Source organism: Amycolatopsis silviterrae (genome assembly GCF_042684085.1).
Lineage (GTDB): Bacteria > Actinomycetota > Actinomycetes > Mycobacteriales > Pseudonocardiaceae > Amycolatopsis > Amycolatopsis silviterrae.
This window is the reverse complement of record NZ_JBHUKS010000001.1, coordinates 58,963-116,633: the sequence shown is the minus strand read 5'-3', so window position 1 is coordinate 116,633 and position 57,671 is coordinate 58,963. Positions and strand designations below refer to the sequence as shown.

Here is a 57,671-nt window from a genome sequence, read left to right as displayed (position 1 = left end):
CACTCCAGGCTCGCCCCCGGGCCGCTTCCGTGGTGCGCGGCCGCGCGGTGGTCCAGCAATACTGTCGTGCCGCCGCGCCACGGCCGTTCCTCGATGCGGACCATGATCTCGTCCCGGCGCGCCGTCGACCGCCAGTGGACCTTCCGCATGTCGTCGCCGGTGCGGTAATGCCGCACGATCACGTCCGGTTCGCCCTGCCCGGAATGCAGCCGGACGCTTCCGTCGTCGCCCGCTCCGGCCCCGGCGCCGCCGGGCAGCCCCCACAGCGACACCACGCGCGGCACGACGACCAGCCGGGAATGGCCGATCAGCTCCCGTTCGAACTCGCACAGCCCGAACGGGTCGGTGATCGTCGCGCGCAGCGGGCCGACCTGCTGGATCCCGCGCATGCCCGGACGGAGCGGATACCGCAGCAGCACGCGCCGGTCGTGCGGCAGGCGCTCGACCACGAAGCGCGGGCGGGTGCCCAGCGCGTACGGCACGCCGTCCTCCAGCAGCACCTCGCCGCCGGGCAGCCGGCCGCTGCGCCACAGTTCCAGGTCGACCTCGCCGGTCGAGCCCGCCGACACCCGGTCCGGGCGCAGCGTCCTGGCGGCGCCGAGGCGCAGCCGGGTCGCCGAGATGTAGGCGGCGACCAGCAGCGGCAGGGCGACCACGAACACCGCGACCCGCAGCAGGTCGCGTTCGTTGAGCACCAGCGAGCACACCGCGGCCGCGATCCCGGCGGCGAGGAGGCAGCGGCCTCGGGTGGTGAGGCCGGACAGCGCGCGCAGCATGCGGATTCCCTACTCGGGTAGCGGGACGCGCCTCAGCGGGCCGAGCCCTGGGGGACGGGAACGCGGTGCAGCACCGCGCGGACGACGTCGGTCGCCGAACGGCGGGCGGCGTGCGCCTCGGTGGTGAGCACCAGCCGGTGCGCCAGCACGGGCACCGCGACCGTGTGCAGGTCGTCGGGCACCACGTAGTCGCGCCCGGACAGCGCGGCCTGCGCCCGCGCGGCCCGGACCAGGTGCAGCGTCGCGCGCGGGGACGCGCCGAGCCGGATCTCCGGCACCTGCCGGGTCGCCGACACCACGTCGACGGCGTACCGGCGGACCTCCGGCGCGATGTGCACGCCCCGGACGGTCTCGATCAGCCGCAGCATCGTCTCGCCGTCGGACACCGGGGTCAGGTCCGCGAGCGGATTGTGCCCGGAGTGCTCGTCGACCATGGCCAGTTCGGCCTGCTGGTCGGGGTAGCCGATGGACACCCGCGCGGTGAACCGGTCGCGCTGGGCCTCGGGCAGCGCGTAGGTGCCCTCCATCTCGATCGGGTTCTGGGTCGCGATGACCATGAACGGCGCGCCGAGCCGGTAGGTGCTGGTGTCGACCGTGACCTGGTGCTCCTCCATGCACTCCAGCAGCGCGGACTGCGTCTTCGGCGAGGCCCGGTTGATCTCGTCGCCCACCACGATGTTCGCGAACACCGGGCCGGGCCGGAACTCGAACTCGCCGGTCTGCCGGTTGTAGATGGAGACGCCGGTGACGTCGCTGGGCAGCAGGTCGGGCGTGAACTGGACGCGGCTGACGGTGCAGTCGATCGAGCGCGCGAGCGCCTTCGCGAGCGAGGTCTTGCCGACGCCCGGCACGTCCTCGACGAGCAGGTGGCCCTCGGCCAGGAGGGTCACCAGCGCGATCCGGATGACGTCCGGCTTGCCGACGAGGACGCGCTCCACGTTCGCGGCGATCCGGCGGGCGGTGTCGTGCAGTTCGCCGAGCCCGGCCGCCGGGACCTGAGCCAGCCCGTCCGCGGACTCGACCGCCGGGTACGGCGGCTGCCCGGACCCGTTGCCGTGCGGCCCGGCTGGGGTGGCGGACTGGATTCTCGACGTCACTCGACCTCCTGGCGGTGCATAGCTGGACGGCAACCGGCGGGGATGCGCGCCTGTCCAGCGTTCTCCCCAGTGTGTCAAACCCGGGAGAACTGGGCGGCGGAACCCCGAGATCGTTTCATGGTGACGCCCAGCCACCTCGACGCTCCTTCTTACGGGTGATTATGAGGCATTTTCAGGTGATCCCGCTGACCGTATGCACTGTCGTATGCTCCGAAACGAAGTCGCCCGACCACGGTTCGACGTCGGAAGAGGTGCATCCGCGCATGAGCGAGGCCGAGGCGGAACGGAAAGCCGGGGTCCCGGGACTGTCCGGCGGCCGGTTCGCGGTCACGCCCGAGCTGGCGACCGCGACGTACGCGAAGCTCGGCGAGCTGCAGGACGTCGTCGGCGAGATGGTCCGCGAGGCCGCCGTGCTCGGCCGGTCGGTGCCGCTGGGCGGCGGGTACGCCGGCGAGGTCGGCGCGTTCATGGCGAAATACGGCCTCGGCCGCGACGGATCGGCGGTCGACAGCCTCACCGCGTTCGGGAAGGAAATCGCCGGGCTGAAGAAACGCATCGGCGGCGCGCTGGAGAAATACCGCGACCAAGACGGCGAAGCCGCCGAAGGCGTGGACTGCACCGGTGGCTGACCGTTTCGCGGCCCGCGCCGCGCTCCTTTCCCTCGCCGGGCTGGCGGCGGTCTCGCTGGTCTCGTGCGGCCGGATGCCCGGCATCTCGCACGCCGCGCCCGCCGACGGAGCGCCGACCCCCGCGCCGCCGCCGTCGTCGTCGTCCGCGCCTTCGCTGGCCAAGCTCGACCCGTGCACGCTGCTCTCGCCGCAGGACCGGTCGTCGGCCGGGCTCACCACGCAGGGCAAGGCGAAGACGATCGGCGAGGCGCGTGCCTGCGACTGGACGGTGCCCTCGACCTTCGGTCTCACCATCACCCTCGACGAGACCAACGGCCTGTCCAACCTCGACGTCTCCGGCGGCAAGCGCACCAAGAAGGACGTCGGCTCGCACGAGGCGCTGCAGGTCTCCGGCCGTCGCGGCACCTGTGCGGTGCTGCTGGACGTCGGCGGCGCGCAGAGCGTGCAGGTCGACGTCAACAACGCGAACTTCGCCGACTCCGCGCTCGCCTGCTCGCGGGCGTCGGACGTGGCCGGCCTGGTCGAGCCGAAGCTGCCGTGAACCCCGTGCGAGGAGGAAAGTCGTGACCGACACCCCGGCTCCCGAGCCGACGGCCCGGTACGAAGCGTTCAGCCACGCGGCGCTCGCCGCGCAGGCGGTCGACGGCAACGACCCGGCCGCGGCCGGCGAATCGGGCACGCGATGGGCCGGGCTGTCGCAACGGCTCGAGGACTCGATCGGCGGGCTGGTCGCGCTGTCGGCCGGCAGCGAGGAAACCTGGCAGGGCGACGCCGGCGACGCGATGCGGAAGGTGCTCGGCACCGCCTCCGGCTGGCTGGCCGAGACCTCGGTGGTGTCGGCGAAGGTCGGGGAAGCCGTGCAGGGACAGGCCGAGGTCGCCGCGCGGGCCCGGGCGGACATGCCCGCCCCGGTGGACTTCGACCCGGCGGCGATGATCCGTTCCGCCGCGGCGAGCGGCGACATGCTGCGGCTCGCCGGGCTGTCGTCCGCGATGGACGAACGCCGCGCCGAAGCCGAAGCCGCCCGGCAGAAGGCGATCGACGTCCTGCGCACCCGGGACACGGCGTTGCGCGGGCTCCTGCCCGAAGGCGAGTTCCCCGCGGTCCCGCCGCTCGGCACGGGGCCGGCTTGATCAGCCTTTCGGCGTCCGCGTTCGACATCGTCTGGGCCGACCTCGGCCTCGACGCCCCGCCCGCGCCGCTGGCGGTGCGCAGCGTGGGGGAGACCGTCGCCGACCGGTCCGCGATCCGCGAGGAGGTTTACCGGAACCTCGGCGAACGCGGCCTCTTCGACGGCCGTCTGGATGCTGCGCTGGAGAACAGCCTGCGCGTGCTGGCGGCCGCGGACCGGTACGTGGAATGCGAGGCGCTCGCGGACATGACCGCCGACGAGCCGTTCCGCGCGGTCGCCGCGGTCCGGGGCCGGAACGCGGTGCTGGCGGTGCAGCCGGCCCGGACGATCGGCCTGCGCGACATCGGGGAAAGCGAACTGGCCTCGGCGATCGTCGACGTGCTGCCCGAGCTGTCCGCGGGCCCCGGCTACGGCGTCCGGCTGCCCGCGGCGGGGGAGCCGCCCGGCGGCGCGCAGGGCGAGGAACTGCGGGCGATCCAGGCGCGGCCGGTGTACGCGGCGGGCCAGTTCACCGTCCACGTCCGCGACCGGGCGGGCAAGCTGACCCGGACCGGCGGGCTGACGTGGTTCGACACGGACGCCGGGGCCTATTCGGCGGTGTGCTCGCCGGGGCGCGGCGGGCAGGAGTGGGTGACGGTGTCCCCAGTGGACAGTGCGCGGCTGGCGGAACGGGTGCTGGAGCTGTCGCCGCGCTGACCTGGCGGGTCTGAAATGGACAGTGGTGGGCGGTGGCTCGCCCAGTGCCGTCGCGCGGGGGCTCCCCACTCGCCCCCACTTCGTGCGCCAAGTCCGTGAGGGGAACCCTGGGGGACTCTGATTCCCTCAGGGTTCCCCTCACGGACGGCTCCACCGAGCCCCACCTGCCAGGCTGCGGTCGTTCCCCCACGCTGCTCCACTGGGTTCGGCCGACGGGCCTGCCCGGCTTTCGCGGGCGTTCCGCTAAGCCCCCACCGGGCCCCACCACCTCGCCCCACCGGCGGGCATCCGGGCTCCCCACCAGGCGCCACCGTGGTTCCCCACCCCGCTCCACCTGCATCCCCACCAGCCCCCACCGGTTCCCCCACCAACCCCCACTCCTGGTCCCCACGCTGCCGAAACGCGGACGTTTCAGGCCTTCCGAGGTTGCGAGAGACCCCGTCGCGGGGGATCTTCGCCACGGTCCCCCCACCCGGCCCCCACCTGGACCCACCTCCGTGACCTGCGCAAACGTGCCACTCGACGGAGTGGCACGCGCGCGGGACTCGTTGACTGTGGTGAAAAGTGGGGTACGGTGGTGGCCAGTGGGGCGGAAGGGAGCCCCCGAAGCCGGAACCGAGCGGGGAGCCACCCGGATCCGGCAGGGGAGGTGGAGGCCGGTGTTCCTCGGCACCCACACCCCGAAGCTGGACGACAAAGGGCGGCTCACGCTGCCCGCGAAGTTCCGCGAGGCCTTGGCGGGCGGGCTGATGGTCACCAAGGGGCAGGACCACTGTCTCTTCGTCTTCCCCCGTGCCGAGTTCGAGCAGATGGCCAGGAAGGTCGCCGAAGCCCCGTTCACGAACGAGGCGGTGCGGGCCTACCAGCGCTACCTGTTCGCCGGGACCGACGAGCAACGTCCGGACGGGCAAGGGCGCGTAGCCATCGCGCCGGAGCTTCGCCGGTACGCGGGGCTGAACAAGGAGTGCGTGGTGATCGGGGCGATCACCCGGCTCGAAATCTGGGATGCCCAGGCGTGGCAGGGCTACCTGGACGAACACGAGGACAGCTACGCACAGGCTCGGGAGGAAGTACTGCCGGGCGTCTTCTAGGAGACGCCCCGGGCGCACCTGCGTCGTCGGGGGACGCGGGTACGCCGTTCGACGCGGATGCCGTGAGGCCTCTGTCCGCTCTTTGACCCTGGCGCACCTTCCCCGGTGCCAGGTCAGCAAGCGGGCGGGCAGGGACCTGACGGCATCCGCCGCATCTTCCCCGGAAAACACGCGGCAGAAAGGGGGAGAAGTCATGACGGACGCAGCCGAGCACGTTCCGGTGCTGCTGGACCGCATCGTCGAGCTGTTCGCCCCCGCGCTGGCCGATCGCGACGCCGTGCTGGTCGACGCGACCGTCGGCCTCGGCGGCCACTCGGACGCGCTGCTCGCCGCTTTTCCCCGGCTCCGGCTGATCGGCCTTGACCGCGATCCCGCCGCGCTCGAGCGCTCCGCGGAGCGGCTCGCGCGGCACGGCGACCGCGTCGACCTCGTGCACACTGTCTACGACGGACTTCCCGAAGCGGTGGCCGGACTCGGACTGTCCCAAGTGGACGGCATCCTGTTCGACCTCGGCGTCTCGTCGATGCAGCTCGACCGCGCCGAACGCGGTTTCGCCTACTCGCAGGACGCGCCGCTGGACATGCGGATGGACCCGACCACCGGGTTCACCGCCGCCGACGTGCTCAACACCTACGCGCCCGGCGAGCTGATCCGGATCCTGCGCGACTACGGCGAGGAACGGTTCGCGCAGCGGATCGTGCGCGCCGTCGTGGCGGAGCGGGAGAAGGAGCCGTTCACCCGCAGCGGCAGGCTGGTCGAGCTGCTCTACTCGGCGGTCCCGGCGGCGAGCAGGCGCACCGGCGGGCATCCGGCGAAGCGCACCTTCCAGGCGTTGCGGATCGAGGTCAACGGCGAGCTGGAAGTGCTGCGCCGGGCGATGCCCGCGGCGCTGGGCGTGCTCGCGATGGACGGCCGGATCGTCGTCGAGTCCTACCAGTCGCTGGAGGACCGGCTGGTGAAGCAGGCGCTCGCGGAGCTGGCGAAATCCCGGACGCCGGAAGGGCTTCCGGTCGAACTTCCCGGGCACGGGCCGGAAATCAAGCTCCTCACCAGGGGAGCGGAGAAAGCCGGCGAAGACGAGATCGAGCACAACCCGCGGGCCGCCTCGGTGCGGCTGCGCGCAGCACAACGGATCGGAGAGCCGCGATGACCGCACCTACGAAGTCCCGCCGCTCGTCGTCGACCGCTGCGGAGCGGGCACCGCGGAACACCGCCACCGAGACGGAGGTGCCCGGGCGGCGACGCACGACGGCCGCCGAACGCGCGTACGCCCGGCGGGCCCAGCGGGCCGACCTGTTGCGCCAGCGTGCGCCGAAAAGGCCCGCTGCGGAACCGGAAACCGTCGAAACGAAGACCGTGCGCACGCGGCTCCAGCTGCGCTGGCCGCGATCGCGCGCGTCGTTCGTGCTCGTGATGATGGGGCTGCTCGCGGTCGGGGTCGCGGCGACGCTGTGGTTCACCACGCAGGCGATCGCCGACTCGTACCGGCTCGAAAAGCTGCGCACGGACAGCGCTTCGCTGATGGAGACGAAGGACCGGCTGGAGCGCGAAGTCGCGAAGGCGCAGTCCCCGGCGTCGCTCGCGCCCGCGGCCAAGCAGCTGGGCATGGTGCCCGGCGGCGACCCGGCGCGCATCGTCGTCGGCAAGGACGGCAAGACGACCGTCGTCGGCGAGCCGAAGAAGGCTGAGGCGCCGCAGGAGGACGCGGCCGCGCCGCCGACGAACCCCGTCGCTCCGCCCGCCGCGGAGGGCGGCATCGAAGGCGACCTGCCGGGCACCACCCCGGGTCTCGCCGGGGGAGGCCAGTGATGGCGGCGGGCGGCGGCAGCCGTTCCCGGGCGGCGGGCAGCGCGCGGCGGACCTACGCCGCGGGCACCCGCCGCGCGGTCGCGAAACGGGGCAACGGCGGACAGCGCAGCCGGTTTTCCGCGGTGCGCATCATGCTTGTCGTGCTGATGGTCGTGGCCGGCGCGAAACTGGTGCAGGTGCAGTGGTTCGAGGCGCCCGCGCTGTCCGCGGCGGCCGAACGGCAGCGCACGCTCACCATCGACATCCCGGCGCAGCGCGGGTCCATTGTGGACCGCAACGGGGCGAAACTGGCGTTCAGCGTGGAAACCCGCACGCTGTCGGTGAACCTCCGGGCGCTGCACAAGACGATGGACGAGTACGCGAAGAAGTACCCGGACAAGGGCCGCAACTTCGAGACCGAGGTGACCGGCGCGGCGAAGCTGATCGCGCAGAAGGTCCCGCACCTCACCACCGAGGCCGAACAGCTGGCGCTGCTGCACAAACAGCAGTCCTTCACCTACCTCGTCGACAACGTCGAGCCCTCGGTGGCCGACCAGATCGTCAAGAAGTACGCGTGGATCAGCGTGGAGAAGCGCGCCAAGCGCGAGTACCCGGGCGACACGCTCGCGTCGAACATCGTCGGGCTGTCCAACTGGCGGATGGAAGACCCCGACGTGTCGAAGCACAACCTGCACGGCGTGATCGGGCTGGAGAAATCGCGCGACGCGGACCTGGCCGGCACGCCCGGCCGCGAGATCGTGAACACCCAGAACGGCAACGACAATCTGTACCTGCCGGGCACCGAGCACGTGCTCACCGCCGCCGTCCCCGGGTCCGATCTGCAGCTGACCATAGATTCCGACCTGCAGTTCGAACTGCAGCGCCAGCTGAGCGACTACGTCGCGAAGGCCGGGGCCAAGGGCGGCCAGGCGGTCATCATGGACGCGAAGACGTCCGAGGTGTACGCGCTGGCCGACGCGAGCACGTTCAACCCGAACGACCCGACCACGCTCAAGCCCGACCTGCTCAACAACCGGCCGATCACCACGCCGTACGAACCCGGTTCGGTGAACAAGGTGGTGACCGCGACCGCGGCGATCGACGACAAGGTGGCCACGCCGACCTCGACGCTGCAGGTGCCGGGCTCGATCAAGGTCGCCGACCGGACGGTCCACGACGCGTGGGTGCACGGCACGCAGACGTTCACCACCACCGGCGTGTTCGCGAAATCCTCCAACGTCGGCACGCTGGAGCTGGCCCAGCAGGTCGGCCCGGACCGGTATCTGGAGCTGCTGAAGAAGTTCGGCATCGGGCAGAAGACCGGCATCGGCCTCCCCGGCGAAAGCTCCGGATACGTGCCGCCGCGCAAGGACTGGTCGGCGTCCACGTTCGGCAACCTGCCGATCGGGCAGGGCCTTTCGATGACCGTGGTGCAGATGGCCGGGATGTACCAGGCGATCGCGAACGACGGCGTGCGCGTCGAGCCGCGGATCGTGAAGGGGAAGAAGAACCCGGACGGCACGGTCACGCCGGAAGCGCCGCCGAAGACCGAGCGCGTGGTGAGCCCGGAGACCGCGAAAACGGTGCGGGACATGCTGCGCGCGGTGGTGCAGAACGCGAAGAGCCCGAACGCGGGCACCGCGCCGTCGGCCGGGCTGGAGGGCTACCAGATCTCCGGCAAGACCGGCACCGGCCAGCAGATCGACCCGCGCACCAAGGCGTACAGCTCGAGCCTGGCGAACATCACCTTCGCCGGCATCCTGCCCGCCGACCACCCGCGGTTCGTCGTCGGCATCCGGCTGGACGCGCCGGACAGCACGCCCGCCGGGCATTCCGCGGGCCCGCTGTTCCACTCGATCGCGTCGTACCTGTCGCAGCGGTACCAGATTCCGCTGTCCGACGGGCCGTCGCCGGTGGTGCCGCTCGTCGTCGGCTGACCGCCGCGCCGTGCTCTCCTGACGCGACCCCAATGTGGCATTGGGCGCATGCGACGCACCCAACGCCACATTGGGTGCGCTCAACGCAACCAACGCCACATTGGGGCGGTGTAACGCATCCGGTGCCGCGTAGGGGCGGGCCGGGCGATCGTCCACACGGGCCGGTGCGGGGCCGGGGAAAGGGTTGCGCCGCAACGATCTTGACCGCTCCGCCTACCACACGCCCGGCGGCGGCGCGCGTTCGCCGTACCGCGTTGGGTCACCCGGATCCGGCCTCGGTAACCTCTCCGGCGTGTCCGTGTCCTCGTCCCAGCCCCGAAGCGGGCCCGCTGCCGCGTCGCTGCCGGACAGCCCGGCCAAGGCAGCCGCCGCCCCGCCCCGCCCGGCCCGGATCGACCCGGTCCCGCTGGCCACTCTGCTCGCCCGCGCGGGAGCCCGGCTGATCGCCGACCGTCCCGAGGCCGCCGACCTCACCGTCACCGGCACCACGCTGCGTGCGCAGCACGTGCTTCCCGGTGACCTGTTCGCCGGCCTTCCCGGAGCCCGCGCGCACGGCGCCGACTTCAGCGACCAGGCGCTCGCCGCCGGCGCCGCGGCCGTCCTGACCGACCCGAGCGGGGCCGACCGCCCCGCGCTGCGCGACGCGCCGGTGCCGGTCCTCGTGCACCCGGACCCGCGCGCCGCGCTCGGCGAGATCGCCGCGTGGATCTACGGCGAGCCGTCGCTGCACCTGTCCGTGCTCGGCGTCACCGGCACGTCCGGCAAGACCACCACCTCCTACCTGGTCGACGCGGGGCTTCAGGCCGCCGGGCGCACCACCGGGCTGATCGGCACGGTGGAGACCCGGATCGCCGGCGAGCGGCTCGCCAGCGGGTTCACCACGCCGGAGGCCCCGGACCTGCAGGCGCTGCTCGCGGTGATGCTGGAACGCGGCGTCACGCACGTGCCGATGGAGGTGTCCAGCCACGCGCTGTCGCTCGGCCGGGTCAACGGCACCCGGTTCGCGGTGGGCGCGTTCACCAACCTGTCGCAGGACCACCTCGACTTCCACAAGGACATGGAGGAGTACTTCGCCGCCAAGTCCCTGCTGTTCGACGGCCGCTCGACCACCGAGGTCGTCGTGGTCGACAGCGCGTGGGGGCAGGCGCTGCTCACGCCGCAGACGGTGACCGTGTCCATCGAAGCCGGCGCCGACGCGCTGTGGCGGGCCGCCGACATCGAGGCGACCCCGGCCGGGGAGCAGACCTTCACGCTGCTCGGGCCGGACGGGCTCAGCCGCGCGGCGAAGATCCCGCTGCCGGGCACGTTCAACGTCGCCAACGCGGTGCTCGCGGCGGCGATCCTGGACGCCGCGGGCGTCGGCGCGGACGACATCGTCGCCGGGCTCGCCGCGGTGGAGGTGCCCGGCCGGATGGAGCGGGTGTACCTCGGCCAGGCGTTCACCGCGGTGGTCGACTACGCGCACAAGCCGGCCGCGGTGGCACAGGGCCTCGACGCCCTGCGCGCCCGCACCGACGGCCGGATCATCACCGTGCTCGGCTGCGGCGGCGACCGCGACACCGCGAAGCGCCCGATGATGGGCGAGGCCGCGGTGCGCCGCAGCGATCTCCTGATCGTCACCGACGACAACCCGCGTTCGGAGGACCCGGCCGCGATCCGCGCCGCGATGATGGCCGGGGCCCGCGCGGTCGGGCCTGCCGCGGGCGGCGAGGTCGTGGAGATCGGCGACCGGCGCGAGGCGATCGCGTCCGCGGTGTCGCTCGCCCGGGCGGGGGACATCGTCCTGATCGCAGGCAAGGGCCACGAGACCGGCCAGGAGGTCCAGGGTGTGGTGCACCCGTTCTCCGACCGGGACGAACTGGAGGCCGCCATCCGCAAGCGTCTCGAGGTGACCGCGTGATCGAGCTGAGCCTTGCCGAGATCGCCGACGTCGTCGGCGGCAGGCTGCACCGCACCGACGGATCCGCTGTCGTGACCGGCAGCGTCGAATTCGACACCCGCGAACTCGGCCCCGGCGGGCTGTTCATCGCCCTGCCCGGCGAACGCGTCGACGGGCACGACTTCGCCGCGAAGGCGGCCGAGGCCGGCGCGGTCGGCGTGCTCGCCGCGCGCGAGGTTGACGCGCCCGCGATCGTCGTGCCGCCGCTGCCGCCGGGAGAGGGCAACGCCGGGTCGGTCGCGCTGACCGGCGACACCGACGGTTCCGGCGCCGCCGTGCTGGCCGCGCTGGCCAAGCTGGCGCGGCACGTCGTCGACCGGCTGGCGGCGGGCGGGCTGACCGTCATCGGCGTCACCGGCTCGTCCGGCAAGACCTCGACCAAGGACGTCATCGCGCAGCTGATCGAGCCGATGGGCCCGACGGTCGCGCCGCCCGGGTCGTTCAACAGCGAGCTGGGCCATCCGTGGACCGCGCTGCGCGCCGACGCGTCGACCAAGTTCCTCGTGCTGGAGATGTCCGCGCGCGGGATCGGGCACATCGCCGCGGCCGCCGAGACCACGCCGCCGCGGATCGGCGCGGTGCTCAACGTCGGCAGCGCGCACGTCGGCGAGTTCGGCTCCCGCGAGGGCATCGCGAAGGCGAAGGGCGAGCTGGTCGAAGCCCTGCCGGAAGACGGCCTGGCGGTGCTGAACCTGGACGATCCGCTGGTCGCGGCCATGGCGAGCCGGACGAAGGCCCGCGTCGTCGGCGTGGGGGAGTCGGCCGGGGCGCAGATCCGGGCCGGGGACATCACGGTCGACGCCGAGGCCCGCGCTTCGTTCCGGCTGATCACGCCCGAGGGCGAGGCCCCGGTGACGCTGCCGCTGCACGGCGAGCACCACGTCGGCAACGCGCTCTCGGCCGCCGCCATCGCGCGCGAGCTGGGCGCGACCACCGAGGAGATCGCGCAGCGGCTGTCGTCGCTGCAGCGGCGCTCGGAACGCCGGATGGACGTCACCACCCGCGCGGACGGCGTCACGATCCTCAACGACTCGTACAACGCCAACCCGGAATCGGTCCGGGCCGGGCTGAAGGCGCTCGCCTCGATGAGCCGTTCCGGCAGGCGCGCGTGGGCGGTGCTCGGCGTGATGGGCGAGCTGGGCGAGGACTCGGTGACCGCGCACGACGAGATCGGCAGGCTGGTCGTGCGGCTCAACATCGAGAAACTCGTCGTGATCGGCCAGGACGCGGCCGCCATGCACCAGGGCGCGCTCCAGGAGGGTTCCTGGGGCGAGGAGTCGGTGCTGGTACCCGATGTCGGGGCCGCCGTCGCCGTACTGCATGATCAGCTCCGTCCTGGGGACGTGGTGCTGGTCAAGGCGTCCAAGGCCGCCGGTCTGTGGCGGGTGGCCGAGGCGCTGCTGGCCGAACCCGGGAACTCCTCTTCCTCGTCTAACTCTGAACGCTCGAACGGTGGTCACGCGTGATCAACATCATGATCGCGGCCGCGGCGGGTCTGCTGGTCTCGATCCTGCTCACGCCCTACCTCATCCGGGTTTTCTCGCGGCAGGGCTTCGGCCAGGAGATCCGCGAGGAAGGCCCGCAGGGGCACAAGTCGAAGCGCGGTACGCCGACCATGGGCGGCGTGGCGATCATCATCGCGATGGTCGTGGGCTATTTCGTCGCGCACCTGATCACCTGGATCAGCAACTCGCGCTCGGCCGCGCCCTCGGCGTCCGGCCTGCTCGTGCTGATGCTCGCGGTCGGGCTCGGCCTGGTCGGCTTCCTCGACGACTTCATCAAGATCCGCAAGCAGCGCAACCTCGGGCTGAACAAGACCGCGAAGCTGGTCGGCCAGCTCGTGATCACCATCCTGTTCGCGGTGCTGTCGCTGCAGTTCGCCGACTCGCACGGGCTCACCCCGGCGTCGCAGAGCCTGTCCTACGTCCGCGACCTCGCGCTCATCACGTTCCCGTCGGTCGTGTTCGTGATCTTCTGCTACATCGTCATCTCCGGCTGGTCGAACGCGGTGAACTTCACCGACGGCCTCGACGGCCTGGCCGGCGGCGCGGCGGCGATGGTGCTCGCGACGTACGTGGTCATCTCGTTCTGGCAGGCCCGGCTCTCCTGCTCGACGCAGCCGCTCCCGGCCTGCTACGACGTGCGCGACCCGCTCGACCTCGCGGTCGTCGCGGCGGCGGCCACCGGGGCCTGCATCGGGTTCCTGTGGTGGAACGCCGCGCCGGCGAAGATCTTCATGGGCGACACCGGGTCGCTCGCGCTCGGCGGCCTGGTCGCCGGGCTGTCCATGACCACCCGCACCGAACTGCTCGCGATCGTCATCGGCGGCCTGTTCATGGTCGAGATGATCTCGGTGGTCACGCAGATCGCGGTCTTCCGCACGACGCGGCGGCGGCTGTTCCGGATGGCCCCGTTCCACCACCACTTCGAGCTCGCCGGGTGGGCGGAAACCACGGTGATCATCCGGTTCTGGCTGCTCTCGGCGATCTGCTGCATGTTCGGGCTCGGGCTGTTCTACAGCGAGCAGCTCAACTTCGGGGGCTGACCTTTGGAGCTTGACGGCAAACACGTTCTGGTCGCGGGCGCGGGGGTCACCGGGAAGTCGGTCGTTCCCGTGCTGCGCGAGCTGGGCGCCCGGGTCACGGTCACCGACGGCAACGCAGACCGGCTCGCCGAGCTGGAAGGCCTGGACGCCGAGCTGGTCCCGGGCCTGACCGAGCCGCCCGCGGACACCGTGCTCGTGGTGACCAGCCCCGGCTGGCGGCCGACGTCGCCGCTGCTGGTCGCGGCGGCCGAGGCGGGCGCCGAGGTGATCGGCGACGTCGAGCTGGCCTGGCGGATCGGGCAGCTGCGCGAGCATCCGCCGGCGTGGCTGGTGATCACCGGCACCAACGGCAAGACGACCACGGTCGGGATGCTGGAGTCGATCCTGCGCGCGGCCGGCGCGGACGCGGTGGCCTGCGGCAACGTCGGCTATCCGGTGCTGGACGCGGTCCGCGGCGGGCATCAGGTGCTGGCCGTCGAGCTGTCGAGCTTCCAGCTGCACTGGTCGTCCACGATCGCGCCGGACGCTTCGGTGGTGCTGAACCTCGCCGAGGACCACCTCGACTGGCACGGCTCGATGGAGGAGTACGCCGCGGCGAAGGGCCGCGTGCACCACCGTTCCCGCGCCGTCGTGCACAACGTCGACGACCCGTGGTCCACGCGGATCGCCGAGGAGCACGCGCCGGACAGCGCCCGGCGGATCGGGTTCGTGCTCGACACGCCGCGCGCCGGCGAGCTGGGACTGGTCGAGGACCTGCTGGTGGACCGCGCTTTCGGGGCCGACCCGGAGACGAGCGCGGAGGAGCTGGCCGAGATCGCCGACGTCCGCCCGGCCGGCCCGCACAACCTCGCGAACGCGCTCGCCGCGGCCGCGCTGGCCCGGGCGCACGGGGTGACCCCGGAGTCGGTGCGGGCGGGGCTGCGCGCGTACGAGCCCGCGCCGCACCGCGCGGTGGAGGTCGCCGAGACCGGCGGAGTCCGGTACGTCAACGACTCGAAGGCCACCAACCCGCACGCCGCGCTCGGCTCGCTGCTCGCGCACGAAAGCGTGGTCTGGATCGCCGGCGGGCAGCTCAAGGGCGCGTCGGTGGACGAACTGGTCGCCGCGGTCGCCGGACGGCTGCGCGCCGCGGTGCTGCTGGGCGCCGATTCACCCGTGATCGAGGCCGCTCTCGCGCGACACGCGCCGGATGTCCCGGTCAACCGCCTCCTTCCGGGTGACGATGAGCCCATGACTGCGGCGGTGAATGCGGCCAGCGCCCTGGCTCGTCCTGGTGACGTGGTGCTGCTGGCGCCCGCCGCCGCCTCGCTGGACATGTTCGGCGGCTACGGAGCGCGCGGCGACGCGTTCGAAGCCGCGGTGCGTGCGCTGGCCGACGGCGCGGCGGGGGCGGCGGATGACGGTAGTTGACGGAGAGAAGCCCCGGCCGCGGCGCGTCCGCAAGGAAAGCCCGTTCGTCGCGCTCCGGACCGCGCTGACCGCCTGGCTTTCCCGCCCGCTGGCGTCGTTCCACCTGGTGCTGGCGCTGACCGGGATCCTCACCGTGATCGGCGCGGTGATGGTGCTGTCCGCGTCGTCGGTGGCCTCGTACAACCCGAAGACCGGCAGCGGCGTGTACGCGCTGTTCTTCCGGCACCTGATGTTCGTCGCGCTCGGCGGGATCGTGTTCTGGGTCGGGCTGCGGGTCCGGCTCGAGCGGATCCGCCGGATGTCGGCGACGCTGACGGTCCTCTGCCTCGGCCTGCTGATGCTGGTGCTGACGCCGCTCGGGTCGACGGTGAACGGCTCGCAGGGCTGGTTCAAGCTCGGCGTGTTCACCTTCCAGCCGGTCGAGGCGGCGAAGGTGGCGCTGGCCTTCTGGGGCGCGCACATCCTGGTGATCAAGTACAACGTGCTGCACCAGTGGCGGCATCTGCTGGTCCCGGTGGTGCCGGTGGCGCTGCTGATGTTCGCGCTGGTCATGCTGCAGCCCGACCTCGGCGGCACGATCACCCTCGCGGTGGTGCTGCTCGGCCTGCTGTGGTTCGCCGGCGCGCCGAAGCGGCTGTTCGGGGTGATCCTGGCCGGCGGCCTGAGCGGCGTGCTGGTGCTGGCGATCATCGCGCCCTACCGGCTCGCCCGGGTGATGTCGTTCCTGTCGCCGGACGCGGACACCTCGGCCGAGGGGTTCCAGGCGAACCAGGCCAAGCTGGCGCTCGCCGACGGCGGGCTGCTCGGCAAGGGGCTCGGGCAGGGCGCGTCGAACTGGGGCTACCTGCCGAACGTGCAGAACGACTTCATCTTCGCGCTCATCGGCGAGGAACTGGGCTTCGTGGGCTGCGCGGTGGTGCTGGCGCTGTTCGCCGGCGTCGCGGTGGTCGGCCTGCGCATCGCCACCCGCAACATCGACCCGTGGATCCGGATCGTCGCGGGCACGCTGACGGTGTTCCTCGTCGCGCAGGCGGCCATCAACATCGGCTACGTGGTGGGGCTGCTGCCGGTCACCGGCGTCACGCTGCCGCTGATCTCCTACGGCGGCACGTCGCTCGTGATCACCATGCTCATCATGGGCGTGCTGGCCAACGCCGCGCGGCACGAACCCGAGGCGGTGGCCGCACTGCGCTCGCACGGGCCGGGTAAATTCGGACGCCTGCTGCGGCTGCCCGCGCCCGATCCGTACCGCCCGCCGTCTCCCCGCAAGGGAACGCGCGGTTCGGGGAACGGGACCAGGGCGGCCCGGCCGGCGCCGCGTGCGGCCCGGCCCGCACCGGCACAGGAACGCCGCCGGTCGGCGCGGCGGACTACAGCGAACCGCGGTGCCCGGGGCACCGCGAACCGGAGAGGTCATTGGTGAGCAAGCCCGTCAAGGGAACCGAGCGGTCGGCAGCGGGCCGGGCGCCGGTCGTCGTGGTCGCAGGCGGGGGCACCGCCGGGCACATCGAACCCGCGCTCGCGCTGGCGGACGCCGTGAAGCGGCTGCGCCCGGACGCCGAGGTGGTCGCCCTCGGCACGGAACGCGGCCTGGAGAACAAGCTCGTGCCCGCGCGCGGGTACCCGCTGGAGCTGATCCCGCCGGTCCCGATGCCGCGCAAGCCGACGCCGGAGCTGCTCCGGCTGCCGCTGAAGGTGCGCGATTCGGTCCGCCGCACCCGCGAGGTGCTGGACCGGGTGCACGCGGACGTCGTGGTCGGCTTCGGCGGCTACGTCGCGCTGCCGGCGTACCTCGCCGCGCGCGGCCGGGTGCCGATCGTGGTGCACGAGGCGAACAAGTCGGCCGGGCTGGCCAACAAGGTCGGTGCCCGGTTCGCGTCCCGCGTGGCGGTCGCGGTGCCTGGCACGCCGCTGCCGAAGGCGGAGGTGGTCGGCATTCCGCTGCGCCGCTCGATCACGTCGCTGGACCGGGCCGCGCTGCGGGCCGAGGCTCGCGAGTTCTTCGAGCTGGACCCGGACGCGCCGACGCTGCTGGTGTTCGGCGGTTCGCAGGGCGCGGCGTCGATCAACTCCGCGATCTCCGGCGCGGCCAAGGACTTCGCCGAGGCGGGCGTCGGCGTGCTGCACGCGCACGGGCCGAAGAATTCCCTTGTGGTGCAAGAGTTTCCCGGCCGCCCGGCGTACGTGCCGGTGCCGTATCTGGACCGGATGGACCTGGCCTACGCCGCGGCGGACGCGGTGGTGTGCCGGTCCGGCGCGATGACCGCGGCCGAGGTGTCCGCGGTCGGGCTGCCCGCGGTGTTCGTCCCGCTGCCGCACGGCAACGGCGAGCAGGCGGTGAACGCCCAGCCCGCGGTCGACGCCGGCGCGGCGCTGATGATCGCCGACGCCGACCTCACCGCGGCAAAGGTCGCCGAGCTGGTGATCCCGCTGGTGACCGACGCCGACCGGGTCGCGCAGATGAGCGCGGCCGCGGTCGGGCTCGGCCACCGCGAGGCCGACGAGACCCTCGCCCGCATCGTTTTGGAGGCCGCCGGTGCCTGACACGCCCGAACTGCCCGCGCCGCTGCGCCGGGCGCACCTGATCGGGATCGGCGGGGCCGGGATGTCCGGTATCGCGCGGATCCTGCTCGCCCGCGGCGCGGCCGTGTCCGGGTCGGACGCCAAGGAATCGCGCGCGCTGCTGTCGCTGCGCGCGCAGGGTGCGACGCTGTTCGTCGGCCAGACCGCGGACAACCTCGCCGAGCTGGCCGAACCGCCGTCGGCCGTCGTGGTGTCGACCGCGATCAAGGAGACCAACCCGGAACTCGCCGCGGCCCGCGAACGCGGCATCCCGGTGCTGCACCGCGCGCAGGCGCTGGCCGGGCTGATGGCCGGGCACCGCGTCGCGTGCATCGCGGGCACGCACGGCAAGACGTCGACCACGTCGATGCTCACCGTCGCGCTGCAGAACTGCCGGATGGACCCGTCGTTCGCGATCGGCGGCGACCTCAACGAATCCGGGGCCAACGCGCACCACGGCGAGGGCGGCGTGTTCGTCGCGGAGGCCGACGAGAGCGACGGCTCCTTCCTTACGTATACGCCGTCGGTGGCGGTGGTGACGAACGTCGAGCCGGACCACCTCGACCACCACGGCACCGCCGAGGCGTACGTGAAGGTGTTCAGCGACTTCGTCGGGCAGATCGAGCCGGGCGGGCTGCTGATCGTGTGCGCCGACGACGAGGGCGCGGCCCGGCTGGGCGACGAGGCCGTCGCGGCCGGCGTGCGGGTGCGTCGCTACGGCCGTGCCGCTTCCGGCGAGGGCGACGTGCGCGTGCTGGACTACACGCCCGCGCCGGACGGCGGCGTCGTGCGGATCGCGCTGGACGGCGAAGAGCACGACCTGCGGGTCGCGGTGCCGGGGGAGCACATGGCGCTCAACGCGGTCGCCGCGCTGCTCGCCGGGCTCGAACTGGGCGCGCCGCTGGACGGCATGGCCGCCGGGCTCGCCGCGTTCGGCGGAGTGCGCCGGCGGTTCGAGTTCAAGGGCCGCGCGGGCGACGTCCGGGTGTACGACGACTACGCGCACCACCCGACCGAGGTGGCCGCGCAGCTGCGCGCGGTGCGTACGGCGGCGGGCAGCGGACGGGTCGTCGTGGTGTTCCAGCCGCATCTGTTCTCCCGTACGCAGACCTTCGCCGCCGAGTTCGCCGAAGCGTTGTCGCTGGCCGACGAGGTCGTGGTGCTCGACGTGTTCGGCGCGCGCGAGGAGCCGGTGCCGGGCGTGACCGGGGCGTTGATCGCCGACCGGGTCACCGTGCCGGTGCACTACCAGCCCGCGTTCGACGTGGCCGCCGGTCTCGTCGCGGACCTCGTGCGGCCGGGCGACCTCGCGGTCACCATGGGCGCGGGCGACGTGACGCAGCTGGGCCCGGAGATCCTGGCCGAACTGGACCGGAGGGCCGCGGGGGCATGACCGGGACCCGGCAGCGCCGTCGCTCGCCCGCGCCTCGCGCGGGCGAGGAGCAGCGTGCTGCCCTGGCCCGGGAACGGCGCGGGCGGCGGACCGAGGAGGAACGCCAGCGCACCCGTGCCCGCACCTCGGCGCGTTCGGGCCGCTCGAAGCGGGCCGCCGCGCGCAAGTCCCGGCCGACCCGCGGCAAGGAGATCCGCCGCCGCTGGGTGGCGCTGCTGACCGTGGTCACCTTGGCGGCGCTGGGATATCTGCTGTTCTTCAGCTCGCTGCTGTCGGTGAAGACGATCGAGGTGCAGGGCGCGAAAACGGTGTCGGCGGACCAGATCCGCGCGACCGCGCAGGTGCCGGCCGGGCAGCCGATGCTGCGGGCGGACGTCGACGGGATCCGCGACCGGGTGGCCCAGATGCCGGGCATCGCGACGGTCGACGTGTCCCGGTCGTGGCCGACGACGCTGGAGATCGCGGTGACCGAGCGGACCGCGATCGCGTTCTTCGACAGCGGCCCCGGCGGCGACGGCGTGCACCTGGTCGACGGGGGCGGCGTCGTGTTCAAGACGGTGAAGACCCGCCCGGCCGGGCTGCCGGAGCTGAAGCTGCCGAAGGTGTCGGTGGACGATCCGGTCACCCGCGCGGTCACCGCGGTGCTCGGGGTGCTGCCGGAGCAGTTGCTGAAGCAGACGAAGACGGTCACCGCGAAGACTCCGGCGAGCGTGGAGTTCACGCTCTCGACGGGCAAGACCGTGCGCTGGGGGAACGCGGAGAACACCGATCGCAAGGCGAAGGTGCTGGCCGCGCTGCTGACCCAGCAGGGGAAGATCTACGACGTTTCCGCGCCGGAGCTGCCGACCATCACCTCGTGAGTGGCAATCCCGGTTCTAACCGGGATTGCCACTCACGACCGCGGTGGTGGCGAGCCTTTCCCGTATGCCGTACGCTCGTTGTGTTCGTACGCCATACGAGAAGGTGGGGGCATGACGGTTCTGGTGACGGGTGCGACCGGCAACGTCGGACGGCTGGTGGTCGACGAGCTGGTGGCGCGCGGGGTTCCGGTGCGGGCGTTGACGGTGGATCCCGAACGGGCGGCGCTGCCCGACGGGGTCGAGGTGGTCGTGGGGTCGCTGGCCAAGCCCTCGACGCTGCCTGCCGCGCTGGACGGGGTCGACGCGGTGTATTTGGCACCGTATGCGCGGACTGTTTCGCGGTTTTGCGAGCTGGCTGCTTCGGCGGGGATTCGGCGGGTGGTCGCGTTGTCCGGGGCGAGTGTCGGGGATACGCATCCGGGGTCTAGTGGGCACGGGTTCGCCGCGGTGGAGGAGGCCGTCGAGGCGGCTGGGTTCGATCGGACTTTTTTGCGGCCCGGGGCGTTCATGATGAATTCGCTCGGGTGGGCGTGGTCGATCCGGGAGCGCGGGGAGGTTCGGGCGGCTTATCCCGGGGCTACGCAGACGCCGATTGATTTGGCGGATATTGCTGCGGTGGCGGGGCATGTGCTGAGCACGGACGGGCATGTCGGGAAGACGTATGTGCTGAGCGGGCCGGAGGGGATTTCTCTCGCGGAGATGGTCTCGGCTATCGGGGATGCGTTGGGGAAGACTGTGCCGTTTGTGGAGCTGACGCCGGAGGAGCAGACGGCGGAGTTGGTTGGGGCGGGGCTTCCGGAGGCTGTGGTCGGGTGGCTGCTGGGGATGTATGCGCAGACTTCTGAGCATCCGGAGGTGCCTACGGGGGTGGTGGAGGAATTGCTGGGGCGGCCTGGGGTTTCTTATGCCGAGTGGGCTAAGGGGAATGTTGCCGCGTTTTCCTGAGGGTTCAGGGAATGGTGCGTGGGGCACCCCGAAGCCTGATTGTGCTGACAGTTCGGGGGTGCTTGTCAAGGCGGGAAAGATGCCTTGACAAGCACCCCCGAACTGCAGGGAGGCTTCGTATCGGGGTGCGGGGGAGGGGCTGGGTGCCTCGCTGGCTTGGTGCTTTTGGTGGGGGTTGGGGCTTGCGCCCCAATGTGCCATTGGGTGCGTCCTGCGCAACCAACGCCACATTGGGTGCGTCACATGCACCCAATGCCACATTGGGGCGCTTCGGCGGGGCCCTGGTCCGTGAAGGACTCCTTGAGGGAATCTGAGTCCCGGAAGGGGTCCTTCACGGACTGGCCGGGGGTCGCCGGGGGGCGCCGAGGGTCGTGAGGGGAACCCTGGGGGAATCTGGGGCTGTGAGGGTTCCCCTCACGGAAAGCGCCGGGTCGGTCAGGCCAGGGCGGCGTCCAGGGTGATGGTGGTGCCGGAGAGGGCCTTGGACACCGGGCAGGTTTGTTCGGCGGTCTTGGCCAGTTCGGCGAATTGTTCCGCGGTCACGCCGTTCAGTTTCGCGCGCAGGGTGATGGCGATGCCGCTGATTTCGAAGCCGCCGCCTTGGGCCGGTCCCAGGGTTACTTCGGCGGAGACGTCGATGGATTCCGCTTCCAGGTTCTGGGACTCCAGCACGCCGGAGAGGTTCATCGCCAGGCAGCTGGAATGCGCGGCGGCGATGAGTTCCTCGGGGCTCGTCTGGCCGTCGGGGTCGCCCGCGCGGGTCGGGAAGGACACCTCGTACGTGCCGAGGTTCGACGAGTCGAAGGTGACCTCGCCCTTGCCTTTCTGCAGTCCGCCGGTCCAGTGGGTGGTCGCGTCGCGGCTGGGCATCGCTGTCTCCTCGAATCGGGGGTGTGCCGTCAGTCCTGAAGGTAGTGCACAATTACATTGTGTGCAAGTTATCTGCTGAAAACCGGTGGCCGGGTGGGGCAAACTACTACGCGTGACCGATGTTCCTGAACGTCCTGACCCGCCGATGGCGGGGGACGAACGCGCCCAGCTCGCCGGGTTTCTCGACTTTCTGCGCGCCAGCGTGGTGTGGAAGTGCTCCGGGCTCACCGACGAGCAGGCCCGGCGAGTTCACGTGCCCAGTGAGCTGACCACGATCGCCGGGTTGCTGTGCCATCTCACGCTGGTGGAGAACTACTGGTTCCGCGTCGTGCTGGACGGGCAGCCGGACGAATGGGCGGACCGGCTGGAGATCGACCGGGACGCGGAGTTCCGGGTCGCGCTGGAAGTGCCGATCGGGCAGCTGATCGCGGAGTACGAGGCCGAGGCCGAGAAGTGCCGGGCGGTGGTGGCGGCCCGGGAGTTCGACGACACGGTGCTGTTCAAGGGGGACAAACCGCTCACGGTGCGCTGGGTCGTCGCGCACATGATCGAGGAGACCGCGCGCCATCTCGGGCATCTTGACTTGCTGCGCGAGCTGACCGACGGTCTCACCGGGGAATGAGCCTCGATCGCGCACAGCTGGTCGACGATCTCGAACTGGTGCGCGCGACCGTGGCGTGGAAGTGCGCTGGGCTCACCGAGGAACAAGCCCGCTGGCCCGGCGAGGGGGTGACGGTCGCCGGGATTCTGTGGCATCTCACGTTGGTGGAGAACACCGCGTTCGACGTCGTGGTCACCGGGCTGCCGGACGGGTGGGCCAAGCGGCTCGAAGCCGGGCGGGAAGCCGCGCTGCTCGTCGGCTTGGACCTGCCGCTCGAGGAGTTGCTCAGCGATTACCGGGACAACGCGGAGCTGTGCCGCGAGGCGGTCGCGGCCCGGTCGTTCGACGATCCGGTGGGGTTCGACGGCGATCGGCTGCTGACCGTGCAGTCGGTGGTCGAGTACCTGCTCACCGAGACCTCGCGGCATCTTGAGCTGCTGCGCGAACTCACCGGCGACTGAGCTTCTTCGGGGGCAGCGGGACGAATCCGCTGGTGCGGGCCACGTAGTCGGCGTAGCCGGGGCGGGTCTGGCGCATGCCTTTCTCCAGCATCGGCTTGCCGGTGCCGCGGGCAAGGGTGAAGGTCATCGCGATCGGGGACAGGATCGTCGCCGCGCCCGGCCAGGTCGAGCAGGCCAGCAGGTACAGGCCCCACCAGACGCAGGCGTCGCCGAAGTAGTTGGGGTGGCGGGTGTAGCGCCAGAGGCCGGTGTCGAGGACTTTGCCGCGGCTGGCCGGGTCGGCGCGGAAGCGGCGCAGCTGCTCGTCGCCGATGGTCTCGAAGGCGAAGCCGAGCAGCCAGACCGCAACGCCGAGCCAGGCGGTGACGTCGAAACCCGTGCCGGACATGGCGAGTTGCACGGGCAGCGAGACGAACCACAGGACGACGGCCTGCATCAGGTACGTCCGCACGAAGATCCGGACGCCGGGGTTCGGTCCGGCCCGTTCGACGATCTGCTGGTAGCGCGGGTCTTCCGGCTTGCCGCGGTTGCGCAGGTGCAGGTGGACGGCCAGGCGGACGCCCCAGACGACGGTGAGCACGGCGGTGGTCAGGCGCAGGGCGAGCGGGGCCGTGCCGAAGGGGAACGAGACCACGGCTACGAGCGCGAAACCCAGGCCCCAGAAGGTGTCGATGGTGTCGTAGCGGCCGCGCAGGCGGGCGATGCCGAACGCGAGCGTCACTGCGGCCAGGGTGACTGCGGCGGTGAGGCCGAGCAGCGCGATCATGCCCACTCCCGGGTCCACGGCAGGCCGCTGCGGCCGTGCGCGTCGGGACGCACGGCGAGAATCTGGTCCACGCCCATGCGGTTCTCCTCGAACGCGAGTGCGCCGCCTGCCAGGTACAGCCGCCACACCCGGGCACCCGCCTCGCCGATCAGCGCGACGGCTTCGTCCCAGTGTTGTTCCAGGGTGTCTGCCCAGGCTCGCACGGTCGGGACGTAATGCTCGCGCAACGCGTGCACGTCGCGGATTTCGAAGCCGGCGGTTTCGAGGTGGCCGAGGGTGCGGCTGAGCGGGCGCATGGTCATGTCGGGGGCGATGTAGCGCTCGATGAAAGCGCCGCCGCCCGGGGCGACCGCTCCACGTGACATTTGCTGCAGCAGCAGTCTTCCGGTGGGTTTGAGCAGGCGGAACAGCGTGGCGGCGTAGCTCGGGTAGTTGTCTTCGCCGACGTGTTCGCCCATCTCGATCGAGGCTACGGCGTCGAAGCCGTCGCCAGCGAGTTCCCGGTAGTCCTGCCGGCGGACCTCGACGCGGTCGTCCAGATCGTGATGGGCCAAGCGGGTTTTGACGTGCTGCACCTGTTCGGCGGAGATCGTGACGCCGACGGCCTCGACGCCGTGGTGCTTGGCCGCGTGCACGAGCAGCGAACCCCAGCCGCAGCCGACGTCGAGCAGCCGCATGCCCGGGCGCAGGCCGAGTTTCCGGCAGATCAGGTCGAGTTTGTCGTGCTGGGCGCGAGCGAGATCGGCGTGCTCGGACCAGTAGCCGGACGAGTACGCCATCGAATCGTCCATGAGCAGCTGGTAGAAGGCGTTCGACAGGTCGTAGTGGTGCGAGATCGCCGACCTGTCCCGGCCGAGGCTGTGCAGCTTCCCGCGCAGCCGCGCTTCTTCCGCGGGCGGCTTCGGCGGCAGGCCGAGGACTCCGAGCCGGGCGGCCAGCCGGACGGCCTCGCCGAAGTCTTGCGCGGACAGCTGCGGTCGGTACGCCCAGATCCGCCGGAAGCCCTCGGTGAGATCGCCCTCGACGTCCAGGTCGCCCGAGACGTAGGCGCGAGCCAGGCCGAGTTCGCCGGGGGAGTACAGCAGCCAGCGCAGCGCGCGGCGGTTCTTCAGGACCACGGTCGGCCCGGCCGGTCCGGCCTGGTCCCCGTCCCAGGTGCGGACGGCCACCGGGAGCGGGCTGCCGAGGATGCGTTCGGCGAAGTCGGCGAGTCGGTGCGCTGCGGATTTCGGCATACCGGGGCTTCGGAGCCGACGATCGCGCGGATTGGCGCCAATCCGTCCGCGCGGCGGCTCCGAATCCTTTTCGTGCACCACACCACGGGACAACGCATCGCTGTCATCGGCAGCGGGGTCGCCGGCCTCACCGCCGCGTACCTGCTGCAGCGCCGCCACGAGGTTCTGCTGTTCGAGTCCGACGACCGGCTCGGCGGGCACGCCCACACCCACGACGTGCCGAGCGCGCACGGCGGGACGGTCGGCGTCGACTCCGGGTTCATCGTCCACAACGAGCGCACCTACCCGACGCTGCTGCGGCTGTTCGGCGAACTCGGCGTCCGCACCCGGGCGACCGAGATGTCGATGAGCATCCGCTGCGACGGCTGCGGCCTGCAATACGCCGGGGCGAAGGGCGTGCGCGGGCTGTTCGCGCAACGGAGCAACACCGTGTCGCGGCGGTATCTGCTCATGCTGGCCGAGGTGAAGCGGTTCCACCGGCACGCCGAACGGCTGCTGGTCCGCGCCGACGCCGGGGACGTTCCGCTCGGCGCGTTCCTGGCGATCGGCGGGTACTCGCGGTATTTCGTGGACCATTTCGTGCTGCCGCTCGTTTCGACGGTCTGGTCCGCCGATCGCACCGACACCATGCAGTATCCGGCGCGGTATCTCTTCGAATTCCTGCGCAACCACGGAATGCTCACCGTGCGGAATTCGCCGACCTGGCGGACGGTGGTCGGCGGTTCGCGGGAGTATGTCGAGCGAGCGGCGAAGCAGCTGACCGCCGTGCATTTGTCCACCCCGGTCCGCGCGGTCCGGCGGACCGCACGCGGGATCGAGGTGCGCGATGATGCCGATACCGCGCACCGGGTCGACCGGGTCGTGGTCGCCACCCATGCCGATCAAGCGTTGCGGCTGTTGACCGATCCCACCGCGGCAGAACAGGAACTGCTCGGCGCCTTCCGCTATTCGCGCAACGAAGCCTGGCTGCACACCGACCCCGCCGTGCTGCCGACGGTGCCCGCCGCGAGGTCCTCGTGGAATTACCGGACGCCCGATTGCGGAGCCGATCTACAGGCTGTCCAAGTCACCTACGACCTGAATCGGTTGATGGGCCTCGACGAAGCGACGACTTACGCGGTCACTCTTAACCCGGGCGCTGGCCTCGATGCCGCCGCGGTGGTGGCGAAAATGTCCTACGAGCATCCGATCTACACGCCGGAATCGGTTGCCGCGCAACGCCGTCTGACCGAGTTGAACGACGGCGTGATCGCTTATGCCGGGGCTTACCAAGGCTGGGGATTCCACGAGGACGGCTGTTCCTCCGGCGTCCGCGCCGCAGCCAGTTTCGGGGTGACCTGGTGACCGCCCTTTACGACGCCACCGTCGCCCACGTGCGCCGAGCCGACCCGCCGTACTCCTTCGCGCACCGGATGTACCTGTGGCTGACCGATCTCGACCACCTGCCGCGCCTGCCGTGGTGGCTCCGGCCGTTCGCGCGCTTCGACGGCCGCGATCACTTCAGCCGGACTGAACCCGGCGACATCCGGTCGAAACTGGACGCCTGGCTCGCGCACCGCGGGGTGGACTTGCGCGGCGGGCCGGTGACGATGCTCGCGTCGGCGCGCGTTCTGGGGTACGTGTTCAACCCGATCACCGTGTACTGGTGCCACACGCCGGACGGCGCGCTCGCCTGCGTGGTCGCCGAGGTGCACAACACCTACGGCGGCCGCCATGCCTACCTGCTCCGGCCCGGTGAAGACCTGCGGGCGGACAAGGAGTTCTACGTGTCGCCGTTCCAGGAGATGGCGGGGGAGTACCGGATGCACCTGCCGCGCCCGGACGCGCTGCTGGCGCTGACCGTCGTCCTGCATCACGACGGCGACGCCGCGCTGACCGCTACGCTGCGAGGTGTCCGCCGTCCGGCCGGGGCACGCACGCTCGCGCGGTTCCTGCTGGGCCGCCCGCTGCAACCACAGCGTGTCGCCGCGTTGATCCGTCGACACGGGCTCGCGCTGTGGCGGCGCCGGGCCCCGCTCGCCGCCCGGACCGGACAGAACACGGCAGGAGCCCTCCATGGATGAGAGCGCACGCCCGGCCGACCGGCTCTCGGCGGTGCCCTCGACGAGCGCCGAGGACCTGATGGCGCTGGTCGCCAAGGGGGACGAACGCGCCTTCGAACGGCTCTACGACCAGCTCGCCGGTCCGGTTTACGGGCTCGTCCGCCGCATCGTGCGGGACCCCGCGCAGTCGGAGGAGGTCGCGCAGGAGGTGCTCGTGGAGCTGTGGAAGACCGCGACGCGCTACTCGCCGGCGAAGGGGAGCGTCCTGAACTGGGCGATGACGCTCGCGCACCGCCGCGCGGTCGACCGGGTCCGGTCCGCGCGGGCGAGCACCGAACGCGAGCGGAAAGCGACCTTCGAGGCCGCGCGCGGACGGCCGTTCGACGAGGTCGCCGAATCCGTCGCGACCCGGCTGGAGCGCTCGCAGGTGCGCCGCTGCCTGAAGACGCTGACCGAACTGCAGCGGGAATCCGTGCTGCTGGCCTACTACCAGGGCTACACCTATCGCGAGGTCGCCGACGTGCTGGACACGCCGCAAGGGACCGTCAAGACCAGACTGCGCGACGGGTTGATCCGGCTGCGCGACTGCTTGGGGGTGACGGCGTGAGCAGTCCGGACATGCACACCTTGGCCGGTGCGTACGCGCTCGACGCGCTGTCGGAGGTCGAGCGGGCCCAGTTCCGCCGTCACCTCGAACAGTGCGACGCCTGCGCGCAAGAAGTGCGGGAACTGCGCGAGACCGCGGCCCGGCTCGGTGCGGCGATGGACGAGCAGCCGCCGCCGGGGCTCAAGGACCGGGTGCTCGCCGACATGCGCACGACGCGTCAGCTGCCGCCGCGGACCGGCTCCGGGGAGCCACGGGCCCGCGGCCCGCGCCGATGGCCGATGCTGATCGCCGCCGCGGCCGCCGTCGTCGGGCTCGCCCTGGCCGGCGTGTTCGGCGGGATCGCGCTGCACACCAGCAGCCAGCTCACCTCCGCACAGTCCGAATTGGACGCCGCGCGCGAGCGGTACCTGCCGGTGGCCGAGCTGCTCGCCGCGCCGGACAGCCAGACCTCGCACGTCGCTTCGCCGCGCGGAGGCGGCGGGACCGTGGTGGTTTCGCGGAAGCTGGACCGCGCGATGTTCATGCAGTCCGGGCTGCCGCCGGTCCAGCCGGGCCAGGTGTACGAGGCCTGGCTGATGGGCCCGGACCTCGCGCCGCGCCCGGCCGGTCTGCTGCCGGGCGGGCCGTCGGGTTCGCTGGTGGTGGCGGACGGGCTGGCCGGTGCGCAGCAGTTCGCGGTGAGCGTGGAACAGGCCGGGGGATCGCCGTCGGGGAAGCCGTCGAAGGACGTGGTGCTGGTCGCTTCGGTGCCCGCATAGCAGACCGCGCGCCGGGCCCGGCGGCGGGTTCCGGCCTTGCGCGCGGCTTCGCGTTGTGGCAAAACACCTTTGCCGCTCACGGCGTGGCTACTGGATTAGAGCTTGCGCGGCGCCTACCGTCCTGCCTTGACGCCGGTGGTTGACATAACTCTCACTCTCGGGTTGAGGTTGAGGGTTTCCGGCCCCGGCGGGCGGCATGTGCACATCACGATCAGGAAGGCGGACCCGATGACGCCCCCGCACAACTACCTTGCGGTGATCAAGGTCGTCGGCATCGGCGGCGGCGGCGTGAACGCCGTGAACCGGATGATCGAGGTCGGCCTCAAGGGTGTCGAGTTCATCGCGGTGAACACCGACGCCCAGGCACTGCTCATGTCCGACGCCGACGTCAAGCTCGACATCGGCCGGGAACTCACCCGCGGACTCGGCGCCGGAGCCGCCCCCGAGGTGGGGCAGAAGGCGGCCGAGGACCACCGCGAGGAAATCGAAGAGGTCATCAAGGGCGCCGACATGGTGTTCGTGACCGCGGGCGAGGGCGGCGGCACCGGCACCGGCGGCGCGCCGGTCGTCGCGCAGATCGCCCGCAAGCTCGGCGCGCTCACGATCGGCGTGGTCACCCGCCCGTTCACCTTCGAGGGCAAACGCCGCGGCAAGCAGGCCGAGGACGGCATCCAGCAGCTGCGCAACGAGTGCGACACGCTGATCGTCATCCCGAACGACCGGCTGCTGCAGCTCGGCGACATCGGCGTGTCCCTGATGGACGCGTTCCGCTCCGCCGACGAGGTGCTGCTGTCCGGTGTCCAGGGCATCACCGACCTGATCACCACGCCGGGCCTGATCAACCTGGACTTCGCCGACGTCAAGAGCGTCATGTCCGGCGCGGGCTCCGCGCTGATGGGCATCGGCTCGGCGCGCGGCGAGGGACGGGCGATACAGGCGGCGGAGAAGGCGATCAACTCGCCGCTGCTGGAAGCGTCGATGGACGGGGCGCACGGCGCGCTGCTGTCCATCGCGGGCGGATCGGACCTCGGGCTGTTCGAGATCAACGAGGCCGCGTCGCTCGTGCAGGAATCGGCGCATCCGGACGCGAACATCATCTTCGGGACGATCATCGACGACTCCCTCGGCGACGAGGTCCGCGTCACGGTGATCGCGGCAGGCTTCGACGCCGGCGCGCCCACGCACAAGAAGCTCGACCCGCCCGCGTTCGGCGGCAAACAGGGCAACGGCACCGCGTCCGCCTCGGCGGGCCAGGTCGGCGGCGGCCAGTCTCCGCAGTCCCCGCCGCAGACCGGGGCCACGCCGGTGCCGCCCGCGGGCAGCTCCGGCTACCCGGTGGCTCCGCCGCGGACGCCGCCGTCGGGCCTGCCGCAGCCGGGCACCGGCACCCCGCCGGGCGGCCTCCCGCAGCCGGGCGGCGGCACGCGGGGGTATTCGCCGATCGGTTCGGGCTCCGCGACGGGCGGTCTGCCGAGCCGTCCGACGACGGTGCACGACGACCCGACCGACGACGACGTGGACGTGCCGCCGTTCATGCGGCGGTAACTCCAGGCTTTCCGGCAACGGCCGTCCCGACTCGTTCGGGGCGGCCGTTGCTGTGTTCCCGGGGGCCTCGTGAGTGTTTATGCCGGTTAGAACCGGGATTGCCACTCACGAGAACCCGGCCACGCTGCCCACTCGCGCGGGCGCGTGTGCGGGCGTAGGGGCACGGCAGCCGCAGGGCATGGTGGCTCAGCTGCGGGCGCAGGCGCAGGGCGTGGTGGCGCGGGCGGGGTGCGTGGCGCAGCGTCGGGAGCGTGCGGCGGGCGGGGTGGCTGGGCAGGGCTCGTGAGTGGCAATCACGGTTAGAACCGGGATTGCCACTCACGAGCCCTCGGCCGCGCACGGAACCTCCGGCTCTCGGCGCGCCCTCGTGAGCGCGGGCGCCGGTGAGAACCGGCGCCGACACTCACCAGACTCCGCCCGGGCAGCCGCCGCGGTTTTTGGCAGGATGGCGGGGTGCGAGTACGACGAGTCGTCACGACCAGGGCGGGCGGGGCTTCCCGGCCGCCGTACGAGAGTTTCAACCTCGGCGACCACGTCGGCGACGACGCGGGCGACGTCTACGCCAACCGCAAGCGGCTGGCCTCGGAACTCGGCCTCGCCGAGGACCGGCTGGCCTGGATGGAGCAGGTGCACGGCCGCACCGCGACCATCGTGGACGGCACCGAGACCTCGGCCGCCGAAGCCACCGACGCGCTGGTGACCGACCGGCCGGGCGTCGCGCTCGTGGTGCTGGTCGCCGACTGCGTGCCGGTGCTCATGGCGGACCTGGAGGCCGGTGTCGTCGCCGCGGTGCACGCGGGCCGGGTCGGCGCGCGGGTCGGCGTGCTGCCCGCCGCGCTGGACGCGATGCGCGAGCTGGGGGCCGAACCGGGCCGTGTCGAGGCGTTGCTGGGCCCGGCCATCTGCGGCGACTGCTACGAGGTCCCGGCCGCGATGGCGGCGGACGTCGAGAAGCATCTGCCCGGCAGCGCCAGCAAAACGCGCAAGGGCACCGCTGGTCTGGACCTGCGCGCCGGGCTCTGGCAGCAGCTGGCCGACCTCGGCGTCGGGCGCGTCGGCGCGGATCCGCGGTGCACCGCCGAGGACAAGACGCTGTTCAGCTACCGCCGGGACGGCACCACCGGCCGGATCGCCGGCATCACGTGGCTGGAAGAGGAGAAGGCGTGACCGAGGACCCGGCGGAGAAGCGGCGGGCGGAGCTGGCGGCGTCGCTGGCCGCGGTCGAGGAGCGCATCGCGAACGCCTGCGCGGCGGCCGGGCGGTCCCGCGACGAGGTGCGGCTGCTGGGCGTCACCAAGACCTTCCCGGCGTCCGACGCCGCGCTGCTGACCGACCTCGGGCTGCGGAACCTCGCCGAGAACCGCGACCAGGAAGCCGGGCAGAAGGCGGCCGAGGTCGCCGAACTGCGCCCGGAGGCCGCGCCGCGCTGGCACATGGTCGGGCGGCTGCAGCGGAACAAGGCGCGGTCGGTCGTGCGCTGGGCGGAAGAGGTCCAGTCGGTCGACTCGGTGCGGCTCGCCGACGCGCTCGCCCGCGCGGTCGCCGCCGCGCAGGAGGCGGGGGAGCGGACCGGACCGCTCGACGTATTGGTCCAGGTGAGCCTGGACGGAGACGTCGCGCGCGGCGGAACCCTCCTGGAGGACGTCGACGCGCTCGCCGACCGCATCGCCCACACGGGGGAGCTGCGGTTGCGTGGCGTGATGGCCGTGGCCCCGTTAGGGGAGGACCCGGGCACGGCTTTTGCCCGGCTGGCCCTCGCGGCGGAAAGAGTTCGCGCCCGGTATCCGGAAGCGGCTGACGTGTCCGCCGGAATGAGCCATGATCTGGACCAGGCGATCCGGCACGGCTCGACGTGTGTGCGTGTCGGAACCGCGTTGCTCGGCGGGCGCGGTTTAGCCTCGCCGTAGGGAGTCCGCCCGGTGGTCACGTTTCGTGTCCGGCCGGGCGGGGCACAACGGTGCGGGAGCGGCAAGGGCTAGGGAGAGGCTATGAGCGCGCTGCAGAAGCTGAAGGCCTACTTCGGGATGGTGCCCGCGGACGAAGACGGCTACGACGACGGTTACGACGAGTACGACGACGGCTACGACCAGCCGCCTGCCCGGTCCCGGGCCCGCTACCGCGACGTCGACGACAGCTACGACGAGCCGGCCGCGCGGGTGCGGTCGCGTTCGATGGCGGCCGAGCCGGCCACGCACGGCGCGCTCGCCGTGGACCGCCAGCCGGAGCCGGTCGCCCGGCTGCGGCCGGTCGCCGAACCGGTCGCCGCGCCGGTCCGGGACCCGCTGAGCCGGATCACGACGCTGCACCCCACGAGCTACATCGAGGCGCGGGCGATCGGCGAGCACTACCGCGAGGGCATCCCGGTGATCATCAACCTCACCGAGATGGAGAACGCGGACGCCAAGCGGATCGTGGACTTCGCGGCGGGGCTCGCGTTCGCCGTGCGGGGGTCGATGGACAAGGTCACCAACAAGGTGTTCCTTCTCTCACCGCCGGACGTCGACGTGACCGCCGAGGACCGCAGGCGGATCGCCGAGGGCGGATTGTTCCTGCGCGGGTGATCGCCGCCGGACCGCTGGGCGCAGCCAGACGTGATTTAGTCGACTATGTCGCCGCTGGGGCGGCTAGTCGCGCCCAATCCGGCCGTCCCCCGCTAGAGTGGTCGCCGTGAATGCTGTGTGGCTTGCGATCTGGTACGTGCTGTTTGCCTTCTGGCTGCTGCTCACGGCCCGGATCGTGGTCGAGCTCGTGCGGACCTTCGCGCGAGAATGGCGTCCCGCCGGAGGGGTTGCGGTGACGCTCGAGACCATCTACACAGTGACCGACCCGCCGGTGCGGTTGTTCCGCAGGATCATTCCGATGGTCCGGATCGGCGGCGTAGGACTGGACTTGTCGATTATGGTGCTGCTGTTGGTTGTGTTCTTCGCGATGCAACTGACACCCAGGTGATCGGGGAAAACCCGGGTGTGTCCTGCAGGCCATGGAGTGCGTGAGGTGATCTGATGTCGTTGACCCCCGCTGACGTGCATAACGTCGCGTTCAGCAAGCCGCCCATCGGCAAGAGGGGCTACAACGAGGACGAGGTGGACGCGTTCCTCGACCTGGTGGAGACCGAGCTTGCCCGGTTGATCGAGGACAACAACGAGCTGCGGCAGCAGGTGGAGCAGCTCGACGCCGAGCTGGAGTCGACCCGCTCCGAGCTGGAGAACGCGAAGGTCGCCGGCCCGCCGCCGGGCCGCGACCCCGAGCCGTCGCGGCGGCTCGCCCCGGTGCCGCCGCCCGCCTCGGCGATGGAGCAGACCCAGGCGCACTCGATGGTCCCGGACAGCGGCGAGCCGAACGTGCAGGCCGCCAAGGTCCTCGGCCTCGCGCAGGAGATGGCCGACCGGCTCACCGCCGAGGCGAAGACCGAGTCCGACGGGATGCTGGCGGAGGCGCGGACCAAGTCCGAGCAGCTGCTGTCCGACGCCAGGGCGAAGTCCGACTCGATGGTGAACGAGGCGCGCACCCGCGCCGAGACCATGCTGAACGACGCGCGCACGCGTGCCGAGACGCTGGAGCGCCAGGCGCGCGACAAGGCGACCACGATGGAACGCGAGTCGCAGCGCAAGTACACCGAGACGATGAACAACCTGAACGCCGAAAAGGGCGCGCTGGGCAAGAAGATCGAAGAACTCCGCACGATCGAGCGCGAATACCGCACCCGGCTGCGCGGATTCCTCGAATCCCAGCTGCGTGAGCTGGACGACCGCGGTTCCGCGGCCCCGGCGTCGGCGTCCTCCGGGTCGAGCCAGTCCTCGACCGGAAGCAGCGGCCAGGGCTACTCGTTCGGCCCGCGCGCCGAGGCAGGCTGACCCACCGCCGTACGCACCCCGCCGGATGACCTTCCGACCCGGCGGGGTTTCGGCGTGTCCGGATCCGGTCCCGCCACGGTGGGGAACCGGCGCGGTACGCCGCGTGGGCGGGTCGCACCCGGAAACCGGGCGGCCCGTGTTGTAATTCAGCGTGCTCTACATCGTCCTTCTTCTGGTGCTGGCGGCTCTCGGGCTGCTCGTCACGGCCCTCGTCACGGGCACCTCGCTGTGGGCCTGGGTTTCCATCGGCCTGTCCGTGCTCGCCGGGCTGCTCCTGCTCGTCGACTGGCTGCGCCGCCGCAAGCGCGCGGACGCCGAGCCGGATGCGGATTCCGGCTCGGGAGAGGACGCGGACCCGGCGGAGGAGAAGGACGAGGAAGCTCCGGCCGAGGAGGACGCCGAGCAGACCGCGCTGCTTCCCGCGACGGGCGAGCTGGGCGATCCGGCGGACGTGCCGGAACCGGAGGAAACCGCGAAGCCGGGCCCGGAAAGCGAGCCCAAGTCCGAGGCGAAGGCGGTGCGCGACACCCCGCCCGGCGTCGAGGAGACCGCGCCGGAGGACCTCGAGGTGGTCAAGGAACTCGAGGACGAGGTCGTGGTCGTCGACGAGTACCCGCGCTACCACCTGGTGGACTGCGGCTGGCTGTCCGGCCGCGACACGATCCCGATCGGCGTCGGCGAGGCGCGGCAGCTCGGCTTCACGCCGTGTGCGCGGTGCGGTCCGGACGCGGTGCTGGCCGCGGCGCATCGCTGACGGCCTCGTGAGTGGCAATCACGGTTCTAACCGTGATCAACACTCACGACCCCCAGCACCCGCTCCAGCACTGTCGCCCCGCTTTCGGTGAGCCGCACCGCCCGATGCGCCTTCGCACGCGGCCGCACCCACCCCGCGTCCAGGAACCGTCGCGTGACCGCCGCGCCCAGCGCCCCCGCGAGGTGATGGCGCTGCTCCGTCCAATCCAGACAAAACCGCAGCAGCGGACGGCGGCCCTCGGCAGCAGCCGCGACATCCACGCCTAAGGCGTCGAACACGTCGTTGGCGGTGGGACCCAGCACGTACGGATGTTCTTGCAGCTGCGAGGAAATCCGGTCGCTGGCTCGTCGCTGAGTAGTCGGGTCACCGTCCACAGTGGCTAGTGCGCCGCGGTCGAGCAGAGCCGCGGTGACAGTCACGCCGAGCCGTCCGGCGACGTGGTCGTAGCACAATCTCGCCGTGCGCAAGGCTTCCGCGCGGGTGCCTTCCCGCAGCGAGCGCACCGGGCGCGCGGGGGAGTGCCGGGCGAGCGCCTCCAGCAGCTCCGGGGCCGCACCGGCGATCCGGTAAAACCGGTGCCTGCCGGACTTTTCCGCCGTCACCAGGCCCGCCGCCAGCAGTTTCGACAGATGTGCGCTCACCCCCTGCGCGGTCAGGCCCGCTTCGCCGGCCAGCACGGACGCGGCCAGCGACCGGCCGTCCGCCAGCGCCATCAGCACCCGGACCCGCGCCGGATCGGCGAACAGCGCGGCGGTGCGCGCGATGTCGGCGTCTCCTTCCATGCGTCCAGGATGCCCCCGGCACACTTCCATCGCGACGGAAGCGTCCCCGGGGTCTGCTGGACCCATGCGCACCGCGATCTTGTTCACCATGTGCGCCGGGATGTTCCTGGTGCAGCTCGACGTCACCGTCGTCAACGTCGCTCTTCCCACCCTCGGCAGCGAACTGCACGCGGGCGTTCCGCAGCTGCAGTGGGTGGTGGTCGGGTATTCGGTCGTGCTCGCCGCGCTGCTGCTGACCGGGGGTGCGCTCGGGGATGTCCTCGGGCATCGCGGGGTGGTGCTGACCGGGCTGGCGGTCTTCGGGGCCGCTTCGGCGGCGTGCGGGCTGGCGCAGTCGGCGGGCTGGCTGGTCGCGGCTCGCGCGGTGCAGGGCGTCGGGGCGGCGTTGGTGCTGCCGGGCACGATGGCGGTCATCACCGGGACGTTCTCCGAGCCTGCGGAACGCGCCCGGGCGCTGGGGGTCTGGGCCGGGATTTCGGCGCTCGCCCTGCCTGCCGGGCCGTTGCTGGGCGGGATTCTCGTGCAGACGGCCGGGTGGCGGCCGGTGTTCTGGCTGAACGTGCCGATCGTGGCCGCGGCGGCCGTCGCGACTCGCCGGCTGGTGCCGCCGGACGTCCGGAAACCGGGCCGGGTGGACGTTCCCGGCGCGGCGACCGCGGCCCTGGCCCTCGGCTCCGGCGTGTACGCGGTGATCGCGAAGACGCCGTGGATCGGGCTGCTCGCGGTGGCGGCGGCAGTGGCGTTCGTGGTCGTGGAACGGCGCTCCGCCGAACCGATGCTGCCGTTGCCGCTGCTGCGGTCCCGGCAGACGGCGGGCGCGAACCTGGTGTCCGCGGCGATGAACTTCGTCGGCCTCGGTTCGGTGCTGGTGTTCACGCTCTACCTGCAGGACGTCCTCGGCGCGGACCCGATCGCCGCGGCCGTCGCGGTGGTGCCGATGTTCGTCCCGATGGTGCTGCTCGGGCCGGTCTCGGGACGGCTCACCGCGAGATTCGGCCCGCGCCCGCAGATCTTGGCCGGGCTCGTGCTCGGCGCGGCGGCGATGCTGAACCTGCTGCGGATCGGGCCCGGCAGCGGGTACGGCACGCTGCTGCCGACGCTGCTCGTGCTCAGTGTCGGCATGGGACTCCTGACCGCCGCTGTGGTGACCGCGGCGGTGGCCGACGCGCCGGGGGAGCGCGCGGGCATCGCGGGCGGCATCAACAACGCGGCGCGACAGGCGGGCGGTGCGCTCGGAGTGGCGGTTTTCGGCGCGGTGGCGGGAGAACCGGCGGCGCGCGCGGCGTTCGTGCACGGCCTGCACCTGCTCGGGTTCGCCTCGGCCGGACTGTGGCTCGCGGCCGCGGTGCTCGCGGCGGCGACGGTGCACAGCCGGGGCAGGCGGAAAGCGACTTGCGGCGACGAGTTAATCTGAAGACAGCAAGGCGTCGATCCGGCCATCACCGGGGAGCCTCCGGAAGAACCGGGCGTTCGCCGCCCGCAGTAGAACCGGACGGGTGCGGCCCGTGACAGCCGCGCGACGAGTGGCCCGGGAGCAGTGCGCCGGGCAAGCGGGGTGGTACCGCGTGACGCGCGAGCGTCTCGTCCCCGTGTGGGCGGCCGCCGGTCGCCCGTACGAGCGACGAACGCAAGGAGCGCACCGGATGTACCCCCAGGCTTCGCCGGGCGGAGAGACCACGGTCCCGTCCCAGCCGTCGTTCCCCGCGCTGGAGGAGAGCGTCCTCGCGTACTGGGAGAGCGACCGGACCTTCCAGGCGACCATCGACGCCCGCCCCGTCGGCACCGACGGCGGCAACGAGTACGTCTTCTACGACGGCCCTCCCTTCGCCAACGGCCTGCCGCACTACGGCCACCTGCTCACCGGGTACGTGAAGGACATCGTCCCGCGCTACCAGACGATGAAGGGCAAGCACGTCGAGCGGCGGTTCGGCTGGGACACCCACGGCCTTCCCGCCGAGCTCGAAGCGATGCGGCAGCTCGGGATCACCGAGACGACCGAGATCGAAGAGATGGGCATCGCGAAGTTCAACGAGGCTTCGCGCGAGTCCGTGCTGCGCTACACCGACGAATGGCGCGAGTACGTGACGCGCCAGGCCCGCTGGGTCGACTTCGACAACGACTACAAGACGCTCGACGTCACCTACATGGAGTCGGTGCTCTGGGCGTTCAAACGGTTGTGGGACAAGGGACTCGTCTACGAGGGCTACCGCGTCCTGCCCTACTGCTGGCGCGACGCGACGCCGCTGTCCAACCACGAGCTGGGCATGGACGCGGACGTCTACCGCAACCGGCAGGACCCGGCCGTCACGGTCGGTTTCCGCATGGAGGGCAACGACAACGACCTCGACGGCACGTATCTGCTGATCTGGACCACGACGCCGTGGACGCTGCCGTCCAACCTCGCGACCGCCGTGCACCCCGAGGTGCAGTACGTCGTGGTGGAAAACGACGGCAAGCGGTTCCTGCTCGCAGAGGCGCGCGTGGCCGCGTACGCCCGTGAACTCGGCGAAGAGCCGACCGTAGTCGCGCATTACACCGGCGCGGAGCTGCTCGGAACCCGTTACGCGCCACCGTTCCCGTACTTCGTGGGCACGGAGAACGCGCACCGCGTGCTGTCCGCGGACTACGTGACCACCGAGGACGGCACGGGCGTCGTGCACATCGCGCCGGCTTACGGCGCCGAGGACAAGGTGGTCACCGACGCGGCCGGGATCACCCCGGTCACGCCGGTCGACGAGCACGGCAAGTTCGACGCCACCGTGCCGGACTACGCCGGGCAGCAGGTGTTCGACGCGAACCCGAACATCGTGCGGGACCTCAAGAACGGCACCGGCGGCGCGGAACGCCAGGGCCCGGTGCTGCTGCGGCACGAGACCTACGACCACTCGTACCCGCACTGCTGGCGCTGCCGGAACCCGCTGATCTACCGCGCGGTGTCGTCGTGGTTCGTCGCGGTGACGCAGTTCAAGGACCGGATGGTCGAGCTGAACCAGCAGATCACCTGGTACCCGGAGAACGTCAAGGACGGCCAGTTCGGCAAGTGGCTGGAGAACGCCATCGACTGGTCGATCTCCCGCAACCGCTACTTCGGCACGCCGATCCCGGTGTGGCGCTCGGACGACCCGGAGCACCCGCGGATCGATGTCTACGGCTCGCTGGACGAGCTGGAGGCCGACTTCGGCGTGCGGCTGGACAACCTGCACCGGCCCTACATCGACGAGCTGACCCGGCCGAACCCGGACGACCCGACCGGCCGCTCCACCATGCGCCGCGTGCCGGACGTGCTCGACGTGTGGTTCGACTCGGGGTCGATGCCGTACGCCCAGGTGCACTACCCGTTCGAGAACCGCGAATGGTTCGAGCACCACTACCCGAGCGACTTCATCGTCGAGTACATCGGGCAGACCCGCGGCTGGTTCTACCTCCTGCACGTGCTCGCGACCGCGCTGTTCGACCGGCCGGCGTTCCGCACCTGCGTGTCGCACGGCATCGTGCTCGGCTCCGACGGCCAGAAGATGTCGAAGTCGCTGCGGAACTACCCGGACGTCAACGAGGTCTTCGACCGCGACGGGTCCGACGCCATGCGGTGGTATCTCATGGCGAGCCCGATCCTGCGCGGCGGCAACCTCGTCGTGACCGACCGGGGGATCCGCGACGCGGTGCGCCAGGCCGTGCTTCCGCTGTGGAACTCGTACTACTTCCTTGCGCTGTATGCGAATGCCGACGGCAAGCAAGGACAGTGGCGCACGGACTCGACGCACCTGCTCGACCGGTACGTGCTGGCGAAGACGCACGAACTCGTCACCGACGTCGAGTCCGCGATGGACGGCTACGACATCGCGGGCGCGTGCCAGACCGTGCGGGACTTTCTCGAGGTGCTCACGAACTGGTACGTCCGCCGGTCGCGGGACCGGTTCTGGGCGGGCGAGCAGGACGCGATCGACACGCTGCACACGGTGCTGGAGGTGACCTGCCGGGTCGTCGCGCCGCTGCTGCCGCTCACCACGGAAACGGTGTGGCGCGGGCTGACCGGCGGCCGTTCGGTGCACCTCGCGGACTGGCCGAACGCGCTCGACCTGCCCGCCGACGCGGCGCTGGTGACCGCGATGGACAAGGTGCGGCAGGTGGCGTCGTCGGCGCTGGCGCTGCGCAAGGCGAACAAGCTGCGGGTGCGGCTGCCGCTGGCGAAGCTCGTGGTCGCGGCCGAGGACGTCGAACCGCTGCGCGGGTTCACCGAGATCCTGCGGGACGAGGTGAACGTGAAGTCGGTGGAGCTGACCGCCGACGTCGCGGCGCACGGCACGTTCGAGGTCGCGGTGAACGCGCGGGCGGCCGGTCCGCGGCTGGGCAAGGCCGTGCAGCAGGTGATCAAGGCGGTCAAGGCGGGCGACTGGACGACGAACGAGTCCGGCGCGGTCGTGGCGGCGGGCGTCGAACTCGTCGAGGGCGAGTACGACCGGCGTTTGGTGGCCGCTGGCGGCGGCGCGGCGGCTGAGCTGCCCGGCGGGGCCGGTCTGGTCGTGCTGGACACCGAGGTCACCGAGGACCTTGCGGCGGAGGGCCTGGCCCGTGACCTGGTCCGCGTGGTGCAGCAGGCCCGCCGCGAGGCCGGTCTGGACGTCGGCGACCGGATCTCGCTGACCGTGGACGCCACCGACGAGGTGACGGCCGCGGTGCGCAAACACGAGGAGTTCGTGGCGTCCGAGACCCTCGCGACGTCGGTGTCCTACGGCGAGGCGGCCGAAGGCTTCGACGGGACGGTCGGCGAGGGCGTGAAGGTGCGCGTGGCGGTCGCGAAGGCGTGACCTTGTCGTGGTCTTGCTCCGGGTGTTGGTGCCCGGAGCAAGACCACGCCGTTTCGGCAAAGTTTTTTGGGGGAAGCGCAAAGCCCGGCTCACCATGGGCGGATGAGCGAAGAGTTCGACGCCGTGCTGGCCGCGGTCGGCCCGCGGCTGCGTGCTCTGCGCCGCCGCCGGGGAGCCACCCTCAAGGCCTACCAGGTGCCGCTGGACGAGCTGGTCGATGCCCCGCCCAGCGGTGACCCCCGCGTGCATCCCCGCCCGTGCCGCCGCGACGGCATGACCGTCCGGAACCGCGGTCGCACGAGGGATACCACTGTCTGTACGTCCTCAACGGACGGCTGCGGATGATCCTCGGCGAAGCGGATTTCGTGCTCAGCGCGGGCGAAGTCGCCGAATTCGATACTCAGGTGTCGCACTGGTACGGAAACGCCGACGCGCACGCGGTGGAATTCCTCAGCATCCTCGGCTAGCAGGGCGAACGCTTCCACCTCCGCGCCCGCTACCGGCGCGGACAGCCTGTCGTATAACGACCTATACGGCTCGGCGTTGATCACGAATCAGCGTCGGGACAGCCGCTTTCCCGCCACCGTAACGCCCGGTTCCGTTCCGCGATGGGCAAGCTGAGCCAGGGGCGCGGGCGGACCGCGTGGGCGAGGGGGAATGCGACAGTGAGTCCTGCCGCGAAGAAGGGCGTGCTGATCGGCGGCGCGCTGGTCATGGTCGCGATCGTGACGGCCGCAGTCGTGATGCTCACCGGGGGAGGATCGACCGCGGCTTCATCGGATGCGGAGCCGGCGTCAACGGCTGCGGGGCCGAGCGACCCGGCGTCGGCGGCCCGGGCGTACCTGCTCGCTCTTGCCGGAAAGGACGCCGAGGCCGCCGCCAAAGCCACCGACGCGGTACCGGGGGCCGCCGTCGTGCTGCAGGACGCCTTGGCGACGCTCCGGCCCACGCAGCTGACCGCCAAGCTCGGCACGGTCGGCGCGCCGCAGGGCGACAAGGCCACCGCCGCCTACACCATGACCTGGAGCCTCGGCGCCGGCCGCACCTGGACTTACTCCGGGAATCTCGATCTCGTCCAGGCGCAAGGCACCTGGCGGGTCCACTGGGCGTCGTCGGCGCTGCACCCCAAGCTCGAAGCCGGACAGCGGCTGACAATCGCCTCCTCGGACGTCCCGGCCGTAGTGGACCGCGACGGCAAACCCCTCGTCGTTTCCGGCAACGGCGGACTGAAACTCGCCGACGACAAGGCATTCCCGCTGCTGCGCTCGGCGCTCACCGGCCACGGCCAGGCGTCCCAGGCCTTCGCGGTCGAGCGCGTCGACAGCTCGGGGAAGCCCCTGGAAACGCTGTTCGGCAATCCCGAAGGGGACCACAAACCGGCCACTACCGGCCTCAGCGTCGCGACCCAGGCCGCGGCGCAGGCGGCGGTCGACGGCTACCGCGGCAAGGCGGTCCTCGTCGCGCTTCAGCCGTCCACTGGCGACTTGCTGGCGGTGGCGCAGAACGGCAGCGTCACCAATGCGGCATCGGCCTTCAGCGGCCAGTACGCCCCCGGTTCGACCTTCAAAATCGTCACCGCGACCGCCGCGCTGGAAGCCGGCCTGGTCACCCCGGATTCCTCGGTCCCGTGCCCGCTGACGGACCGAATCGGCACCCGCACCCTCTCCAACGAAGGCTTCGACCTGGGCACCACCACCGTCCACAAAGCCTTCGCGAAGTCCTGCAACACCACCTTCGCCCGGCTCGCCTCGCAACTGCCCGCCGACGGGCTCGCGAAAGCAGCCACCCAGTTCGGCCTCAACGCCGACTTCGGCATCGAAGGCCTCTCCACCGAACTGGGCCGCGTAGACCCGGCGGCGAACGCGGACGAGCAGGTCGAGGACGGCATCGGCCAGGGAAAGGTGCAGGTCAGCCCCATGGGTGCGGCGGTAATGGCCGCGACCGCGGCGTCCGGGCGAGCGGTCGTGCCGAGACTGTGGGAGGACGGCACCAAGGTCAACACCGGCTACCACCCGCCGTCGGCCTCGGTGCTGTCGGCGCTGCGGGGGATGATGCGCGAGGTCGTCACCGGCGGCACCGCGACCGGCCTGTCCCGCTCCGGCACGGTGTTCGGGAAGACCGGCACCGCCCAGTTCGGCGACGGCGCGGAAGCGCACGGCTGGTTCGTCGGCTACCGCGGCGACCTGGCGTTCGCGGTCTTCCTGGAGGGGGCCAACGACTCCAAACCGGCTGTCTCGCTGGGCGCGAAGTTCCTCGGCGAGCTGTAGCGGCTCGTGAGTGTTTATGCCGGTCAGAACCCAATGCTGGGAACCTAAGCCGCGATTGATGCCCGTCTGACCGTATCTTCACGTCCGTGAGGGGAACCCTGAGGGAATCTGATTCCCTCAGGGTTCCCCTCACGGACCGCAAACCCCGCCCCCCGGCACCGTCAGCGTCGGCTTAAGCCACGCGGCATTGGGTTCTGACCGGCTTAAACACTCACGACCCCCACGCTTCGGCCGCCGCCGAACTCTCCCCGCTCTACCCTCGCCCTATGGAAACCGTCGCCTTGGCCGAGGTCGCCGCCGTGCTCGCCGATCCGAGCCGCGCGGCCATGTGCCTCGCGCTGCTCGACGGCCGCGCCTGGACCGTCGGCGAACTGGCCGCCGCGGCACAGATCGCGGTGTCGACCGCCAGCGAGCACGTGACCCGGCTGCGGGAGGCCGGGTTCGTGGCCCGGGTGAAACAGGGACGGCATGCCTACGTTCGGCTCGCGAACCCGCGCGTCGCGGAGCTGATCGAGCATCTGGCTCAGCATGCCGAACTGAAACGGCCGTCCGGACTGCGGACTTCGTTGCGGGTACAGCGATTGTCGTTCGCGCGAAGCTGCTACGACCATCTGGCCGGGACGCTCGGGGTCGCGTTGCGGGACGGGATGGTCGATCGGGGACTGATCGACGTGTCGGACGGGCTCGCGCTCACCGATTCCGGCCGCGAGGTGCTGGCCGATCTCGGCGTGGCGGTGCCGGACCGGCCGCGGCGGCCGTTGCTGCGCGACTGTCTCGATTGGACAGAGCGGCGGGAGCACCTGGCCGGCGCGGTCCCGGCGGCGGTGCTGGAGCGGGCGGTCGAAGCGGGATGGCTGACGCGGGACCAGCAGCGCGCGGTGCGGGTTTTGCCGGGCGCGACGGGTCCGTTCGCCGCGTTGGGTGTCGATCTCGCGACGGTGAGTGCCGCCGAGGCGTCGTAACACACTCGCGATGTCCCCCGCACGGTGGTGCGCGGTCGGGAACCGGACACTGCCTCACTATTCTGGACGCCTGGGGCGACCGGGAGGGAGGCGGAGAAGTGGACGAACTTCCCGTGCTCTTGGGCGTCGGAGCGCTGGTTCTGGTCGTCTCGGTCGTCGCGGTGCGGGTGTCCATCCGGCTCGGATTCCCGTCGCTGCTGCTGTATCTCGGAATCGGCGTGGTGCTCGGCGAGGCCGGGTTCGGCATCCGCTTCGACAATCCGGGGCTCACCCAGTCGCTCGGGCTCGCCGCGCTCGTCCTGATCCTCACCGAAGGCGGGCTCACCACGCGCTGGCCCTCGGTGAAACCCTCGCTGGGGCCCGGAATCCTGCTGTCCACAGTGGCCGTGGTGATCAGCATCGCGGTCACCGGCGCGGCTTTGCACTGGCTGCTCGGCCTCGACTGGCGGCTCGCCCTGCTGTGGGGCGCGGTCCTCGCGTCCACCGACGCCGCCGCGGTGTTTTCCGTGCTGCGCTCGGCCGGGGTAGGCAAACGGCTCGTCGGCACGCTGGAGCTGGAATCCGGCATCAACGACGCGCCCGCCTACATCGCGGTCGTCGTGCTCGCGTCCGGCGAGGCGGTCGACTGGTCGCTGCCGCTGCTGGTGGTCTACGAACTGCTCACCGGACTGGTGCTCGGCTTCGCGTTCGGCTGGCTGGGCGCGCAGGCGCTGCGACGGGCCGCGTTGCCGGCCACCGGTCTGTACCCGCTCGCCACGGTCGCGGTGTGCGTGCTCGCGTACTCCTCGGGACAGCTGGCGCACGCGTCCGGCCTGCTCGCCACCTACGTCGCCGGGCTGGTGCTGGGGAATTCCAAGCTGCCGCACCGGTCGGACACCCTGTCGTTCGCCGAGGGGCTCGGCTGGCTCGCGCAGATCGGGTTGTTCGTGCTGCTCGGCCTCTTCGCGTCGCCGACCCGGCTGCTCGAAGCGCTCATCCCGGGCCTCGTCGCGGGCGCGGTGGTGCTGCTGCTCGCCCGGCCGCTGTCGGTGGTCCTGTCGCTGCTGCCGTTCTGGTTGCCCTGGCGCGAGCAGACGTTCCTGTCCTGGGCGGGCCTGCGCGGCGCGGTGCCGATCGTGCTCGCGATGATCCCGCTGTCCGAAGGCGTGCCCGGCGCACAGCGGCTCGTGGACGCGGTTTTCGTGCTCGTCATCGTGCTCACCGTGCTGCAGGGCGCGACACTCAGCCCGCTGGCCCGGGTGCTCGGGCTGGCGAAGGCGGCGCAGGCGCACGAGATCGAGGTCGATTCCGCGCCACTCGACGAACTTGGCGCGGAATTGCTGCAGGTGCGGATCCAGAAGGGGTCGAAGCTGCACGGCGTGTACCTGTCGGAGCTGCGGCTGCCCGCCGGCGCGACCGTCAGCCTCGTGGTCCGCGGCGGGACCGGCTTCACGCCCCAGAAAACCAGCCGGCTGCAGGTCGAGGACCAGCTTCTGGTGGTCACGACCGCGGCCGACCGGGACGCGACCGAACGCCGGATCCGCGCGGTCGACCGGGCAGGCCGCCTCGCCCGGTGGCGCGGGGAATCGGGCAACTGACCTTTCTGTCCTTTGTGGACCTTCTGGGTGACCGTCGTCTCAGATCACGGGACGGGGCTGGTTTCGGTCCCCTGGTTTCCGCTATCGTCCGTAACAGGTCATGAGTGCCAGCGCGAAGCCCCGGCTTGCTGGCCGGCAACCCTCCTACCGCGGTGGGGTGCCCCGGGTGAGGACCAGGCCGGTCGCGCAGCGCGACGGGCAAGCGCGGGCCCCTCGCCGGGGGTCCCCCGGAACGCCGAGGAGGCACCGTCATGACTCTCGCACTCGACCGGCCCACCGCTACTGTTCCCACTGTTGCTGGTGCGACGCTGCGGGTGCCGCTGGTCACGGGCGGCGACATCGGTTACGCCAACCTCGATCACGCGGCCAGCGCGCCCTGTCTGGACGCGGTGCGTTCGGCGGTCGACGAGTTTCTTCCCTGGTACGCCAGCGTGCACCGGGGCGCGGGTTTCGCTTCGCAGGTCTCAACGCGGCTGTACGAGCGCACTCGGGATGTGTTGCGCCGGTTCGTGGACGCGCGCAGCGGCGACTCGGTGATCTTCACCCGCAACACCACTGACGCGTTCAACCTGCTGGCGAAGGCGTTGCCGCGCAAGACTTCCGTGGTTGTTTTCGACAGTGAGCACCATGCGGCGCTGCTGCCGTGGCGGGGGCCGAACGTCCGGCGCGTGCGGTTGCCGCGGACTCGGTTGGCTGCGGTGTCCGTTGTGGACGAAGCGCTTGCGGAATGCCCGCAGGGGCCGCGGTTGGTGGTCGTGGCTGGGGCGTCCAATGTGACTGGTGAGCTGCTGCCGGTCGCCGAAATCGCCGCGGTGGCCCGGAAGCACGGGGCTCGGGTGGCGCTTGACGCTGCGCAGCTCGCTCCGCATCGGCAGATTTCGGTGCGGGAGCTGGATGTTGACTATGTCGCGCTGTCTGGGCACAAGCTGTACGCGCCGTTCGGGGCTGGGGCGTTGATCGGGCGGAGTGACTGGTTGCGGGCTGCAGAGCCGTATCTGGCCGGTGGCGGGGCGACGAAGCTGGTGACCGAGGAAGCTGTCGTGTGGAACTCCGGCGAGGAGCGGCACGAGGCTGGGTCGCCGAATACCGTTGGCGTGTATGCGCTTGGGGTGGCTTGCGAGCAGCTGGCGGCTTCTTGGGATGCGGTGGGGGCCCATGAGGCCGCGTTGCTGGAGCGGTTGCGCAAGGGGCTTGAGGGGCTGCCTGGGTTTGCTGAGTTGCGGTTTTTTGACGCGCCGGTGGACCGGGTCGGGACGTTGAGTTTCGTGGTCGACGGGTTTGAGCCGGGGTGGCTGGCGGCGGTGCTGTCGGCTGAGTACGGGATCGGTGTGCGGGACGGGGCGTTCTGCGCGCATGTGGCTGCTCGGCGGTTGATTCGCGAGGCTGGCGGCGAGGGGCAGCAGGCGGTTCGGGTGAGTCTTGGGCTGGGGAGCACCGAGGAGCACGTGGACCGGGTGGTGCTGGCGCTGCGGCAGATCGTGGCTCGGGGGGCTCGGTGGGAGTACGCGAAGGTGGATGGGCGGTGGGGGCCCGTGGGGGATACGCGGGAGCTGCCGTCGTTTTGTGCTTGATGGGGTCTCGGGTTGTGCGGCAGCGCTGGTGACCACGGCGCGGGATTTGCCTGGGTTTGTGCTTGAGGGTCACCAGCTGTGTTTGATGGCGCCGGCTTCGCCGTCGCGTGCGGGATCGCTTTTAGCCGGCGTTTGGGGTGAGCGGCGGGAGGGGCCTTCGGCCTGTCCCGCCGCTCACCCCAAACGCCGGCGCGATCCCGCGGTTGTGGTCCGGTTGGGTGTGGTCGGGCTGGAGAGTGGACAATGGGGGTGTGAGCACCGATCCTTCGCCGTCTGAGTCCGAGGTCGAGCCGTCTGCGGAACCGCCTGAGCGGGGGGCTGCCGAGGAGGGCACGCCGCTGCCTAAGAGGCGGGTTTGGGTGGTGTTCGCGGTCGCGGCGCTGCTGTGGGCGATCGACTTGATCACGAAGAACCTCGTGGTCGCCAATCTTGAGGGCAAGGAGCCCAAGCCGATCCTCGGCGGGCTGATCTACCTGCAGGTCATCCGCAATCCGGGGGCCGCGTTCTCGATGGCTACCGGCATGACCTGGGTGCTCGCGCTGGTGGCGATCGGCGTCGTCATCGCGATCGTGTGGATCTCGCGCAGGCTGCGCTCGGTCGGCTGGGCGATCGGGCTTGGGCTCGTGCTCGCGGGGGCGCTCGGCAACCTGACCGACCGGTTCTTCCGGGAGCCGGGGCCGTTGCGCGGCCACGTCGTCGACTTCATCTCCGCGTTCGCGCCCAACGGGCAGGGCTTCGCGATCTTCAACATCGCCGACTCCGCGATCTGCGTCGGCGGCGCGCTGATCGTGCTGCTGTCCCTGCTCGGCAAGGACTACGACGGCACCTCCACCCGCGGCAAAAAGAAGGAAGACGCGTGAGCGCGCGCATGCTGCCCGTCCCGGACGGGCTCGACGGGATGCGCGTCGACGCCGGGCTGGCGAAAATGCTCGGGCTGTCCCGCACCGTCGTCGCGGAACTGGCCGCGGCGGGCGACGTGCTGCTCGACGGCCGCCCGGCGGGCAAATCCGACCGGCTCGCCGCGGGCGGGCTGCTTGAGGTGACGCTGCCGGAACCGGATCGTCCGGCGGAAATCGTCGCGGAGCCGGTCGACGGCATGAAAATCCTGCACGATGACGACGACATCGTGGTGATTTCGAAACCGGTCGGCGTCGCGGTGCATCCGAGCCCCGGCTGGACCGGCCCGACGGTCGTCGGCGGGCTCGCCGCGGCCGGGCTGCGGATCTCGACGTCCGGCGCGGCCGAGCGCCAAGGCGTCGTGCACCGGCTCGACGCGGGCACCACCGGGGTGATGGTGGTGGCGAAGAGCGAGCACGCGTACACCGTGCTGAAGCGGGCGTTCAAGGAACGGACCGTCGACAAGGGCTACCACGCCGTCGTGCAGGGCCACCCCGATCCGACGCGCGGCACCATCGACGCGCCGATCGACCGGCATCCGCGGCACGACTACAAGTTCGCGGTCGTCGCGGGCGGACGGCCGAGCGTCACGCACTACGAGGTGGTCGAGGCGTTCCGGGCGGCGTCGCTGGCGCACGTCAAGCTGGAAACCGGGCGTACCCACCAGATCCGCGTGCACTTCTCCGCGCTGCGGCACCCGTGCGCGGGCGACCTGACCTACGGCGCGGACCCGGTGCTGGCCCGGAAACTCGGCCTGACGCGGCAGTGGCTGCACGCGCGGACGCTCGGTTTCGCGCATCCGGCGGACGGCCGGTGGGTCGAGTTCGAGGCCGAGTACCCGGCCGACCTGGCCGGCGCGCTGGAGATCCTGCGGGACGGGAACTAAAACCGGCAGCGACGCAGACCCGCGCGGGGCAGGCCCCGACCGGCTATCGGTCGGTGCAAGCCTCGCGGATCCAGTGGCCGCCGCCGGCATTGGCGACGGCGTTGGTTTCGGCTTCGGTTGCGGTGGTGCCATGACCGCCCCGGTACCGGCCGGTACTGGGGTTGTAGGCGGCGGCGCCACAGCTGTTGACGAATTGCGTAATGAGCGTGCAGTCGGAACGGCGACAGTTGTCTAGCGCCTGTCGGCCGGCTGCGGCGGCGGAATCGGCATTAAAGGACGCGCCGCTGCTGCCATCGCGCGATATCGCGATGGCCCCGTAGTACATCGCCGATGCTGTGTCCGCCAGCGAGTACGTCGTCGGCGGTGGCGCGTATACCAGCGGTGGCGGCGTGTACACCGGTGACGGTGGTGCCGCGGGCGTGGGCGATTCTTGTGAGCTTGCCGGGGGTGCGGAGGGATTCGGTGTCGGAGGGCTGTGCGGATTGGCATATGCCAAAAAGGCGACGAGGGCGCTGACCGTTGCGGCCGCTCCGCTGACCGCGGCCCAGTTGGTCTTCTTGGGCGGCGAGGGCTTCGAGGTCACCTCCATGCCATCCTCTCCCCGAGGTCAGATTCGCCAGTCCGTGCCGGGCCTGAACAAGACTAGCGCCGACCCGGGCCGTCCGGCAGCTGTGCTTTTCTTTTCTCGAGAATTGAGGCAGCCGATTCTTGGACTGATGGCGCGAAACTGTTCTTCACGTCATCGGTTACTGCGATGCCGGTATTTCGCCGCTAGTCGACGGCCCAGGTCAACGTGCGCTCGTCCGGCTCGGGCCGGGGGCTCCAGCGCACCGAGACCACCCGGGTCGCGGTGGGCAGGACGTACACGGTGTGCCCGCCGAGCGTCTCGCCCGGCTGCACGCCGATCTTGTGCGGCGGCCGGGACGTGAGCGAAACCGGGGCCTTCGCGACGGTCTCGCCGCTGTCGGTGACGAGTTCGAGGTAGTTGTCGGGCAGCGAGGCGAACGGGATCGGCCCGCGGTTGGTGATTTCGGTGTGCACGACGACCGCGCGCTCGCCGTCCTCGAGCCGGTAGCCGGCCGCGCCGAAGAGGAAATCGGCGGGATCCTGGACTTCCAGCAGCTGCACGGAAAGCTGTTCCCCTTCCAGCCCCTGCGACTGCATCGTCTCGCCGATCCGCCCCTTCCTGGCCGGCGCGGCGGCGGGCCGGGGTTCGTCGCCGCGAGCCCAGGACGCGGTCTGCGGGACGCCCCACGTGCTGACGACGGGATCCGGAGCCGGATACGCCCCGGACTGTCCATTGTAGACGTTCGGGGCGGGCATTCCGGTCTGGACGGGGGAGTACGCGCCGGACACCGCCGGGGCCTGGCCGGGGAACGCGCCCGGAATCCCGGCCGGTCCCGGGGCGTACGGGCCGGACATGCCCGGCCCGGCGGGGATCCCCGTCTGGCCGGGCGGGTACGCGCCGGTTCCGGGAGGTGGGTGCGGGCCGGAATGCCCGGGCGTTTCGGGGCCGGGGATCCCGGACTGCGCGGGCGAATGCGGGCCGGACCCGCCGGGAGCGCCGTTCGGAACGGGAGTCGCGGCTGGGCCTCCTGGCATCGCGGCTGGGCCGGACTGCATTGGTCCCGGTGCTCCGGCGGGGCCGGACGGCATCGAACCCGGCATGGGTGCACCCGGCATCCCGGGCGCTCCGGCCATGCCGCCGGGCGCCGGAACTCCGGACGACGACGGGCCGTTCGGCATCCCCGGCTGACCCGCGGGCACCCCGTTCGGCATAGAGCCAGGCGCTCCGGCCGGGCCCGACGGCATCCCGCCCGGCCTCGGCCCGGCCGCGGGAAACGGCACCGACCCGGGCCCGCCCGGATACCCGGGAGCCTGCGGACGCTGCCACGACGCCGGAGCCCCGGAAATCGCCGCCCGGAGCCCGTTCGGGTCGCTTTCGACGCCGACCAGCAGCGGCAGCCCGCTCCCGGACAGCGCGACCAGCCGGTACGCGACCTCCCGCGGATCCATCCCGACCTTCGCCGCCAGCTCGTGCACAGCCGCCTTGCCCAGCTCGGCGAGCGCGGCGAGCAGGCGGATGTCGGCGGGATCGGTCACGGCCACTCCGGCAACGCTACCGCCTCGCCCGCCGGACCCGGCCGCACCACCGCGTCCGGCGTGCCCCGCGCCACCTCGGCGGACGGCGAACGCGGGCCCCGCCGCACCATCGCAACGGACAGCGCAATCCACCCTCCCGTCGAACACGCACCGCAGCCGATCGGGCACAAGTTCCGCCCCGCGGCACGCGGATCCGCCTGCCGAGGGACCGGCCGCGCCGGATACGGGCGTCGGCGGCCCGATCTCGATTAGGGTCGGAACCGCACCTTCGCCACCGAACCCTGGGGGTCCACGCCGATGTCCGTCGTTTCCGATCTCGCCGACGAGTTTGTCGAAGTGTCGTTCGACCACGAGCCGCTCGACGCTGCCATTCTCGGCATCCGGCCCGCCGCGCCGGGGCTCGGCGATCCGTCGGCAGAGGCGGAGGCGGCGTTCCGGGAGCGGCTCGTCGCGCTGCGGGAGCGGGCCGAGGCGGTCGATCCAGCCGGGCTCGACGCCGCTGATCGCGTCACGCGCGACGTCCTGCTCAGCTCCGTCGACGGGCACCTCGACCGGATCGACAGCCGGGCCGTCGACTTCACCGTCACCGACCTGTTCGTCGGGCCCGCCGCCGGGCTGCTGTCCGCGCTGCCGATGATCACGGTCACCGGCGAAACCGCGGAGGCGCACCTCACCCGGCTCACCGCGATCCCGGAGTACCTGCGGGTCGTCGCGGGGCGGCACCGGGACGGCATCGCGGCCGGGCTGCTGCCGATCGAACGCCTGGTCAAGGCCGCGATCGCGCACCTCGACCGCTACCTGGCCGAGCCCGAGAGCGACCCGCTGCTGCGCCAGCCCGCCCCGGACGACGAGTTCGCCGCGCGCCGCGAGCAGGTTCTCACTGAAGTCGTCCGCCCCGGCTTCCGCGAGTACCGCGACTTCCTGGAAGCCGAAGTCCTCCCGCACGGCCGCCCGGACGACAAGGCAGGCGTCTCCTGGCTCCCCGGCGGCGACGAGATCTACGCCCGCCTCGCCCGCACCCACACCACCAGCAACCGCACCCCGCAGGAGCTGCACGACACCGGCCTCGCGGTGATCGCCGGCCAGGTCGAGCAGTACCAGGCCCTCGGCGAGCGCGTGTTCGGCACGCGCGAGCTGCCGGAGATCTTCGAGCGGCTGCGCACCGACCCGAAGCTCCGCTGGACGAGCGCCGACGACCTCCTCGACACCGCCCGCACGGCGATCTCCCGAGCCGCGGCCGAGGCGCCGAACTGGTTCGGCCACATCCCGCAGCACCCGTGGACCGTCGAGGCGGTGCCGGAGGACTCCGCGCCCGGCGCGCCCCCGGCGTACTACATGCTGCCCGCCGCCGACGGGTCCCGGCCGGGCGTCTACTTCGCGAACACCTACCAGGCCACGGAGCGGTTCCGGCACACCGCCGAGGCCACCGCGTTCCACGAGGCGATCCCGGGCCACCACTTCCAGCTCAGCACCGCGCTCGACCTCACCGAGCTGCCGCTGCTGCGCCGCGTCGGCAACTTCACCGCGTACGCCGAGGGCTGGGGCCTCTACACCGAGCGCCTCGCCGACGAGATGGGCCTGTACTCCGACGACGTGTCGCTGCTCGGCATGCTGACGCTGGAGTCGATGCGGGCCGGCCGGCTCGTGGTCGACACCGGGCTGCACGCGCTGGGCTGGTCACGCCAGCAGGCGGTCGACTACCTGCTGGAGCACACGCCGATGGCGCAGGTCGAGATCGAGGCCGAGGTCGACCGGTACCTCGGCTTCCCGGGCCAGGCGCTCGCGTACATGGTGGGACGGCTGGAAATCGAGCGGCTCCGCAAGCAGGCCGAACAGCGGCTCGGCAGCCGGTTCGACGTCAAGGCGTTCCACGACACCGTTCTCTCCGGCGGTTCGCTGCCGCTGTCGGTGCTGGAAGCCGTGGTCACCGAGTGGGTGGCCGGGCACGGCGACACCGTCGCCGGTCTGGCGGACGAGCTGGTCGAGCTGGACTTCGAGCGGGAGCCGCTGGAGCGCACCGTCCTCGGCCTCCCGGGCGACCACACGAAGCTCGCCGACCCGAGCCTCGCCGCCGCCGAACGCGCTCGGGCCGCCTACGCCGCGATCGCCGAGCGGGCCGAGGCGATCGATCCGGCCGGGCTGACCGCGTCCGAGGTCGTCACCCGCGAGGTGGTGCTCACGCACGCCCGCGGCGTGATCGACACGATCGACTCGCGGCTGTCCGGGTTCGCGGTGAGTGACGGGTTCAGTTCGCCCGCGCTGAACCTGATGACCATCCTTCCCGCGCTGGTCCCGGACGACGCGGACAAAGCCAGCGGCTACCTCAGCAGGCTGGCCGCCGTCGGCGACTACCTCGACGCGGTGACCGAGATGCAGCGCACGACCGTCGCGGACGGGTTCACGCCGCCGGACTTCCTGGTGCGCATCGGGATCGAGTACGTCGAGCGGTACCTCGCGAACGAGGAGGGTGATCCGTTCCGCGTCACGCCGACGGCCGAGGTCGAGGGCTTCGCCGCGGAGTGCGACCGGCTGCTCGCCGAGGTCGTGCGGCCCGCGTACCGGCGCTATCGCGACTTCCTCGCCGAGGACGTGCTGCCGGTTTCGAAGACGGACAGCCAGCCGGGCATCAGCCACCTGCCGGGCGGGCTGGAGAAGTACCAGGGCCTGATCCGCGCGCACACCACCACCGACCGCACCGCGCGGGAGCTGCACGACACCGGGCTCCGGATGGGCGAAAAACTGGCCGAGGAGTACCGCGAGCTGGGCCGCAAGGTGTTCGGCACCGCCGAGCTGCCGGAGATCTTCGACCGCCTCCGCACCGACCCGGAGCTGCGCTGGCGCGACGGCGAAGAGCTGCTGGAAGCCGCCCGCAAGGCCATCACGCGGGCGGAAACGGTTGCCCCGCAATGGTTCTCCCGGGTGCCGGACGCGAAGTGCGCGGTCGAGCCGGTCCCGGAGGCGGACGCGGCGAGCGGCACGATCGCCTACTACCTGCCGACCGCGTTCGACGGGTCCCGGCCAGGCACGTACTACGCCAACACCCACGAGGCGAGTTCGCGGCCGCGCTACACCAGCGAGGGGATCGCGTTCCACGAAGCCGTTCCAGGGCACCACTTCCAGCTCACGTTCGCCCAGGAACTCGCCGATCTGCCGATGCTGCGCCGGATCGCGCCGTTCAACGCCTACATCGAGGGCTGGGGCCTGTATTCGGAGCGGCTCGCCGACGAGATGGGCCTGTACTCCGACGACATCGCCCGCTTCGGCATGCTCGCGCAGGACTCCATGCGGGCCGGGCGGCTCGTGGTCGACACCGGGTTGCACGCGCTGGGCTGGAGCCGGCAGCAGGCGGTCGACTACCTGGTGGAGCACTCGCCGATGGCGAAGATGGAGATCGAGGCGGAGGTCGACCGGTACGTCGCGAACCCGGGCCAGGCGCTGAGCTACATGGTGGGGCGGCTGGAGATCCAGCGCGTCCGGGCCGAGGCCGAGCAGGCGCTCGGCGACCGCTTCGACATCCGCGCGTTCCACGACGTCGTGCTGGGCAACGGAATCCTTCCGCTGTCCACATTGGACACTGTGGTCGGCGCGTGGATCGCGGAGGCGTCCGCGTGACCTGGCTGGACCTTCCGGCCGACACTCTCTTCGGCCTCGACAACCTGCCCTACGGCGTCTTCTCGCACGGCGAGCGGACCCGCCGGGCGGGCGTCGCGGTCGGGGAGCAGGTGCTCGACCTGACCGCGGCGGCCGAGGGAGAGTCCTTCGGCCGCCTGCTCACCGCGGGCGTGCTGAACCCGCTGCTCGCCGACGGCCCGGACACCTGGGCCGAGGTGCGGGCGCGGGTCCGCGAATGGCTCAGCGAACCGCGCCACGCCGACCGGATCCGGCCGCATCTGGTGCCCCACAACGAAATCACCAGCCACCTGCCGATCGAAGTCGCGGATTACGTCGATTTCTACTCCAGCGAACAGCACGCGATCAACGCCAGCCGGATCTTCACCGGCGGAGACGATCTGGTCCCGGTGAACTGGAAACACCTGCCGATCGGCTACCACGGCCGCGCGGGCACGGTCGTCGCGTCCGGCACTCCGGTGGTTCGTCCGGCGGGGCAACGGAAACCGCGCCGCGCCGAGAAGCCGTCGTTCGGCGCGGCCAAACGGCTCGACTTCGAGGCGGAGGTCGGCTTCGTCGTCGGCGCTCCGTCCGAATTGGGCGCTCCGGTGCCGATCGACGAGTTCCCTCGCCACGTCTTCGGCGTCTGCCTGGTCAACGACTGGTCGGCGCGCGACCTGCAGGGCTGGGAATCGCAGCCGCTCGGGCCGTTCCTCGGCAAATCCTTCGCCACGTCGATGTCGCCGTGGCTGGTGCCGCTCGCCGCGCTGGAACACGCCCGGGTGCCGCAGCCCGCGCAGGACCCGGAGCCGTTCGAATACCTGCGCGCGGCCGAGCCGTGGAGCCTGGACCTGGCGCTGGAGATCCGGATCAACGGCCATCTCGTGTCCAGCCCGCCGTTCGCCACGCAGTACTGGACGGGCGCGCAGCAGCTCGCGCACCTCACCGTCAACGGCGCGAGCCTGCGCACCGGCGACCTGTACGCGTCCGGCACGGTCACCGGCCCGGCGAAGAACCAGCGCGGTTCGCTGCTGGAGCTGAGCTGGGGCGGGCGCGAGCCGCTCGCCCTCGGGCCCGGCGAGACCAGGGCGTTCCTGGAGGACGGCGACGAGGTCGTCATCAGCGCCTCCGCTCCTGGTCCAGGCGGGGCCCGGATCGGGTTCGGCGAGGTGCGCGGGACGGTGGCGCCCGCTGTGGTGTGACCCACGCCGTAGCGTCGTCACCCGAGCGGCCGCATAATGAGCAAACGCTTAGTCACAGTCGACCGGCACGGGAATGAGGGATCGATGAGGATCGGCACCGGCGTCAGCTACTCGGGCGGGTTCGCCGAAAGCGTCGCGGACATCGTGGAGCTGGAACGGGTCGGGCTCGACATCGTGTTCGTCCCCGAGGCCTACAGCTTCGACGCGGTGAGCCAGCTCGGCTACCTCGCCGCGAAGACCGAGCGCGTCGGCCTGATGTCGGGCATCTTCCAGATCTACACCCGCACCCCGAGCCTCACCGCGATGACCGCGGCCGGCCTGGACTTCGTGTCCGACGGCCGCTTCACCCTCGGTCTCGGCGCGTCCGGGCCGCAGGTCATCGAGGGTTTCCACGGCGTGAAGTACGACGCGCCGATCGGCCGCACCCGCGAGATCATCGAGATCTGCCGCCAGGTGTGGAAGCGCGAGCGGGTGGTGCACGACGGCAAGCACTACACGATCCCGCTGCCCGCGGACCAGGGCACCGGGCTCGGCAAGCCGCTCAAGCTGATCAACCACCCGGTGCGCGAGCGGATCCCGGTCGTGCTCGCCGCGCTGGGCCCGAAGAACGTCGCGCTCGCCGCCGAGGTCGCCGAGGGCTGGCAGCCGATCTTCTTCCACCCGGAGAAGGCCGCCGACGTCTGGGGAGCCTCGCTGGCCGAGGGCAAGGCCAAACGCGACCCGGAGCTGGGCGAGCTGGACGTGTTCGCCGCGCCGCCGCTGGCCATCGGCGACGACGTGGACCACCTGCTCGACTGGGTGCGCCCGGTGTTCGCGCTGTACATCGGCGGGATGGGCGCGCGCGGCAAGAACTTCTACAACACGCTCGCGTGCAACTACGGCTACGAGGCGGAAGCCAAGAAGATCCAGGACCTGTACCTCGACGGCAAGAAGGAAGAAGCCGCCGCGGCGGTCCCGACGGAGCTGCTGCGGGCCACGTCGCTGGTCGGTCCGGAGGGGTACGTGCGGGAGCGGCTGGCGGCGTTTGCCGAGGCCGGAGCGACGACGCTGGCGGTCAACCCGTTGCAGCCCGGACGCGAGGCCCGGGTGGCCGCTGTGGCCAAGCTGAAGGAGCTGCTCGGATAGGTCCGGTATGATGCATGCCACTGGGGTGTGAAAAAACCGCACTTCGGGTCGATGCCGCCGTCGAAATACCGTCAAACTCCCCGCGCGGGGCGCGAAGTCGGGAGTAGGAACGGGTCCAACGGGGAATCCGGGCGGGGCGAAAGCGAGGTATGCCGGGCTGTGCGCAGAATCGAAGGATCCGCCGCCGCGGTGCTGGACGTCGGATCGTTCAGTGCCCGGCTCGTCGTGCTCGAACCCGGCGGATCCCCGCTCGACCCGGCATTGACGCACCAGACCCGGCTGCGGCTCGACCGCGAACTCGACGACGACGGACGGCTCAGCGACTGCGGTATCGCGGCCATCGCGAAGGCCGTTTCCTGCGGTATGGAATTCGCCCGCGAACACGGTGTCAAAGACGTGTTTCCGCTGGCCACGTCCTCGATTCGGGACGCGGTCAATTCCCGGGAAGCGGTACGTGAAGTCGCCGGGGAAACCGGGGTGGAACTGCGCTTCCTTTCCGGACGCCGGGAGGCGGAACTGACCTACGTCGGCGCCCGCCGCTGGTACGGCGCGTCCGGCGGCCCGCTGCTGGCACTCGACATCGGCGGGGGCACGGTCGAGCTGTCCGCCGGAGCGGGCGAACAGGCCACTTTCGCCCGGTCGCTTCCGCTGGGCGCCCGGTCGGTCACGCGCGACTGGCTGCCCGCCGAACCGCCGGTGCGCAGCAAGCAAGTGCGTGCGCTGCGTGACCACGTGCTGGAAGAAGTCTCCGCCGCCCTGGGCGATGTGCAGGCCGAACTGGCCGAACACCGCGTGGTCGGCTGTTCGAAGGTGCTGCGGCAGCTGGCGCGCCTGGCCGGCGACCGGCCGGGCAAGGCCCGCGAGCTGCACCTGGACGACGTGCGCGCGTGGATCCCGAGGCTGTCGGCGATGCCGTTCGCGCGGCGGGCGCAGCTGCCGGGGATCTCGCGGCAGCGGGCTCAGCAGGCCCTCGGCGGCGCGGTGGTGGCGGAAGCACTGCTGACGGTCGCCGGCGGGAAGCTGACGATCTGCCCGTGGTCGACCCGCGACGGGCTGCTGCTGACGCTGCTCGACCAGCTCACCGACGCCACCGGCAAGCAGCGATCGCGGCGTCCGGCCGCGTGAACTCCCTGGTGCGGGGGCGGCAAACCGGGTATCCCGGAGTCATGACCCCGCGCAGCGAGTTCCTTCCCCGCGACCGGTCCGAGGACGACGACGAGGAATCGCCGTTCCCCGCGCGCCGGAAACGCGAGCTGCCCGAACCGGACGAGCTGCCCGGCGAAGTGGCCACCGCACCGGGACCGGACCTGAGCCCTTCGCGGACGGACGAGGTGCCTCGGGTGCCGGGCACGGAGGAAACGCCGTCGTGAGTGGCAATCCCGGTTAGAACCGTGATTGCCACGCACGACGTCTCCGGCGGCTGGCGTGGGGCGGGGTCGTGCGTGGCTGGTGCCGGTTAGAACCGGAATTGCCGCGTACGACGGCGTCCGGCGGCCGCCGTGGGGACGTCGTGAGTGCCCACGCCGGTTAGAACCGGAATTGCCGCGTACGACGGCGTCCGGCGGCTGCTGCGGGGACGTCGTGAGTGCCCA

Annotated in this window: 51 protein-coding genes, 1 pseudogene and 1 riboswitch (1 of these 53 running past the window's edge); of the genes and pseudogenes, 44 read left to right on the top strand and 8 right to left on the bottom strand. The window is 71.4% G+C overall.

What is annotated here, in order from left to right:
- Window positions 1–776: the 5' portion of a DUF58 domain-containing protein gene (locus ACFSVL_RS00540; RefSeq protein WP_378299268.1), read on the bottom strand. It extends 496 nt beyond the left edge of the window; the window shows 776 of its 1,272 coding nt (coding positions 1–776); its start codon is at window positions 774–776; the stop codon falls past the left edge of the window.
- A gap of 32 nt (window positions 777–808) precedes the next feature.
- Window positions 809–1,873, bottom strand: a complete 1,065-nt coding sequence (locus ACFSVL_RS00535) for an AAA family ATPase (RefSeq protein WP_378299266.1) — start codon at window positions 1,871–1,873, stop codon at window positions 809–811.
- A gap of 263 nt (window positions 1,874–2,136) precedes the next feature.
- Here ACFSVL_RS00535 and ACFSVL_RS00530 point away from each other — a divergent pair, with 263 nt between their 5' ends.
- From ACFSVL_RS00530 to ACFSVL_RS00450, 17 genes are all read left to right on the top strand, one after another.
- Window positions 2,137–2,502, top strand: a complete 366-nt coding sequence (locus ACFSVL_RS00530; RefSeq protein ID WP_378299264.1) for a hypothetical protein — start codon at window positions 2,137–2,139, stop codon at window positions 2,500–2,502.
- Window positions 2,495–3,043, top strand: a complete 549-nt coding sequence (locus ACFSVL_RS00525; RefSeq protein ID WP_378299262.1) for a DUF3558 domain-containing protein — start codon at window positions 2,495–2,497, stop codon at window positions 3,041–3,043. Before ACFSVL_RS00530 ends, ACFSVL_RS00525 begins: the two co-directional genes overlap by 8 nt.
- A gap of 22 nt (window positions 3,044–3,065) precedes the next feature.
- On the top strand, window positions 3,066–3,635 hold the full coding sequence (locus ACFSVL_RS00520; protein WP_378299260.1) for a PE-PGRS family protein: 570 nt from the start codon (window positions 3,066–3,068) through the stop codon (window positions 3,633–3,635).
- A complete protein-coding gene (locus tag ACFSVL_RS00515) occupies window positions 3,632–4,330 on the top strand; it encodes an ESX secretion-associated protein EspG (protein ID WP_378299258.1) in 699 nt (232 codons plus the stop codon). The genes ACFSVL_RS00520 and ACFSVL_RS00515 overlap by 4 nt, the downstream gene beginning before the upstream one ends.
- A gap of 659 nt (window positions 4,331–4,989) precedes the next feature.
- Window positions 4,990–5,421, top strand: coding sequence for a division/cell wall cluster transcriptional repressor MraZ (mraZ, locus tag ACFSVL_RS00510; protein ID WP_009080393.1), 432 nt, complete (start codon window positions 4,990–4,992; stop codon window positions 5,419–5,421).
- Window positions 5,422–5,614: 193 nt separating this feature from the next.
- On the top strand, window positions 5,615–6,571 hold the full coding sequence (rsmH, locus tag ACFSVL_RS00505) for a 16S rRNA (cytosine(1402)-N(4))-methyltransferase RsmH (RefSeq protein WP_378299256.1): 957 nt from the start codon (window positions 5,615–5,617) through the stop codon (window positions 6,569–6,571).
- On the top strand, window positions 6,568–7,230 hold the full coding sequence (locus ACFSVL_RS00500) for a hypothetical protein (RefSeq protein WP_378299254.1): 663 nt from the start codon (window positions 6,568–6,570) through the stop codon (window positions 7,228–7,230). Before rsmH ends, ACFSVL_RS00500 begins: the two co-directional genes overlap by 4 nt.
- The gene (locus tag ACFSVL_RS00495; protein ID WP_378299252.1) at window positions 7,230–9,146 is read left to right on the top strand and encodes a peptidoglycan D,D-transpeptidase FtsI family protein; all 1,917 of its coding nucleotides are present in this window, start codon (window positions 7,230–7,232) and stop codon (window positions 9,144–9,146) included. The genes ACFSVL_RS00500 and ACFSVL_RS00495 overlap by 1 nt, the downstream gene beginning before the upstream one ends.
- 340 nt (window positions 9,147–9,486) lie before the next feature.
- Window positions 9,487–11,046, top strand: a complete 1,560-nt coding sequence (locus ACFSVL_RS00490; RefSeq protein WP_378299380.1) for a UDP-N-acetylmuramoyl-L-alanyl-D-glutamate--2,6-diaminopimelate ligase — start codon at window positions 9,487–9,489, stop codon at window positions 11,044–11,046.
- Window positions 11,043–12,551, top strand: a complete 1,509-nt coding sequence (locus tag ACFSVL_RS00485; protein ID WP_378299250.1) for a UDP-N-acetylmuramoyl-tripeptide--D-alanyl-D-alanine ligase — start codon at window positions 11,043–11,045, stop codon at window positions 12,549–12,551. Before ACFSVL_RS00490 ends, ACFSVL_RS00485 begins: the two co-directional genes overlap by 4 nt.
- On the top strand, window positions 12,548–13,630 hold the full coding sequence (gene mraY / locus ACFSVL_RS00480; RefSeq protein ID WP_378299248.1) for a phospho-N-acetylmuramoyl-pentapeptide-transferase: 1,083 nt from the start codon (window positions 12,548–12,550) through the stop codon (window positions 13,628–13,630). Before ACFSVL_RS00485 ends, mraY begins: the two co-directional genes overlap by 4 nt.
- 3 nt (window positions 13,631–13,633) lie before the next feature.
- A complete protein-coding gene (murD, locus tag ACFSVL_RS00475) occupies window positions 13,634–15,040 on the top strand; it encodes a UDP-N-acetylmuramoyl-L-alanine--D-glutamate ligase (protein ID WP_378299246.1) in 1,407 nt (468 codons plus the stop codon).
- Complete coding sequence (ftsW, locus tag ACFSVL_RS00470; protein WP_378299244.1) at window positions 15,027–16,463, top strand: putative lipid II flippase FtsW; 1,437 nt, start codon at window positions 15,027–15,029, stop codon at window positions 16,461–16,463. Before murD ends, ftsW begins: the two co-directional genes overlap by 14 nt.
- On the top strand, window positions 16,460–17,584 hold the full coding sequence (murG, locus tag ACFSVL_RS00465; RefSeq protein WP_378299242.1) for an undecaprenyldiphospho-muramoylpentapeptide beta-N-acetylglucosaminyltransferase: 1,125 nt from the start codon (window positions 16,460–16,462) through the stop codon (window positions 17,582–17,584). Before ftsW ends, murG begins: the two co-directional genes overlap by 4 nt.
- On the top strand, window positions 17,577–18,995 hold the full coding sequence (murC, locus tag ACFSVL_RS00460; RefSeq protein ID WP_378299240.1) for a UDP-N-acetylmuramate--L-alanine ligase: 1,419 nt from the start codon (window positions 17,577–17,579) through the stop codon (window positions 18,993–18,995). Before murG ends, murC begins: the two co-directional genes overlap by 8 nt.
- On the top strand, window positions 18,992–19,855 hold the full coding sequence (locus tag ACFSVL_RS00455; protein WP_378299238.1) for a cell division protein FtsQ/DivIB: 864 nt from the start codon (window positions 18,992–18,994) through the stop codon (window positions 19,853–19,855). Before murC ends, ACFSVL_RS00455 begins: the two co-directional genes overlap by 4 nt.
- A gap of 111 nt (window positions 19,856–19,966) precedes the next feature.
- Window positions 19,967–20,800: an NAD(P)H-binding protein gene (locus tag ACFSVL_RS00450; protein ID WP_378299236.1), complete on the top strand. Its 834-nt coding sequence runs from the start codon at window positions 19,967–19,969 to the stop codon at window positions 20,798–20,800.
- 435 nt (window positions 20,801–21,235) lie between these two features.
- Here the strand turns inward: ACFSVL_RS00450 and ACFSVL_RS00445 are convergent, their stop codons facing one another.
- A complete protein-coding gene (locus ACFSVL_RS00445) occupies window positions 21,236–21,670 on the bottom strand; it encodes an OsmC family peroxiredoxin (RefSeq protein WP_378299234.1) in 435 nt (144 codons plus the stop codon).
- Window positions 21,671–21,782: 112 nt separating this feature from the next.
- On the opposite strand from ACFSVL_RS00445, the gene ACFSVL_RS00440 reads away from it, so the two are divergent.
- Together ACFSVL_RS00440 and ACFSVL_RS00435 are read left to right on the top strand one after the other, a co-directional pair.
- Complete coding sequence (locus ACFSVL_RS00440) at window positions 21,783–22,292, top strand: DinB family protein (protein WP_378299232.1); 510 nt, start codon at window positions 21,783–21,785, stop codon at window positions 22,290–22,292.
- Window positions 22,289–22,732, top strand: coding sequence for a mycothiol transferase (locus tag ACFSVL_RS00435; protein WP_378299230.1), 444 nt, complete (start codon window positions 22,289–22,291; stop codon window positions 22,730–22,732). Before ACFSVL_RS00440 ends, ACFSVL_RS00435 begins: the two co-directional genes overlap by 4 nt.
- Here the strand turns inward: ACFSVL_RS00435 and ACFSVL_RS00430 are convergent.
- Together ACFSVL_RS00430 and ACFSVL_RS00425 are read right to left on the bottom strand one after the other, a co-directional pair.
- Entirely contained in the window at window positions 22,719–23,498 is a 780-nt protein-coding gene (locus ACFSVL_RS00430) for a DUF1295 domain-containing protein (RefSeq protein ID WP_378299228.1), read from the bottom strand. The two genes, ACFSVL_RS00435 and ACFSVL_RS00430, sit on opposite strands and share 14 nt — an antisense overlap.
- On the bottom strand, window positions 23,495–24,733 hold the full coding sequence (locus tag ACFSVL_RS00425; protein WP_378299226.1) for a class I SAM-dependent methyltransferase: 1,239 nt from the start codon (window positions 24,731–24,733) through the stop codon (window positions 23,495–23,497). Before ACFSVL_RS00425 ends, ACFSVL_RS00430 begins: the two co-directional genes overlap by 4 nt.
- 72 nt (window positions 24,734–24,805) lie before the next feature.
- Between ACFSVL_RS00425 and ACFSVL_RS00420 the strand changes: the two genes are divergently transcribed.
- From ACFSVL_RS00420 to ACFSVL_RS00370, 11 genes are all read left to right on the top strand, one after another.
- Complete coding sequence (locus ACFSVL_RS00420; protein ID WP_378299224.1) at window positions 24,806–26,077, top strand: NAD(P)/FAD-dependent oxidoreductase; 1,272 nt, start codon at window positions 24,806–24,808, stop codon at window positions 26,075–26,077.
- On the top strand, window positions 26,071–26,796 hold the full coding sequence (locus ACFSVL_RS00415) for a DUF1365 domain-containing protein (protein ID WP_378299378.1): 726 nt from the start codon (window positions 26,071–26,073) through the stop codon (window positions 26,794–26,796). The genes ACFSVL_RS00420 and ACFSVL_RS00415 overlap by 7 nt, the downstream gene beginning before the upstream one ends.
- Window positions 26,789–27,382 (top strand): ECF RNA polymerase sigma factor SigK, encoded by a 594-nt coding sequence (sigK, locus tag ACFSVL_RS00410; protein ID WP_378299222.1) that lies wholly within the window; start codon window positions 26,789–26,791, stop codon window positions 27,380–27,382. The genes ACFSVL_RS00415 and sigK overlap by 8 nt, the downstream gene beginning before the upstream one ends.
- On the top strand, window positions 27,379–28,140 hold the full coding sequence (locus ACFSVL_RS00405) for an anti-sigma factor (protein ID WP_378299220.1): 762 nt from the start codon (window positions 27,379–27,381) through the stop codon (window positions 28,138–28,140). Before sigK ends, ACFSVL_RS00405 begins: the two co-directional genes overlap by 4 nt.
- Window positions 28,141–28,368: 228 nt before the next feature.
- Window positions 28,369–29,685, top strand: coding sequence for a cell division protein FtsZ (gene ftsZ, locus ACFSVL_RS00400; RefSeq protein WP_378299218.1), 1,317 nt, complete (start codon window positions 28,369–28,371; stop codon window positions 29,683–29,685).
- 453 nt (window positions 29,686–30,138) lie between these two features.
- Window positions 30,139–30,852: a peptidoglycan editing factor PgeF gene (pgeF, locus tag ACFSVL_RS00395; RefSeq protein WP_378299216.1), complete on the top strand. Its 714-nt coding sequence runs from the start codon at window positions 30,139–30,141 to the stop codon at window positions 30,850–30,852.
- Complete coding sequence (locus tag ACFSVL_RS00390) at window positions 30,849–31,592, top strand: YggS family pyridoxal phosphate-dependent enzyme (RefSeq protein WP_378299214.1); 744 nt, start codon at window positions 30,849–30,851, stop codon at window positions 31,590–31,592. Before pgeF ends, ACFSVL_RS00390 begins: the two co-directional genes overlap by 4 nt.
- 81 nt (window positions 31,593–31,673) lie before the next feature.
- The gene (locus ACFSVL_RS00385; protein ID WP_378299212.1) at window positions 31,674–32,246 is read left to right on the top strand and encodes a cell division protein SepF; all 573 of its coding nucleotides are present in this window, start codon (window positions 31,674–31,676) and stop codon (window positions 32,244–32,246) included.
- 115 nt (window positions 32,247–32,361) lie between these two features.
- Window positions 32,362–32,634 (top strand): YggT family protein, encoded by a 273-nt coding sequence (locus ACFSVL_RS00380; protein ID WP_037367937.1) that lies wholly within the window; start codon window positions 32,362–32,364, stop codon window positions 32,632–32,634.
- A 53-nt stretch (window positions 32,635–32,687) separates the two neighbouring features.
- Window positions 32,688–33,539: a DivIVA-like cell division protein Wag31 gene (wag31, locus tag ACFSVL_RS00375; RefSeq protein ID WP_009080356.1), complete on the top strand. Its 852-nt coding sequence runs from the start codon at window positions 32,688–32,690 to the stop codon at window positions 33,537–33,539.
- Between the two features lie 151 nt (window positions 33,540–33,690).
- Window positions 33,691–34,293, top strand: coding sequence for a hypothetical protein (locus tag ACFSVL_RS00370; RefSeq protein ID WP_378299210.1), 603 nt, complete (start codon window positions 33,691–33,693; stop codon window positions 34,291–34,293).
- Window positions 34,294–34,319: 26 nt separating this feature from the next.
- Here the strand turns inward: ACFSVL_RS00370 and ACFSVL_RS00365 are convergent, their stop codons facing one another.
- Window positions 34,320–35,075 carry an ArsR/SmtB family transcription factor gene (locus ACFSVL_RS00365; protein ID WP_378299208.1) on the bottom strand — a complete coding sequence of 252 codons (756 nt, stop codon included), beginning with the start codon at window positions 35,073–35,075 and terminating at the stop codon, window positions 34,320–34,322.
- Window positions 35,076–35,139: 64 nt separating this feature from the next.
- On the opposite strand from ACFSVL_RS00365, the gene ACFSVL_RS00360 reads away from it, so the two are divergent.
- The 9 genes and pseudogenes from ACFSVL_RS00360 to ACFSVL_RS00320 all read left to right on the top strand — a co-directional run bounded on the left by ACFSVL_RS00360 (window position 35,140) and on the right by ACFSVL_RS00320 (window position 48,040).
- The gene (locus tag ACFSVL_RS00360; RefSeq protein ID WP_378299206.1) at window positions 35,140–36,489 is read left to right on the top strand and encodes an MFS transporter; all 1,350 of its coding nucleotides are present in this window, start codon (window positions 35,140–35,142) and stop codon (window positions 36,487–36,489) included.
- A gap of 229 nt (window positions 36,490–36,718) precedes the next feature.
- Window positions 36,719–39,880, top strand: coding sequence for an isoleucine--tRNA ligase (gene ileS / locus ACFSVL_RS00355; protein WP_378299204.1), 3,162 nt, complete (start codon window positions 36,719–36,721; stop codon window positions 39,878–39,880).
- Window positions 39,881–39,982: 102 nt separating this feature from the next.
- Window positions 39,983–40,347: pseudogene (locus tag ACFSVL_RS00350) on the top strand (cupin domain-containing protein).
- Between the two features lie 198 nt (window positions 40,348–40,545).
- On the top strand, window positions 40,546–42,147 hold the full coding sequence (locus tag ACFSVL_RS00345) for a penicillin-binding transpeptidase domain-containing protein (RefSeq protein WP_449224356.1): 1,602 nt from the start codon (window positions 40,546–40,548) through the stop codon (window positions 42,145–42,147).
- A 266-nt stretch (window positions 42,148–42,413) separates the two neighbouring features.
- The gene (locus ACFSVL_RS00340) at window positions 42,414–43,109 is read left to right on the top strand and encodes an ArsR/SmtB family transcription factor (protein WP_378299201.1); all 696 of its coding nucleotides are present in this window, start codon (window positions 42,414–42,416) and stop codon (window positions 43,107–43,109) included.
- Between the two features lie 98 nt (window positions 43,110–43,207).
- Complete coding sequence (locus ACFSVL_RS00335; protein ID WP_378299199.1) at window positions 43,208–44,686, top strand: potassium/proton antiporter; 1,479 nt, start codon at window positions 43,208–43,210, stop codon at window positions 44,684–44,686.
- A gap of 96 nt (window positions 44,687–44,782) precedes the next feature.
- A riboswitch (SAM riboswitch) is annotated at window positions 44,783–44,897 on the top strand.
- 40 nt (window positions 44,898–44,937) lie between these two features.
- Window positions 44,938–46,257 (top strand): aminotransferase class V-fold PLP-dependent enzyme, encoded by a 1,320-nt coding sequence (locus ACFSVL_RS00330; RefSeq protein WP_378299198.1) that lies wholly within the window; start codon window positions 44,938–44,940, stop codon window positions 46,255–46,257.
- 251 nt (window positions 46,258–46,508) lie between these two features.
- Complete coding sequence (gene lspA / locus ACFSVL_RS00325) at window positions 46,509–47,117, top strand: signal peptidase II (protein WP_378299196.1); 609 nt, start codon at window positions 46,509–46,511, stop codon at window positions 47,115–47,117.
- Window positions 47,114–48,040 (top strand): RluA family pseudouridine synthase, encoded by a 927-nt coding sequence (locus ACFSVL_RS00320; RefSeq protein ID WP_378299194.1) that lies wholly within the window; start codon window positions 47,114–47,116, stop codon window positions 48,038–48,040. The genes lspA and ACFSVL_RS00320 overlap by 4 nt, the downstream gene beginning before the upstream one ends.
- Window positions 48,041–48,083: 43 nt before the next feature.
- On the opposite strand, the gene ACFSVL_RS00315 is transcribed toward ACFSVL_RS00320, so the two are convergent.
- Both ACFSVL_RS00315 and ACFSVL_RS00310 read right to left on the bottom strand, forming a co-directional pair.
- Complete coding sequence (locus ACFSVL_RS00315) at window positions 48,084–48,629, bottom strand: DUF4189 domain-containing protein (protein ID WP_378299192.1); 546 nt, start codon at window positions 48,627–48,629, stop codon at window positions 48,084–48,086.
- Between the two features lie 182 nt (window positions 48,630–48,811).
- On the bottom strand, window positions 48,812–49,741 hold the full coding sequence (locus ACFSVL_RS00310; protein ID WP_449224357.1) for an AsnC family protein: 930 nt from the start codon (window positions 49,739–49,741) through the stop codon (window positions 48,812–48,814).
- A 699-nt stretch (window positions 49,742–50,440) separates the two neighbouring features.
- Between ACFSVL_RS00310 and ACFSVL_RS00305 the strand changes: the two genes are divergently transcribed.
- The 5 genes from ACFSVL_RS00305 to ACFSVL_RS00285 all read left to right on the top strand — a co-directional run bounded on the left by ACFSVL_RS00305 (window position 50,441) and on the right by ACFSVL_RS00285 (window position 57,449).
- Window positions 50,441–53,755 carry a DUF885 domain-containing protein gene (locus ACFSVL_RS00305; protein ID WP_378299190.1) on the top strand — a complete coding sequence of 1,105 codons (3,315 nt, stop codon included), beginning with the start codon at window positions 50,441–50,443 and terminating at the stop codon, window positions 53,753–53,755.
- Window positions 53,752–54,954 (top strand): fumarylacetoacetase, encoded by a 1,203-nt coding sequence (gene fahA, locus ACFSVL_RS00300; protein WP_378299188.1) that lies wholly within the window; start codon window positions 53,752–53,754, stop codon window positions 54,952–54,954. Before ACFSVL_RS00305 ends, fahA begins: the two co-directional genes overlap by 4 nt.
- An 84-nt stretch (window positions 54,955–55,038) precedes the next feature.
- Window positions 55,039–56,079, top strand: coding sequence for an LLM class F420-dependent oxidoreductase (locus tag ACFSVL_RS00295; protein WP_378299186.1), 1,041 nt, complete (start codon window positions 55,039–55,041; stop codon window positions 56,077–56,079).
- A gap of 159 nt (window positions 56,080–56,238) precedes the next feature.
- On the top strand, window positions 56,239–57,204 hold the full coding sequence (locus ACFSVL_RS00290) for a Ppx/GppA phosphatase family protein (protein ID WP_378299184.1): 966 nt from the start codon (window positions 56,239–56,241) through the stop codon (window positions 57,202–57,204).
- 41 nt (window positions 57,205–57,245) lie between these two features.
- Entirely contained in the window at window positions 57,246–57,449 is a 204-nt protein-coding gene (locus ACFSVL_RS00285) for a hypothetical protein (protein ID WP_378299183.1), read from the top strand.
- The last annotated feature ends 222 nt before the right edge of the window (window positions 57,450–57,671 follow it).

Bases quoted from the DNA above. Each gene is read 5' to 3' on its own strand.
- ftsZ (WP_378299218.1), top strand. From the start codon at position 28,369: ATGACGCCCCCGCACAACTACCTTGCGGTGATCAAGGTCGTCGGCATC.
- ACFSVL_RS00435 (WP_378299230.1), top strand. From the start codon at position 22,289: ATGAGCCTCGATCGCGCACAGCTGGTCGACGATCTCGAACTGGTGCGC.
- ACFSVL_RS00310 (WP_449224357.1), bottom strand. From the start codon at position 49,741: ATGGCCGGAGCGCCCGGGATGCCGGGTGCACCCATGCCGGGTTCGATG.
- ACFSVL_RS00315 (WP_378299192.1), bottom strand. From the start codon at position 48,629: ATGGAGGTGACCTCGAAGCCCTCGCCGCCCAAGAAGACCAACTGGGCC.
- ACFSVL_RS00385 (WP_378299212.1), top strand. From the start codon at position 31,674: ATGAGCGCGCTGCAGAAGCTGAAGGCCTACTTCGGGATGGTGCCCGCG.
- ileS (WP_378299204.1), top strand. From the start codon at position 36,719: ATGTACCCCCAGGCTTCGCCGGGCGGAGAGACCACGGTCCCGTCCCAG.
- ACFSVL_RS00305 (WP_378299190.1), top strand. From the start codon at position 50,441: ATGTCCGTCGTTTCCGATCTCGCCGACGAGTTTGTCGAAGTGTCGTTC.
- wag31 (WP_009080356.1), top strand. From the start codon at position 32,688: ATGTCGTTGACCCCCGCTGACGTGCATAACGTCGCGTTCAGCAAGCCG.
- ACFSVL_RS00285 (WP_378299183.1), top strand. From the start codon at position 57,246: ATGACCCCGCGCAGCGAGTTCCTTCCCCGCGACCGGTCCGAGGACGAC.
- ACFSVL_RS00430 (WP_378299228.1), bottom strand. From the start codon at position 23,498: ATGATCGCGCTGCTCGGCCTCACCGCCGCAGTCACCCTGGCCGCAGTG.
- ACFSVL_RS00450 (WP_378299236.1), top strand. From the start codon at position 19,967: ATGACGGTTCTGGTGACGGGTGCGACCGGCAACGTCGGACGGCTGGTG.
- ACFSVL_RS00295 (WP_378299186.1), top strand. From the start codon at position 55,039: ATGAGGATCGGCACCGGCGTCAGCTACTCGGGCGGGTTCGCCGAAAGC.
- ACFSVL_RS00455 (WP_378299238.1), top strand. From the start codon at position 18,992: ATGACCGGGACCCGGCAGCGCCGTCGCTCGCCCGCGCCTCGCGCGGGC.
- sigK (WP_378299222.1), top strand. From the start codon at position 26,789: ATGGATGAGAGCGCACGCCCGGCCGACCGGCTCTCGGCGGTGCCCTCG.
- ACFSVL_RS00425 (WP_378299226.1), bottom strand. From the start codon at position 24,733: ATGCCGAAATCCGCAGCGCACCGACTCGCCGACTTCGCCGAACGCATC.
- ACFSVL_RS00365 (WP_378299208.1), bottom strand. From the start codon at position 35,075: ATGGAAGGAGACGCCGACATCGCGCGCACCGCCGCGCTGTTCGCCGAT.
- ACFSVL_RS00500 (WP_378299254.1), top strand. From the start codon at position 6,568: ATGACCGCACCTACGAAGTCCCGCCGCTCGTCGTCGACCGCTGCGGAG.
- ftsW (WP_378299244.1), top strand. From the start codon at position 15,027: ATGACGGTAGTTGACGGAGAGAAGCCCCGGCCGCGGCGCGTCCGCAAG.
- ACFSVL_RS00330 (WP_378299198.1), top strand. From the start codon at position 44,938: ATGACTCTCGCACTCGACCGGCCCACCGCTACTGTTCCCACTGTTGCT.
- ACFSVL_RS00340 (WP_378299201.1), top strand. From the start codon at position 42,414: ATGGAAACCGTCGCCTTGGCCGAGGTCGCCGCCGTGCTCGCCGATCCG.
- ACFSVL_RS00530 (WP_378299264.1), top strand. From the start codon at position 2,137: ATGAGCGAGGCCGAGGCGGAACGGAAAGCCGGGGTCCCGGGACTGTCC.
- ACFSVL_RS00495 (WP_378299252.1), top strand. From the start codon at position 7,230: ATGGCGGCGGGCGGCGGCAGCCGTTCCCGGGCGGCGGGCAGCGCGCGG.
- ACFSVL_RS00445 (WP_378299234.1), bottom strand. From the start codon at position 21,670: ATGCCCAGCCGCGACGCGACCACCCACTGGACCGGCGGACTGCAGAAA.
- rsmH (WP_378299256.1), top strand. From the start codon at position 5,615: ATGACGGACGCAGCCGAGCACGTTCCGGTGCTGCTGGACCGCATCGTC.
- ACFSVL_RS00360 (WP_378299206.1), top strand. From the start codon at position 35,140: ATGCGCACCGCGATCTTGTTCACCATGTGCGCCGGGATGTTCCTGGTG.